The sequence below is a fragment of the Maribacter luteocoastalis genome, from assembly GCF_048890225.1.
In the GTDB taxonomy this organism is placed as follows: domain Bacteria; phylum Bacteroidota; class Bacteroidia; order Flavobacteriales; family Flavobacteriaceae; genus Maribacter; species Maribacter luteocoastalis.
This window is the reverse complement of sequence record NZ_JBMFZG010000003.1, coordinates 692,058-749,728: the sequence shown is the minus strand read 5'-3', so window position 1 is coordinate 749,728 and position 57,671 is coordinate 692,058. Positions and strand designations below refer to the sequence as shown.

Below are 57,671 nucleotides of genomic sequence, written 5' to 3'. Positions count from 1 at the left end.
GGGGAACAAGCCCTTTAACTAATTAAATACAAGAGATAGGTGCTAGGAGTATTAAAGGATGTTTTTTAAATTTAAACAGTTTAAAAGAAGACTTCACTTTAGAGCCTTCCATTTCTCAAATACTTTTTCAATATTTTCGTCCGTCAATGGGTAAAGCTATAGTATTTAAACATCCTTTTGAACTTGCTCCACAACAAATGCTTCGTATAAGATCATTTGTAAGCATTCATCTGCAACTTCATATGCTAAATGTGCTGGAATGACAATGACACAATCATCATCCCCTAGAATTATATCCCCTGGAAAAACGGCCACTTTTCCGCAACCTATTGGATTGTTAATAGCGATAGCTTGATGCAAAGTAAGATTGGCGGGTTTGAGCCCTAGTGGTGAATATGTTTCCGATGGTCTTTTTTATGGAACCGATAGTGAATTGCCAACAGGTCCGGCTACGGCTCAAGTAGCGAAATGGAGAAAATTAGGTAATTCCCTTCTATTAAGATTAGGTATACGTTATCCAAAAGTGAATCCTTCAACAGTTACATCCATGGTTTCCGAGGCTTTCTCCGGTGGTGTCATGTCTTCAAACGAGGATAATGTATATGTGAAATATGACGGAAATGTTTATATGTGGAATGATAACTGTGGGCTTAGGGATTCCTCATTTTTTAATTAGGCTGTGGAACTATTGGTAAATCAATTTAAAGCCACTAATGATCCAAGGGGCAAGTATATGATTGCCACTTATGAAGATACAGGATTCGTTGCCAACGACCCAAATCCAGATACTGATTTGGCCAACCAATTTGGGGTTCCGATAGGGGTTTCGGATTTGGAATTTTCTGATATGTCTTTAGGTTATAGGGACGCACGAGGTGCAGGATTGGACTACCGTCAGAATAACCTTTTCGCAGCGACCTATCCTGCAGCCCCGGCATTTTTACGTTACTTATGGCCAAACTTCGCTTTTGTTGGCAGGAGCTGCTTATCGTGGCTGGATATCTGGAGATGCACAGGCCTTTTATGAGGAAGGTATACGAGCCAATATTGATATTTATTCATTTTATCCTATTGCCTCTCCCATTCCTACGGAGGAAGTTAACGCTTATTTAGCCAATCCAGAGGTAGCTTACAATGCTGCCAATGCCCTTGAACTTATAAATACACAATACTGGTTGGTTAATTTCAGCAATGGAACTGAAGCATTTGCGAACGTTAGAAGAAGTGGATTTCATGATTTAGAACGTAATGATTTTAACAATAATCTATTAGCAAATGGTGAAGATGGTTTTGTACACAGAATGACATATCCGGATAGAGAGGGATTGGCAAATTCTGATAGCTATACCGCTACCGCAAGTGCAATAGGTAGAGATAATCTAGTATCTAGGGTTTTTTGGGATAATTTATGTTTATGATTTATTCCTTATCTTAAAGGAATAGAATCATTAAACTGATTTAGGGCCTATTTAAAGACTTGTAGAAACTTAAATCACATTAAAATTTTAAGTAAATAAAGAGTTCTTGATAAAATACTTTTGATTCTAATATAGATGTAAATATTTGAGTTAGTAGTTTGAGTCTGGTAGGAAAACTTCCTTTTTGGGGAGGACCCCACCTTACTTATTTAGTGGTAAGAATTAAAAAATAATCTTGAATGGAAAAATCAAAAAAAGATTGATAGGGAGAAAGTTTACATCAAGTATATTCTGGTGTTTTTTAGTAATATTCATGGCATACAATTCATCAAGTTCTATTATTCAAAATAGTAAGGGTGAAATCGCTAAGATTGAAAATACAGTTGCCCAATTATATACTGCCATGGTAGAAAAAGATAAAGATATTCTTGAGGATTTAACTATGGAAAAATTAACTTATGGTCATTCAAGCGGTTGTATAGAAAATAAACCGGAATATGTAGATGGGGTTTTGAACGGGGCGTTTCAATTTTCGGCTATCAATCCTGTTAACCAGACGGTTTCAGCATCCGGTGATGTAGGTGTTGTCCGTCATATTTTTGAAGCGGACGGTACCAACAATGATAAGCCGGCAAAAGTCAGGATTGGCTGTTTATTAATATTTCAAAAAGAAGGTCAATGGAAATTATTGGCAAGACAAGCATTTAAACTCTAATACTTTTACTCTTGGGAAAACTAAATATCTATTCAATTGCTTTAGGCATGGCGGGTCTTTTGTTTATAGTTATTATCGGCATGATAGTGACGGGTACTATAGACAAAGCCGGACTTTTTATTCTTGGTTTCTTCTCATTGTTGGCACTTGGCTTCAATGGCTATGAAAAAATGAAGGGATTAATCTTTACCACCATGATTTTTGCGGGCGTCACCGCAGCCTTATATTACCCATCCTATTTTACGAATTTTGGCGATTTTAAGTATACGGTCTTAATCATACCGCTGATTCAAGTTATCATGTTCGGTATGGGAACTACCATGAGCATCAAGGATTTTGCCGCGGTGTTTCAATCGCCAAAAGGAGTTTTTATAGGAGTTTCGGCACAATTGATCGTAATGCCGATAGTAGGTTATTGCTTGGCCCAGATAAGTAATTTCCCACCCGAAATTGCAGCAGGGATTGTGCTTATAGGGTGTTCACCTAGCGGTGTTGCATCCAATGTGATGGCCTTTTTGGCAAATGCCAATGTTGCCCTTTCCATTACCATAACCTCAATAGCTACGTTACTTGCTCCTTTTTTAACCCCTTTGATGATGAAGGTTTTTGCCGGTGAGTTTATTGAAATTGATGTATTCGCAATGATGTGGAGTATCGTAAAAATGATAATCATACCTATCGGGGCGGGGCTATTGTTCAACAAAATATTTGGCAACAGGGTCAACTGGCTGGGTAAAGCAATGCCCTTAATTTCAATGTTGGCCATTGGACTAATCATTACAATAATTACCGCAGCTGGTAGGGATAGTTTGCTGGAAATAGGAGGTATTCTTATGGTCCTTGTCTTAATTCATAATATATTCGGTTATTTTCTGGGATACTGGTATGCAAGACTGTTTAAAATGACAGAAGAGGATTCAAGAACAATCGCCATTGAAGTGGGTATGCAAAATGCCGGATTAGCCTCCGGTATTGCCAATAGTTTGGGAAAAATTGCAACTATGGGGCTGGCCCCAGCGGTATTCGGGCCCTTAATGAACATTACCGGCTCTATTTTGGCATCCTATTGGCATGGAAAACCTACGGAGAAAACTCCCAAACCCGCTACCATCAATTGAAAATTAACAAGAACTACAGCATCCATCTTAACAAACACTTTATTTATGAAAAATTCAAGAAGATCGTTTATATCAAAATCACTTATGGCCGGTGCAGGATTGGGGGTTGTATCATCAGCTGCCTATGGAACTGAATATCAAAAAGCAATAGATAAAAATCCAAAATTATCTGCACCGTCAGATTTGAAAATCACCGATGTTAAATGTGGTTATATACGCCGTGGAAGCGGATTATTTGTTAAGATACATACCAACCAAGGAATTTATGGTTGTGGGGAGGGAGTGGATGCCGTACCCGGAACCTACCACTTAGTGCAAATGTTCGGAAGAAGATTACGTGATCAAAGTCCGTTCAACGTACACAAGATTTTTGAGGATATACGCAGGGGAGGTCACTTTGGAGGTGCGCAATCAGGAATGTACGTAGCCGTACTTTCGGCTATAGAAACGGCTTTATGGGATTTGTCAGGTAAGGCCTTGGATTTACCAGTATATCAATTACTTGGTGGTAAATTTAGGGATAAAGTAAGGGTGTATTGCGATACGGCGCTTTACCGAGTTAGGTTCCCATCACCGTACGATTTTGCTACCGCGGCAAAAGATGCTATTAAAAACTGGGGTTTTAATGCCTTGAAGTTTGACTTGGATTATGCGAGTGACCCCGATAAATATGACCGATACAACTGGACTGCAAGTCCTGGGGAAATCATAAGAATGTATGATCAGCTCGCCGCAGTTAGGGAGGCAGTGGGGCCAAAAATAGATTTGTGTGTGGATATGCACGGGCGTTATGACCATGTAACGGCACAGACCATTGCCAGGAAAGTGGAAGATTTGAATCTGACTTGGTTGGAAGAGCCGATTCCAGCTGAAAATTTTGATGCCTTTAAAACTCTTACAGAGGAAACTAGTACACCAATTTCGGCCGGTGAAAATGTGTATCTAGGTCACGGATTCAAGCAATTGTTGGATAATGGTGTTGATATTATCATGCCGGACCTTCAAAAATGTGGTGGACTAGGAGAGGGCCAACGTATTGCCAACCTTGCGAACCTGTATTATGTGCCGTTTTCACCACATATGGTTGCCTCATTCCTAGGGGCTATGGCGTGTGCCCATGTTTGCGCATCGGTGCCTAATTTCCACTTGATGGAGTGGCAATCCTATTTCCATACGGACCCCATGTTCAAGGAAATAGTTACCTATGACGAAGCAGATTGGGTAAAGGATAGTTTTGTAAAAGTATCGGACAAACCGGGAATCGGCGTTGATATCAATGAGGATGCCATGAGAAAATATGCGCCGGAAGGGGTACCATTTTTCGAATAATTAATAACACACTAAATAGAGACAACTATGTTACGAAGAAAGTATATGCTTTTTGTGGTTCTTGCTGGTCTGGCAACCCAGATGATAGGGCAACAGATCAGTAAGGAAGAGCTTATTTTTTTAACGCCACAGTGGACGGGAGAACGTTTTGATGATGGAAGGCCAAAGGTGTCCGATGCCCTTTTAGAAAGGATGAAATCCGTTAGCGTTGAGGAAGCTTGGGCGGTTATGAAGAACGAAGGATACCGGTATCAAATAGCGGAGGATTGGAAACTGATCAATCCGGACAGCGTTTTGGTAGGTCGTGCAGTTACCGCAACCTTCATGCCCGGCCGCCCCGATGTTTGGAAGGCCATCGATGACCGTGGAAAGGCCCAAGGTAAACGAGGCCAAAATACATGGCCCGTAGACATTTTGGTCAAGGAAGATGTTTATGTGGCCGACCAGTTTGGTGCGGACAAGGACGGTCCTACCATTGGGGACAACGTGGGCAACGCCATTTATGCAAAGACCGGCAACGGAATCGTCTATGACGGAGCCCTAAGGGATGTTGAAGGACTCATGGAAATAGGTGGTTTCACTTCCTTTTATACCAGCTATGATGCATCCCACCACAATCCTCCGGGAGATTTAAATACGATGCTTATTGGTATTAATCAACCAACAAGGATCAGGACCGTGACAGTAATGCCTGGAGATGTAGTTCTAGGTAAAATGGGAGTAGTGACCTTTATCCCGCCACATTTGGCAGAAAAGGTAGCCACGACTTCTGAAGTGGTTCGTTTGCGAGATATGTTTGGACATCTTCGTATTAAAGAGGGTGTTTACACGGCCGGACAAATTGATACACGTTGGGCCGATGATATTGAAAAGGATTTTAGCAAATGGCTAAACGAACATATAGATGACCTTCCTGTTTCAAAGGAGCAGATTCAGGAAATATTAAAGAAAAGAACTTGGTGAAAATTTAAACGATGCCAAACCTAATTAGGTTTGGCATCGCTTATTACTTAAGTTTCCATTTTTATTTAAATAAAAGCTGGGCAAATTTATAAAGGTCGTGGCGCCAAACTGGCCATGCATGTCCTCCCGGATATTCGCTGTATTCATATTCAACGCCCATTTCATCAAATTTTTCCATCATCACTTGACAGTTCTGGTAGGCAATATCCTCTTCACCTCCCATGGAAATAAAGAAACGGTCCAAGTTATCATTGATTTTTTCGGTATGTTCTTTCATGAAAGCATATTGTGGGCCCGACAGTTCATCGTTATTGGCGAACCAACCTGAACTAAATACGCCTAGATAAGAAAACATATCTGTATTCTGAATACCGGCATAAAGCGTTTGTAATCCACCCATGGAGAGTCCGGCCAGAGCTCTACTTTCGGCATCTGTCTTTACACGGTATTTGTTTTCCACAAAAGGTATCGCTGCTTGTTTCAGTTCACTTTCAAAGGCTTTCAGCGAATTTTCGTTAAAACCGGAAAGACCGCCTGAAGAGACATTTCCATCCAACATGACAATGATCATCGGATTAGCTTGGTTTTCGGCAATCAAATTATCTAATATTAGATTGGTCTTACCTTGATTGGCCCAACCCCGTTGGTCTTCCCCTCCACCATGTAAAAGATAGAGTACCGGATATTTTTCGGTTGACCCATCATATCCTGGAGGCGTATACACATAAATTTCTCTCCAGGAACGGGAAGCTTCGGAATAGTATTGGTTAATACGGATATCCCCATGGGGAACATTCTTTAAGCTATAATAATCATCTCCTTTAAAGGGAATCTCTATGCCACTAGCCATACGACCCATTCCGTAAAATGATTCACTAGCAGGGTCTGCAACCGCTAGCCCATCGATTATCAGGGAATAGTAATGAAAACCTTCTGTGATGGAGTCCGTGGTTACGGTCCAAAACCCTTCATCGTCCTTGACCATATCATATTTTTTACCAAGGTCTATTTGTAGCTGTTTTGCATCCGGAGCCTTGGTCTTGAAAATAACGCGCTTATCAGGTAGTATCTGTGGGTATGGTGCATTTCTGATATTCGTACTGGCTGGCAATCCCAAGACACTATATTTGTTCAAAAGGGATTCATTGACCGGTTTGAACAGCAATTGGGAAAACATGTACAGGTCATTTTTCCATACCTCAAAATCATGTCCGCCTGGTTCCACATAAAAGATATGAGGTACATCATGTTTACTCAAGTAATCACTTGTACGTTTACTAAAGGGCATGAGACCGTCGGCATCCCCACAACTGATCCATAATACTTCTAATTCTTTTGCCTTTTCTGGATTGGGGAGTAATTCCTCTGGGATTTTAGTATTTGGGGCCGATGAAAACGCACCTACCCAAGAGAATGTATCCAAATTGCCCAAACCAAAATTCAGCGTCTGGCCTCCCCCCATGGAGAGTCCCGCAATGGCCCGGTGTTCCTTGTCCTTGTATACTTTAAATTTCTTCTCGACAAACGGAATCAAATCGTTCAACAGATCCTTTTCAAATGTGGCAAAGGCAGCCACTTTGTCTTCCGCAAAAATATTTCCTTCTGCCCGGTCGTTTTTCATGGCCCTACCGTTGGGCATGACCACGATCATGGGTTCCAATTTCCCTTCGGCATAGAGATTGTTCAAAATTACAGCAGGGGCTCCATTTTTATACCACTCCTTTTCATCGCCCCCAATACCGTGCAATAGATATAAAACCGGATAGCGTTTTGATTGTGTAAAACCAGGAGGGGTATATATAAGTGCTTTTCTTTGTACACCTACCGTTTTTGAATTGTATAGAATACTATCGATTCGACCTTTTGCTATTTTTTGGCTTTCTGTGTCAAACCCTTTAGGGGCATACCTTATGCCAAGAGGATTGTTGGCCTGCTCGCGTAGAACATTCATCAATTTAATGGCATATCTTCTGCCAAGAATACGGTAGCCTTCGGCATTAAAATGAAGATTATCCTTTGCGTCTGGAACTCCGTTTGACGAAACAATATATGCATTTCTTATTGTTTCTGGGAGGGTCGCCACTATTTTGTTCATACTTGAGCAGATACCTCCCTGGTTGACATGTACCATTTCACCAGCTAGAAGAGGTGTTTTGGAAGCATTAAGCCCCAAGTCTTTAAGCAGGTTGTTATATACTTTTTTTACTTTTTTGGGCCACAGGGTGTCCCCGGTGTTCGATTCTCCCTGATGCAATAAAATGCCCTTTATGACACCATCTTTCTGGGCCAATTTTGCCATTTCTACAAGTCGGCCATACGGATTTCCATCATATTCATTAATCATATTCAGCATCCAATCAGGTGCTGTTTTTACATACTCTTTATAAATGTCCTTGTCGAAAAGTTCGATTTTGCAACCCCCTACAGCTACATTTATAACCCCTACGGTTATACTGTCCGGTAATTTTTCTACAAGCGTTCTCCCAAAATAATAAGTCAGGGTCAATCCGGTTTTACAGCGACATAATGGAGGTACAGCCGTATACCAATTTCCTTTTTCTCGATTCAGTTCGGGGCAATCAACCGCCTGTAAAACCTTAAAACGATCAGATGCATTTACGGTGTCTTGTGATTCAATGGGAGCGTTCCCCTCCATATTGGACTGTCCAAAACTTAAATAAATATGAAAATTCGGGTCTTGAGCCAGCAATTGCTCAATATTCACTAACATTACGGCCAGCATACAAACGAGTGTCACTAATTTTTTCATGGATTTCATTTTAAATCTTTTGTGGATGTTATTCAACAATGATGTCATTACCACTTGTCGCATATAATCCTAATAGGGCCCCCGTAAAACCTCCGGCCACATCTGTAGAAAGTATATCACCTGAAACCGTGCCCCCAACTATTTTAAAATCGGATCTATTAACCGCATAACTGAATTGATATTTGTCCCCTTCCGCGGATATTTTCAAGTCGATTGGCCCATCCAAGCCAATCGGTTCCGTTGCGACGATTTCAGAAACTATTTTGCCACGTCTATTTGGCTTACTATTTTTTTGTAGGACCAGATAATTTTCACTTCCTTTTTTAGTAATCCCAAAAACGTAATTGGAACCTTCATTTTGATAAGCGGTTACTCCGGCCATATCTTTTTCCGACTTTGGTTGATAATGCAACGTTGTGTAAAATGAAAAGGTTTTATGCTGTTGGCGATAGAATAGGGTTGAAGTAGGTTTCAGTTCCTTAATGTTGGAAGTGAAAGGCGTTATCTCTAGTCCTTTCTTTGTTTGCTTTATGAATGCTTCCCGTGGTCCTCTTAAGCCGATCCATCTGAAATCAAGATTGTCCGAAGAAAAATTTTCTTCATAGGTGAAGTTTCCGTTTGGTAAATAGCCATCCTGACCGGTTTTGTTGGTTACTCCTTTCGGCATTTTAAGCTTAATTTCTATAGGCACCAACCCATTTTCAAAGACCGGAAATTCCCCGGACCAATCAACGGGAAGAATAAAGGTTTCCCTACCCGTATTCACTCGGTTTTCCTCATTAGGCCTAATAGCTAGGAAAACACCATAGTACTGATCATCGGGACCTTTTACCAAATCGGCATGACCCGCCCAGTCCACCTTATTTTCACGGTCTTTTGGAAAATAACGTTGTGTTAAAATAGGATTGCTATGCGCTGGGATGTAAGGGCCTTTGGGACTGTCACTTTTAAAAACCACCTCGCTATGCCAGTCGCCGGTTCCACCTTCGGCACACATTAAAAAATATTTTCCATCTTTTTTGTAAATATGGGGGGCCTCGATCCAAATCGGTTTTTGGGTAATATCCACACCACCATCCACGATGATTTGATCCGTACCTTTAATCACCTGGTCTTTCTCAGTATCATATTCCCAAATTTTAATGACCCTATGGCCATTGTATAATTCTTTTCCTTTATCTGGGGCATCATTATGCACAACATAAGCCTTACCGTCATCATCAAAGAAAATGGAGGGGTCAATTCCGCCAAAATCTAGTTTTATTGGGCTGCCCCATCCTTTCTTAGGATCTTTTGTTTTAACGATTATATTTCCTAGTCCACCGGAAAAAGCCGTTACAATCATATAAAATGTATCATTATGAGGGTTGTAAGTTATACCAGGGGCATAAACACCTTGACTAATACCAGTATCATGAGGGTTAAACTCAGTAATGTCATCTAAAACACCTCCTAAATCAGTCCAATTAACTAAATCTTTAGAGTGAAAAATGGGTACTCCAGGAAACATGGCGAACGAGGAGCACACCATATAATAGTCGTCTCCCTTTCTGGTAATGGCAGGGTCTGGGTAACAACCCTGTAGTATGGGGTTGAAAAATTCATCTTCTTTTAGCGTATACTCGTTATATACTTGATCATTTCCTTCATAAGTGACTTTGGTGAATATAGGGGTGTTTTTTGGTGCCGGAGGGGCGTAATTTTCATTAGTATCGAAACCGACTAGCGCAAATAAACCTAGAAGTGCGGTTATTACGGGAATGCTTGTTTTTTTCATTTTCATTTAATTTAATCGTGAATGTTATTCTGAAATTTGTAACGATTATTGATTTTTCCAGGCTTTTCCCTTTTTAAAATTGACCTGACCTTTACTTTCACCCTGTTCTTTACAGAATTCAAAAGAAGCTATCCATATTTTAAAGAGGGATAAGCGTATATTTTACATTGGGAGTGATGTTGATTTAGTTGTCAAGATGCTGCCAAAGATTGGGCAAGAATCGATAGTATAAGAGATGACGCCAAGTGGACCAGTCGTGTCCGCCATTTCCGCCAACATAGTATTCGTGTTCTATATCATGATTTTTTAAACCATCCACAAGACCTTGAACCCTTGCGTTAAAAAAACCTTCCGCTTCCTTTGTTCCTTGTCCAACAAATAAATAATCTATACTATCATTTACATTGGGTGTGTTCAAAAATGATTTTAGGGATGTTTCCGGATCAGTATCTCCGGCGCTTAGAATTCCAAAATTAGCAAAAAGATCAAGTGACCTGAAACCGATGAACATGCTATGACGGCCGCCCATAGACAGTCCTGAAATGGCTCTTCCTTTAGGGGATTCTATCGTATTATAATTTTCATCAACTACGGGAATTACATGGTTACGGAGCTCATTTTCAAAGATATCAAAGGTCAATTCAGAGTGTTCGGGATGATTTCGATGGATAACTTGATTGTTAGGTATGGCAATGATCATTGGGGTAACTTTATTTTCTGCAAACAAGTTATCCATGATGAAATTTACCCTTCCATCGTAAATCCAGTTAGAAGGTAGTTCACCACTGCCACCAACCAGATAAAGTACCGGATATTTTTTTTCTGAATCATATCCTGGCGGCGTGTATACATAGAGTTCACGTTCGCCTTGGGTTACATCCGAATGGTAGATGTGGCGAGTAACGTTCCCGTGGGGCACATTTTTGGCATCATAATATGCCGGCCCATCGCGGTGCACAATCAATTGGCTATAAGGGGGCATGGCCGTAAAAGCCGCCTGTGTATTGTTCGGATCGGCCATTTGGACGCCATCGACCCTTAGATGATATGCATACATATCTGGTGGAAGTGGACCTATGGTCAATGTCCAAAGTCCATCGTTTTCTTTTGTAAAAGGAATGGGGTCTCTTCCTTTGCCTAGCGCTGTGTTAATTGCTCCAGGATTCAATTCGACTGTTTGAGCCTCTGGTGCCATCAATCGAAAAGTGACGGTTTGGTCGTCATGCACTTCGGGAGAATTGACTTTTGCACTAAAAGGAATCAATCCTTCCGTATTCTTTTGGGGGTTATAGTCAAGGTTGACATTCGCTTGCTGACTAAAGCAGAACATTGCCGTAAGGAAGATGGTCGATGTGAAAATTAGGTTAGAGAAGTTTTTAAAAATCATAGTATAGTGTCTTAGAGTTTATGTGGCTCACTTCATTTTTTGAACAATAACTGGGCATATTGATAAAGGCTTCTTCGCCAGGTCAACCATTCATGTGCCGTATTTGGGGATTCGTAAAATTCATATTCGATACCTTGCTTGTTTAGCATATTTTTGAAGGCGCCTATAGACCCTGGAAAAGGGTCAGGTTCTTTGGTTCCCATACTTAAAAAGAAAACATCCATTTTTTTACCAAGCGATGCACCGTCGTCAAATACGCCATCCAAGAACCTGGCGGTATCAATTTCATCGCTACTAGGGTAATTGGAAGTTCCACTGAAACCGCCATAGGAAGCAAAGGCATCCAAGTTGTTCATGCAAATGCGCATGGTCTGGTTGGCGCCCATCGAGAGTCCGGCGATGGCTCTTTGTGTACGATCTGTCTTGGTCCTGAATTCAGCATCGATCATTGGGATAATTTCGGTCATCATGACGTCTTCAAAAGCAGAAGCTGGTCTACCACCGGACTTACTTTTCTCCAATTCTTCTGGTCTGTACGCATAGCCGTTATCCATTACGATAATCATCGGTTCCGCTTTATTATCAGCTAGAAGATTATCCAAAATCAAATTGGCATGACCTTGGGTAGCCCAACCTGTTTCATCCTCAAAACTACCATGTTGCAAGTAGAGTACCGGATAACTTTTGTTCGTTTCGGTGAGATATTTCGGCGGGGTGTATACGAAACAACGTCTCCATGCCTGGGTAATTTCAGAGAAATAGATTTTTTCAGAAACGAGGCCATGAGGTAGGTTTTTAAGGGTATAAATTTCCTTATCGCTTGCTGGTATTTCAATTCCGCTTCCCCATCTGCCAGCGCCGTAGTAATATTTGGTGCCGGGATCAGGAACTGATGCCCCATCCACATTCAATTGGTAATAATGAAAGCCTTCATCCTGTGGTCCGGATTCCCCCGTCCATAAGCCATCTTTATCCTTTACCATTTTATATTTGACCCCTCCAATGTCCAAACGAACATCAGTGGCACTGGGGGCCAAAATCTGTGCACGTACCTTCCCTTCGAAATTTACACTCGGAAATTCTTTTCCAGGCTGATTGGTCACCGATGGTAGATAGCCATCACCACTTTTGGTCTGTGCAAAACTGTATGCAGATGCAAATAAAGTAATGAAGGCAAGAGTAAAGATGCTATTTTTCATGTGTTTTCGTAATTTTAAATCTTACTTGGTAAACAACAAAGGAGCCATTTGGTGCAGACTGCGACGCCATGTTTGGAATTCGTGGGCCGTACCTTCTGAAATATAGGAAGCCACTGGATAGCCTGACTCTTTTAATTTTTCAGTAGCCGCCTTTATGCGCTCTGGGCTTTCTTTACTTCCACAGCTTAGAAATATGAGTTTTACATCTTCTTTGTCGATATCCTCAGGAGCGTACGTACCGCCGCTTAATAAGCCGTAGTAGGAGAATACATCAGGTTTATTCAGGGTAATCATCTTTGTTTCCATACCGCCCATGGAAAGTCCGGCCATAGCCCTATGGGATGACTCGGCTACAGTACGGAAATGTTTATCCACATAAGGTATCAATTCCTCTACCATCACGGTTTGGAAAGGGGTGATATCGAAATTCCGTAGTCCCCCAAACTTGATTTCATTCGTCATGCCGTAGGTCATTATAATGATAAAGGGTTCAATTTTGCCTTCCGCTATAAGATTGTCCATAATCAGATTGGCGTGACCTTGATTGCTCCAAGCCGTCTCGTCCTCTCCCCAGCCGTGTTGTAGGTATAATACCGGATATTTTTTGTTTGGATTTTCGGTATATCCCGGAGGCGTATAGACAAATGCTCTTCTAGATGTATTCGTACTGGGAGACGGAAATAATACTTGTTCCACTTTACCGTGAGGAACATCCTTTAGCGCATAGAACTCTTGGTCATGGGCAGGGATTTCAATACCGCTTTCCCATCTTGTGGAACCATAATAATTTAAGGCCCCCGGGTCGTTAAAAGTACCACCATCCACATTCACATGGTAGTAATGGAAACCTTCATCCATGGGTCCTTCAGTGGTTCCCATCCAAGAGCCGTCTTCGGTTTTCGCTAGTTTGGTACCACCACGTCCACCAAGTCCTAAGCTTACCCTAACGCTATCCGCGGCAGGTGCGGCGATTTTAAAACGGGCATAGCCTTGGGAGTTTACCTGTGGATATTCCTTTCCCGGTTGATTCAAGGTAGAGGGTTTGAAATCTTCAATTACTTTGCTGGATTGCTGACCTAATCCTAACTGAATAGTGCATACGAAAGCAATTGCGAATACTAGTAGCTTTATTTCTTTTTTCATGAGTGCTGGTATTAGTAAGGTTGTTAAGGCATTTCTGTCAATTCATTTTTTATTCGGAAGTAATCGAAATCCACATAGCCACCAGTTTGAGCAGTGGCGTAATTGAAGAGTCCAAATCGGTAACCCATAAAATGGGGTAGGGTATAGGACATTTTCAAGGTAGTTCCTATACTTCTCCAATTTTTACCGTCCAAGCTGTAATAAAATTGTGCGATATCTATTTTATCGGTGAAATCACAGCTAGCTTTTAAATAGATTTCTTTTTGTGAAATAGGAATGGATTCTTGTTCTTTTTGTTTGTCATCTTCAGTAGTGACCATGACAATCCGTTTTTTTCCGTTTTCAAATTTCACACCTACCAGTCCATAATTTCGTTGCAAAAGGGACAAGCCTGTAAAATCGCCTTCCTTCATTTGTGAAATGTCCAATGCCGTTTCTCCTGTGCAAACAGGCCCGATGGTACGTTGGGTCAATGTATTCCTGGTCTGTACGAAGGTAGAATCAACACGCCCCGTCGTTAATCGTAAATACCCTTTTCTATCGTTTAAGGACCATAGGCTGTCTACTGGATTATGATTCCATTGCCAGACCAGGGGAAGTTTAAGGTCTTTTTTTGAACGGTTGAATTCGTCTGATGCTACAATAGTTGGAATCAGTCCTTCACTTGGAGGTAGATCCAAGGTTTCAGGAACTTTTCCATCTTCGCCGAGTATTGGCCAACCATTATCCCATTTTACAGGAACCAAATAGGGAATACGACCAACAGATCCATAATCCCTAAAGAGATAGGAAAACCATTTGCCATTTGGGGTATCAATCAAGCCGCCTTGGGCAACCCCCTTGTCTTGCAGGGCAAGTCGTCCTTCCCATGGGCCATTGATACTGTTCGCCCGATGAACCAAGACCGTACGCATGCCACCTCTAGGCCATGTAATGTTGAAGAGATAGTATTTGCTATCGATTTTAAATAGTTGTGAACCTTCTGCGCCCAACATGATATTATCTCCTGCCGGTTCGCTGGCATTCTCAATCAAGACCCGTTCCGTTCCTTTTTTGACTCCGGATAAATCGTTTTCAAGTTCAGCGATCATCAATTTTCCAGCGCCCCAAATCATGTACACCTTACCATTATCATCAAAATGAATTGTGATGTCATGGTAGGAGGGCTCAAAGGATTTTACTTCCCATGTACCGTTTTCAATATCGTCAGTAGAATATACATAAGTTTTTCCGGTAGTCGCGGCAAAGGTGAACACGTAGAAACGCTCATTATGATAACGAAGGCAACTGGCCCAAGAACCCCTTCCATAAGCGCTTTCGCCATTTTCCAAATTTAGTGCATCCACTTCTCCAAGTCGGTCGTAGGCATAATTTACCAATTCCCAATTGACCAAATCCTTAGATTTCATGATTGGTACTCCCGGACTCATATGCATTGTGGTACTGCTCATATAATAGTTGAGCCCAACCCGAATCATGGACATGTCTGGAACATCCGCGAATAAAATTGGATTTTGCGCTTTTCGTTCTTGGGCATGAATCGAACATTTAAGCATCAGTACAACGAGCAAAATAATATGGGAGTAAAATCGATTCATGATTACTTCTTCATTATAAAGGTGTAGGTTCTTCCCTTTTCAGTTTCCAAATCGTACAGCAACGTATTTTTCAGTTCTAGATTTTCCAACGTGGCATCCTTTGAAATAATGGGTGTAGCCGTTTCTGGTACATAAAAAAGTGGATTCGGGTTTTCGCCTTTGGCTTTTTTCAGTGTTCCTGTTCCAACCAGTTCTATGGCATTTGGAACTCGAAGTCGAAGGTTTCCTCCCAGATTTGATTTTATTGATGCGACTACCAATTGTTTATCATTCCATTCCAAACTTACCAGTTCAAAATCACCCCTGGCTTTTAATCCGCCTACGTAACCGTCGGCAAGGGCATCGGGTACAGCCGGAAGCAAATGGATGGCTCCATCAGAACTTTGTAGGAGCATTTCGGCAATACCGGAAGTACAGCCAAAATTACCATCGATTTGAAACGGAGGATGGGCATCGAAAAGATTGTTATAGGTGCCACCACCTCCTTGGTTGATTCCGACCGGGGTCAATTGGTCGGTAATCAATTTGTAAGCATGATTCCCGTCCTGCATTTTTGCCCACCAATTCACTTTCCAACCCATGCTCCATCCTGTAGAAACATCACCACGGTGTAGTAAAGTGTTCTTAGAGCCGGCGAATAATTTTGGCGTGCGATAGGGTGAAATCTGGTTGGAAGGAAAAAGCCCGTACAAATGGGAAATATGCCGGTGATGATCATCGGGTGAATCCACATCGTCTAACCATTCCTGTAATTGGTTATGCTTGCCCACTTGCATGGGAGGTAATTTTTTTCGTAACAACTTTAGGGAATCTGCAAAAGCAACATCCTTTTCTAAAATTTCGGAAGCTTTAATCGCAGTATTGAACACATCAAAAACCAACTGATTGTCCATAGTGGAGCCTGCCGTGATAGAGGAACCTTGATGGGCTTCCGGGGCGTTCTCCGGAGAATTTCCGGGAGCTAAGACCATATAGGGATAATTAGGGTGTTGTACCAAAAAATCGGCATAAAACTCCGCTGCTCCCTTTAAAGCGGGATAGATGGATTGTAAAAATGTAGTGTCACCTGTGTATAAATAATGCTCCCAAAGATGCTGGCTGGTCCATGCCCCACCTCCATTCCAGATGCCCCAAAAAGCACCATCGATAGCTCCTGTTGCTCGCCAAATATCGGTATTGTGGTGGGCCATCCATCCTTTGGCCCCGTACATGACTTTCGCCGTTTCTTTCCCCGTTTCTGAAAGTTCTTGCACCATCTTCAGAAAAGGTTCATGGAGCTCCGAAAGATTGGTACGCTCTGCGGGCCAATAGTTCATTTCCGCATTGATATTTATGGTATACTTACTGTCCCATGCCGGTTTCATGCTTCGATTCCAAATTCCTTGTAGGTTTGCAGGTTGCCCGCCAGGTTGGGAAGAGGAAATTAATAGATATCGACCATATTGAAAATATAGGGATACAAGTGATGGGTCGTTCGTGTTTCTGAAATTGGCCAAGCGTTCATCCGTTGGCAGTTTAGAGGCATCGGTATTACCAAAATCCAAAACGACCCGATTGAACAGGGATTGGTATTTTTTAATATGTTCCGACCTTAATAGTTCGTAATCTTTATCAAAAGCAGCATCCAGATAGGTCTTTGACCGTTGAATTTCATCGCCGCTTATATCATTATAGGAATTAAAATTAGTGGAAATTGAAACCATTAAAATGGAGGAGTTGGCATTCTCAACTTTTAGTGATGAATCCGATACGGAAATTTTTCCTTTATCAGTTTTCAATCGCATCAACGCGTTGAATTCTATTTTACCATCCACACCTTCATGGTCACTAGTTCTTCCCCAAAGTGAAAGTTGATTGTTCTCTTGAGTTTGTATTTTTGGTTCATTATGCGGTGAGGTAAAATTGGCGGTAAATGAAATTTTGCCCGGCTGATTGACCGAAAGTTTAATGACCAAAACTCGGTCGGTCAAGGAAACAAAGGCTTCCCTAGTATAAGTTACGCCAGCAACTTTATAGGAAGTTATGCTTGTTGCATTACCGATGTCCAAGTCCCTATAGTAGGCTTCATAATTCTCATGTCCGGGAAAGGTAAGTTCCAAATTACCAACAGGTTGAAACATTTGGCCTTGCGATTTCTTGGACATTATTTTTTCGTTTGCCAATTGCTCGGCATCGTTGTATTCACCGTCGAAAATTAGTTGTCGCACTTTGGGTAGCGCTTCCAGAGCATTCGGATTGTCATTTCGATTGGGACTACCACTCCAAACGGTATGCTCGTTCAATTGAAAAATTTCGTTAGGTACATTGCCGTAGACCATGGCGCCAATGCGACCATTTCCTATAGGTAAGGCATTTTCCCAAACTTCACCTGAAGGTTCATCGTACCAAAGTTTTAAACCATCGGAATTTTGACCATGGACAATGATGGTTAAGAAAAACATGGTTAGAAAAAATGATTTTTCCATCTATAAAAAAACAATAATTAATTAAGTGTTGAATATACACACAATACTATATTTAATTTATATTTTAAGATACTTTTTTGATAATTTTGAAAAATGTTCCTTTTTATGTATTTAAATTCTTAGTACTAATCACAAAATTTTGAATCTTTGTCGGGAATTGAAATCAGAGATCAATTAAAATTGAACCTTATATTTTGAATATGGATTTGAATAATGTTTTGAAGTAGTCTTATTGATTATCGTAAATAATTTGTTTTGCCAATTAAGGTAAAAGATTAGTATCTCTAAGATTTTAAAACGCTGACGATAGATGGCTTTCAACAAATCAATAATTATCTAAAAATTTCAATATAAAAAAGCGATTGATGAAATATATAATATGTGAGGAACCGCATAAATTTAAATTCTTGGAAAAAGAAGTGCCGTTAAAAAAAGATGGGGAAGCATTGCTTAAGGTACATCGTGTAGGTATTTGTGGAACGGATTTGCATGCATACGAAGGTAATCAGGCTTTTTTTAAATATCCAAGGATTCTGGGACATGAACTTGCCGCGGAAATCTTGGAAATTGGGGCACATGAAAGCCTTCAAATAGGGGATAAGGTCATTATTATGCCCTATGTAAGTTGTGGCAATTGTGTTGCCTGTAGAAATGGAAAAACAAATTGTTGTTCAAATATTAATGTGCTAGGTGTTCATGTGGACGGGGGAATGCAGGAAATTATTAGTGTACGGACTGATTTGCTGATTCCGGCAGAGAACCTATCCTTTAATCAAATGGCCATTATTGAACCGTTGGCCATTGGGTCCCACGCCCTAAGGAGGGCGGCCGTGCAAAAAGGAGAGACTATCGTGGTGATAGGCTGCGGACCTATTGGCATTGGTCTAATGAAACTTGCCCAAATAATGGGGGCAAAGGTTATCGCCTTGGATGTGAATCATGACCGTTTAGCCTATGCAAAGAACGAAATTGGCGTGGTACATACCTTACATGTCCAAGATAATCCACAGGAAAAAATAGCGAAAATTACCCAAGGTGATATGGCAACCGTCGTTTTTGATGCTACCGGAAACCGAGAGGCGTTAGAGTCGGGTATCGATTATATGTCGCATGGAGGTAGATACGTTTTGGTAGGACTTTCTAAAGGGGAGTTGACCTTTAACCACCCAAAAATACACGCAAAGGAAACCACACTCATGTGCAGTAGAAATGCCACCTTAGAGGATTTTCAATTCGTGATAGCACATATTGCACAATTTCCAACGGATTCTTTTATCACCCATGAAGTCCCTTTTTTCGAAATGATAGCCCATTTTGATTCGTGGTTGCTTCCGGAAACAGGGGTGGTAAAAGCCATGGTTACGTTTGACTAATAGATGAAAATGTCATGATTATAGACACACATCAACACTTTTGGAAATATGATGCCAACAAACATGCTTGGATAGATGAAGATATGGCCAATATCCGACGGGACTTTTCACCTTCGGATTTAAAGCCAATTTATGCTGAAAATGGAGTAACCGGTTGTATTGCGGTCCAAGCGGACCAAACCCTAAAGGAGAATGATTTATTAATACAACTTTCGGAAGAAAACAATTTTATAAAAGGAATCATTGGGTGGGTCGACTTACGGAGCAAGGATTTAAAAAACGATTTGGATTATTATGCCCAATATCCCATCATAAAGGGGTATCGACATGTGGTTCAGGCTGAGATAGACCCACTATTCCTACTAAGAAAGGACTTTTTGAAAGGTATCGCGGAGCTTCAAAAAAGAAATTTAGTTTATGAAATTTTAGTTTTTCCGCACCAATTGCCTTCCGTTTTGGAATTTGTAAAACTATTTCCAGGTATCACTTTTGTCCTTGATCATATGGCTAAACCAAATATAAAAAATGGCTATTTTGATTCATGGGCCTTATTGATGAACGAATTGGGAAGCTTTCAAAATGTTTATTGCAAGGTATCAGGATTGATTACGGAAGCGGATTACAAAACTTGGACCGAGCAAGAAATACTACCGTACATGGACTTGGTGTTAGAATCCTTCGGTCCAAAGCGAATCGTCTACGGGTCTGATTGGCCTGTTTGCTTGGCGGCCGGAGCGTATGGTGAAGTCTTGGCATTGGCCAAAACTTTTGCAAATAAGCTATCTGACAATGAGCAACGAGATTTTTTCTACAATAACGCCCAAAGCATTTATAATTTAAAAAATTGACACCAAATGGATTTGAACCTTAAAAATAAAGTGGTTATCGTTACGGGGTCCGCAGGGTTGGAGGGTAGTATAGGCCATGCCATTGTTTTTAAGTTGGCAAATGAGGGAGCTATTCCTGTTCTAATCGACCGAAACAAACGTGGGTTCCAATATGAAAAGCAGCTTCGAGAAATACATCCGAAAGCCACTTTTTATCAGGCCGATTTAACCCAGGTGTCACAGATTGAAGATGCCATCGCCAAAATCTCCGATAAATTCGAACGGATTGACGCGGTTATTAATAATGTGGGGATTAACGACGGGGTTTCTTTGGAAGCTTCAGTCGATGATTTTATGGATTCGCTTCGATTGAATCTGGTCAGTTTTTTTGTAGTTGTTAAATTTGCACTTCCGCTCTTAAAAGAGAGTAAAGGAAGTATTTTGAATGTTGGGTCCAAAGTTGCGTTGACCGGTCAAGGGGGAACTTCAGGTTATGCTGCTGCCAAGGGAGGAGTTCTAGGTCTAACCAGGGAATGGGCCGTTGATCTTATCGGTTATGGGATACGGACCAATGCCCTAATTATTGCTGAATGTTACACGCCGGCCTACGAAACCTGGATCAAATCCATTGAAAATGGAGCCCAGAAATTATCGGAAATAAAAAACACGATTCCCTTGGAGTCAAGAATGACCGAACCTGTAGAAATTGCTGATACCGTCCTTTTTCTAATATCGGAACGCTCCTCTCATACCACAGGCCAATTTGTTTTCGTTGACGGTGGTTATGTTCATTTGGACAGGGCTTTGCTACCCTCAAAATAATTTAAATACTCCAACAGATATGACCAACAAGAATACTGCCCCGTTAGTGAAAAAGTCAATCATAGTTCCCTTTATTTTAATAACCTCCCTATTTGCACTTTGGGGCTTTGCGAATGATATTACCAATCCAATGGTTTCGGCATTTAAAAAAGTACTGGAACTGGATAATTTTCAGGCTTCACTAGTGCAATTGGCTTTTTATGGAGGTTATTTTACGATGGCGTTGCCAGCTGCTGTTTTCGTTAACCGTTACTCTTACAAAAAAGGAATTTTAATGGGCCTGGCCTTGTATGCTATTGGGGCCTTGTTGTTCTATCCGGCGGCGGCCTATGAGGAATTCGGATTTTTTCTAGCGGCCTTGTACATTCTCACTTTCGGTCTGGCATTTTTGGAAACTACCGCCAATCCCTATATCCTGTCTATGGGTTCTGAGGAAACGGCTACCAGGCGATTGAATTTGGCCCAGGCCTTTAATCCCATTGGTGCTTTACTGGGACTTTTGGTCGCTCAAAAATTTATCTTGGCGGCGCTTCAATCCGATGATGTTTTGCCCAATGGAGTACCTGTTTATGGCACATTGACGGAAAGCGCGAAAGTGTTGGTACGGACCTCCGATTTGGCGGTGATTCGAAACCCCTATGTTGTATTAGGCTTAGTAGTAATTGCATTTTTCGTTATCATCGCTCTAATGAAGATGCCACATAATGAAGAACAGGAAGGAAAAGTGGTTATAGGTGACTCCATTAAAAGACTGTTTAAATCTAAAAAATTTGTAGGTGGGGTAGTGGCCCAGGCTTTTTATGTAGGTGCTCAAATTATGTGCTGGACATATCTCTATCAATACGCGGAATCTTTTGGGATAGATAATGCAAAGGCCGTAAATTATGGAATTGGCGCCTTGGTCATCTTTCTATCCGGCAGATGGGTGGGCACGGCGTTGCTTCGTTCCATAAGTCCAGGTAAATTATTGTTCTTTTTTGCTGTTGGCGCCTCCCTTTGTACAATGGTCACCATTTTTGTCCCAGGAATGATCGGACTTTATGCCTTAGTAGGAATTTCTTTTTTTATGTCCATCATGTTTCCTACCATTTATGGTATCGCCTTGGAAGGTCAGGGGGATGATTCCAAGTTCGGGGCCGCATTTTTGGTGATGTCCATCGTGGGTGGCGCATTACTGCCCACATTACAAGGGCTTATTCTAGATTTAGGAGGTATTGGATATACAGATATGACCATTTTGGGAGTACCTGAGGTAAACTTTTCATTTATGCTTCCTTTGGGCTGTTTTGTTCTAGTCGCTCTGTACGCCCGTAATGTATATGTAAAATATAATTTTTAACATATGAATGCTACTAGGCGTTTTTGTTACGCATGTGATTTAGTACACGATTCCAATTTAATTCAGGAGTATAAACAATACCATTCGGAGGGTAAAGCTTGGCCGGAAATTACGGATAGTATAAAGGCAGCGGGTATAGTAGATATGGAAATCTACTTAGTGGAAAATCGGCTGTTCATGATTATGGAGGTGGATGAAACCTTTACCCTTGAACGAAAGAAAAAAATGGACAGGGAAAATCCAAAAGTCCAAGAGTGGGAAGATTTGATGTGGAAATTTCAACAGGCCCTACCATCCGCGAAAAATGGTGAAAAATGGGTGCCAACAGAGCTTATTTTTCAGCTATAATTTTAAGTGTGAAGTCATTAGTGTGAAATTCCGTCTTTTAGAAGGATGCCATAAAAACAATACCAAGGTTTTTAAACCAAGGCCTAAAGGTGATTTATACTCACCAGAGTCTATGCCATATTTTCATACAATTGCACAACTACCAAAACATGCTATTATTAAGATTTTAAAAAAGTAATAATTATATCTAATATGACATATTCTTGTCTTTCGAAAAGAATTATATCATTTTTAAAAAACGAACAAGAGGGACTAGGTTCTTATAAAGAATGATTTTTAAGATGTATATGGTTTTAAGGTTTTTATGAGACCATTTTCATCGTGAATAATTTCGTGCATTTTAACGGAGCGCAAGTGCGTGACCCCTTCTGACAGACTGGAATCGTGGTAAAATAAATACCATTTTTGGTCAATTTGGCATATGGAGTGGTGTGTTGTCCAGCCCACAACGGGTTCCAGGATTCTTCCTTTATAGGTAAAAGGTCCGTAAGGAGTGTCCCCAATGGCATAGCATATGAAATGGGTGTCTCCGGTAGAGTAGGAGAAGTAGTATTTGCCGTTGTGTTTGTGCAACCAAGCGGCTTCGAAGAAACGTCTTTGGGTATCGCCTGCCAATAGCGGGTTTCCATTTTCATCAAGGATTGGCACATCTTTCGGCTCTTCGGCAAATTCCAACAGGTCAGCTCTCATTTTGGCCATTTTGGGCATTAGGGCGACCTCGTCGTCATCTGGAATATGTGCGGTGGGGCTTTCCGGTTCTTCCCCGTTAAAGATCCCCGTTCGCCAACGTTGCAGTTGCCCTCCCCAAAGTCCGCCAAAATACATATAGTAACTTCCATCCTCATCTTCAAAGACTGCTGGATCTATGGAGAAACTACCTTTTATAGCTTCTGGATTTGGTTTGAAAGGTCCAACGGGGGAGTCGCTGACCGCAACACCTATCCTGAAAATACCATCGTACCCTTTCGCCGGGAAGAACAAGTAGTATTTACCGTCTTTATGCGCTGCGTCAGGTGCCCACATTTGCCTCTCCGCCCAGGCCACATCGTTCACGTGCAAAGCCAAACCATTGTCCACAGCTTTGCTGTCTACGCTGTCCATGGACATAACATGGTAATCTTCCATGGCGAAGTGACTTCCTAAGTCATCAAAGGCTTCACCCGCATCTATGTCGTGCGATGGATAAATGTATATTTTACCATTGAAATAATGCGCAGAAGGATCTGCGGTGTAAATGTGTTTCACCAATGGTTGCGAAATGGCTTTTTCATTAAGCTTATCAAAATCGATGTGATCTATGTTTTTTTCGGGCATTATAATGTGATTTTTGCAATTATCTTCTATTCTTTAATTCAGTTTCTATCTGCAGTTCCATTCTCTTATTTATTTCATAAAAAAATAGTAATCCAACGCCTATCAAGAAAGGAATGGCCGGGTAGATACTAACCAGCAATCTTGTACCCTGGATGGCAGTTTCCGGTTGTACCGTTGCCACACCTGAAATAGCGGCCTCTTTGGTTATGTAACCATATAATCCCAAAATCCAGGCAACTAGTGAACTCCCTATGCTCAAACCTCCTTTTAGACCTACCATCATCGCTGAAAAAATAATGGCCGTTGCTCTTCGGTTTGTCCTCCATTCAGAGAAATCCGCAACGTCTGCAATCATCGCCCATAAAATGGGTGTACTTATGCCATAGAAAAACATATGGAGTATTTGGGCACCATATATTGTGCCAACAGCATCGGAAGGGAAAAAGTAAAACGATATGATGAACAAGGTGGATATGAATAGCGATGCACCAAAAACATTTCGTTTTCCATATTTGTCCGCAAGGCTTTTTGAAATTGCAATGCCAATAAGACCTACGAGAATCCCTCCACCATTAAAAACTCCTAACCCTAAGGAGGTGTCGTTTTCAAAAGTTGGTAAATAACTTTTGAGCGGATTTAAAAAAGCGTTCAGACTTGCTTGGTCCACGTAATTTTCAAAATAATAGACGTAGGAACCACCTTTCATCGCCAAGGTGATGAAGACCAAGGTAGTTAGGGTCAACATGATGATCCATGGCCTGTTCTTGAACAAATCCCCCAAGTCTTCCTTAATGCTTGATTTTTGTTCAGGCTTGGGTACAACACGTTCCTTAGTGGTAAAAAACGTGATAAGTAACATAATCGTGCCGATAATCGCCAACCAGGTCATTACCGTTTCCATACCTTCGGCCTTGTTCCCGTCACCCGCTTTTAAAATGAGGTCGTACATAAATACCTGGACAAAAAATTGGGCCCCCATTACCGCTATGAATCGATAAGCGGAAAGGCTATTGCGCTCTTTCATGTCACCGGTAATAACACCACTTAAAGCGGAATAGGGTAAATTGTTCGCGGCATATAGTAAAAGGAGTAAGGTGTAGGTTACTACGGCATAGATCACTTTTCCCTTGTAGGAGAAATCGGGTGTGCTAAAGGCCAGCATTGCCGTTACCCCTAACGGTATGGCGGTCCATAAAATCCACGGGCGGAATTTACCCCATCTATTTACGGTCCGGTCCGCTATTACCCCCATTAACGGATTAAAGACAAAAGCAGCGATAAGTCCTACCACTAGCGTAACGGCCGAGGCATCATTTGCTTTTAGCCCATAGATATCCGTATAAAAATAAGCTAGATACGTAACTAGGGTTTGGAAAACTAGGTTCGCGGCAAGGTCGCCTAAGCTATATCCAATTTTTTCCTTAACGGATAGTTTATGTGATTTGAGACTCATTTCCTTCTAATTAGTTCGTTTGGTTTTTAATATCAAATCTTTTTTTCAACGCTATGATACTGTCATAGGCGGCTTTTGGTCTCAAACTCCTGTCAAAAAGTAAGGGATAGTTGGTTCTTCCCCTGATAGGGAAACCGTTTAACCATGATTGTCCATCACTTACGCCCCAAAAGGTAACCCTGCTGATTTTATCCTGATGCTTAAGAAAGATGGCAAAGATATCTTTATAACGGTTGGCCAGTTTAACCTGAATCGAATCTGGCAGGCCTTCTGTGTACGGATTCATTTCTTCACTGTTTTCAAAGTTCTGACTAATTTCGGCACCTTCTAAATCCCAAGGGTTAGGCAGTACGCTCACATCAAGTTCGGTAATGGCCACCTTTACACCAAGCTCGGAATAATCCAGAATACTCTGTTCAATTTCTTCCAGTGTGGGAGAATTCAAATGCCAGTGGCCTTGCATGCCGATGCCGTCCACTTTTATGCCCTGATCTATGATTTTCTTGACCATACGGATGGCACCCTGTCTTTTCTCAGGATTGGTCATATTGTAGTCATTGTAATACAGGTCGGCAGAAGGATCGACTTCGGCGGTCCATTTAAAAGCTGATGCCAAGTAATTTTCACCCATTTTTTTTAGAAAAATGGAATTACGTAACGTTCCATCTTCATTTAAAGCTTCATTTACCACATCCCAGGAACCGAGCTTACCTTTGAAATGTTGCGCAAGGTCTTTTACGTGTTTTTCGGTTGCAGTGGCAAACTCCAAACTGTCCTCGATGGAACTGAACCATGGTGATAGTTGACTATGCCAAATAAGTGTATGGCCATGGACAAACATGTCATATTTTTCACCTAAGGCTACGAATTTGTCTGCCAGTTCAAAATTAAATGTATCCCTTTGTGGATGAATGATCATCGATTTCATGATGTTCTCGGCAGTAATACTGTTGAACTCCCTTCCTAATAGGGAAGCCATGACAGAATCCGTTTCTTCTATTTGAAACCTGTTAATTGCTGAACCGATATAAAATTCATCCTTGAATGCCTCTTTTAAAGATAGATTTGGTTCTTGCTCTTTTCTTGATGGTTTTTCTGAGCAAGCGAAAAAGACAAGACAAATAATGGCCATTAATGTGAATTTATTAATGAATTGGTTAGCCATGTTTTTACGGTTCTTCATAATTCGATTTTTATTGGTCAATGTTTGAAAAATTTACGTGCATCTAAAGGAGGCTAAAAGTAGTTTTTGGCCAATTGATTTCTTATAACAATTGCGGCAAATTCTAACAAATATGTTGTAATGCTAAAAAACAACCACTAAAAATATATTATTTTTATTTATTCAAATAATTTTTTTCGTTTTTAATGATTTTACAAATTTTGAGCGAAGATTTAAATTCTGTTTTAAGTTTAACGTGCTAAGATGAAGTTTTCATTTCCGTTGTCCACATTCATAAATTGAAGACTGTTTGTTAGAAAAGCATCTAGGTTTGGTTCGGTTATAGCAATATGTCCTGTGTTGGGCACAATCCATAATGCCGAATTCGGAATATTTTTATGCAATGCAATTGCTGGGTCGATACCAAGTATTTCATCGCGATCCCCGTGAACAATCAAAGTCCTGAAATTAAATGCATTTAGTTCTTGATCTTTTAGTTTGATTTGATAGTCAAGCATTTGGATTGAATAACGCCTTAATTTGAGCTTCACCATGGTAATGTATTTTTTTTAGTTCTTCAACAAACGATTTTGGTAGAGTTTCATAAGAAAATGTATTATCACCTTCGTTATTTTCTCCTCCTTTATTGCTTTGAGAAGCACCAATAAGAATTATTGCTTGGATTCTTTCTGGGTTAGAACTGGCTAATTCAAGTAGTGTTAAACCGCCAAAGCTTAAACCAATTGCTTTTACTTTTTTTATTTGTAAATGGTCTATAAGTTTTAAAATGTCTTTAGCCGAATTTTTAATTGAGAAGTCAGCTGTTAGTTGGGAAGTTTTTCCATGTCCGCGAAGATCAATAGCGTAAACTTTAAAGTGTTTGGCGTAGGTTAGTATATATCTTAGGTGCCGAAAAATTTAGTTTCGCAGACAAATCGTGTTCTAAATCGTGTTCATTTTCGTGTTCAATCGTAATTGTTTCTAGAAATATAGACATAAAAAAACGGTTTAGCGTGAACTAAACCGTTGTTTTGGGTGATTTTACTAATGTAGCGAGAGGGGGGCACGATCCCCCGACCTCCGGGTTATGAACTTTAACCGCTATTTTTTAGTTTTACAACCTATTGAAAAACAAGTAGTTATTAAATATATTTTTATTGTTTTAGTGTAAACCGTATACGGTAGCGTATACGGTTTACTTTATAAAAATATTGAACTTCTATAAATTCTCCTAATAATATTTGTAATGTGCACAATATTAAAGAAGATTGGTTAGAGGTTTTAACTCTGCCACCCCGACTAATTGAAAATTAAACCCTTATAATCAATTGATTATCAGTATTTTCTATTTTTAGGAATACTGCCAAAACGTACCAAAACGGTACAAATTATATATCGAACGTGTCCTAATACGTGTCCTATTTTAAGCTTACCATTTAAAAGCCTTTTAAATAAGTGGTTTTAAGATTTGAGTCGTCGGGGAACTTGGATTTGAACCAAATGAACAGAACTTCTGTAGATAAAGACTTAGTTTAATTTTTATCCAATTGTTCAACGGCTTTAAATTATTAATCTTAATCCCAATATCCTATAGCTTCCAAACATATATCAATAAAATGGTGAAACAATAGTGAAACATCAATTTTTCATCCCAAATTGAATACAGTATTTTTTCAATACTTCTTTTAAAACCAATAAGTTAATTTTAACACCAGTCCCCTATTCTTTAAGTTAAAATCCCGTGAATCGTAATTGTCGTTGTAAATAACAAATAAATCAGACATTGGTAAATACCTCCATTGTAATCTGGTATAAATAGAAAAATTGTTGTTTTGGCTATTTTTTTGAATTATGGTATTCCAAAACAAGTTATTAGAAAAACTAATATCAGATTTTAATTTTAATAGGTGAACCTCCTTCTTAAAATTATCAGAGATATCATTTATTAAATTGTAATTATACGATAGCCCAAAATTACCCCATGATTTGATTCTGAAATTTTCATTAAGGTCTAGACTGATTTTAGTGCCATCAAAAAAGCCACCATATCCAATTCTCATATTTGATTTAAAGATTCTTCTATTATCAGTTTCATATGAAATCCCATACTGACTAAAGTTATAATTCCCTTGCGGTAATATAATATCTCTTCCCAATATATTCGTTGGATAGGCAATGTTAACGTTTCTAAAATTGTAATCTATTGAAAGAAAAGAAGTATTAGTATAGCTAAAATCCCAGGTAACTGAATTATCACTTTCAGTTAATTCTTTTCCGGTACTATCAAAATACAAATGATGCCAAGTTTTTATTCCATGCCAATTTAATTTGCTTTTTGGATTTTTATTAAAAAAAAGATATTGTAGTTTCGGGTAAATGTGAACAAACCCAAGATTAAAAGTTTCTCCTGTTATGGCATTATAATTTTCTAAGCGAGGGTTTATTCCTAATTCAGGAGTATAATTTTCACCTACAACATCTACATCCCAACCACTTCTAAAGCTACGGGTATTATAATTTCCATTGAAGCCATAATAATGGTTGTTTTTTAATTTTTCCTCCGTTTTTAAACTATGAAATTTAAAAGTGTTATTGAAATTTTGATTTTTAGAAATAAAGTTTAATTCTGCTCCAATATTATTCATATAATCTTTTTGCTCAGCATTGCTTAATACATGTTTATTGATGTAAAATATTTTAAACAAAAATTTTTTTAATACTTTCTGGTGAATAGCAGAAACTGTATAGTTTTCTGCTAGAATATCATTTCCCTTGGATGTTTGAACATTCATTACACCAATTCTCGCATTTTTAAATAAGTTTCCAGTAATCTTTGCTCCAAAAGTAATAGGGACTACCTCACCATTATTTAAACCAATATTTCTAGAATAAAAAGGCTGAACTAACGTACTTCCAAAATTTGAAAAAACATCATCATTTTCTATAAAGAAATTTCTTCTTTCGGGCAGAAAAATATCAAACCTAGAAATATTTGTTATTTCTTCATCAGCATCGGCATTGGAGAAGTCAGGGTTCAAAGTTAAATCTAAATTTAATGAACTTGAAATAGCTATTTTACTATCAATTCCAACCTTTATTTCGTTATTGTTAATAGGATTAGCGGCATCTGTTTTATCCTCTATTGAAGATAAAGTGGTGTATGGGGCTAAACTAAATATTCTTCCATTTTCGGGGATGTCTTCAGACCAATGTAAAGTGCCCATAAAATTTAAATCCATACTTCCATAATTTACTGGAAACATCGTCCAAGTATAATCGTAGTTTGTAAACATATCATTTCTGATAAAATTTATTCCCCAATCTCTGTTTTTCTTGTTAAACCTTAAAGATGTAAAGGGTATAACCAATTCGGCTATCCAGTAGTTTTGATATTGACTTACAACAGAATTCCATTTATTATCCCATGCTTCAGAATATGTTGTCTCAGAACCATTATTTGATAAACTTGATTCAATTCTTGCTCCACCTGCATTCACTCCAAACATATAACCATTTTGACCTTGATTCATTGGGTCTATTGTCATAGTAAAACTATCGCTATCCCAATGGGTTCTTGAATTGTCCATTGCTACGGATTGTATAATTCTTTTCCCTTCATCATAGCATTTAACAAATACATATAAGTTTTTGTCGTCATAGGTTAATTTTATAATTGTTTTTCTTTGTGCTAACCCAGAATCAACAGGATAGTGATTTGAAAGATTGATAATAGAGTCAAATGACAGCCATTCTATATAATCTTCATTTCCATCAACTTTGATATCACTTTTAGTCTTTGTGATTCCATAAAATTTATTTTTTTGCGATTTTTCAACTTCTTGTGAAAAAGCATTATAATGCATTAGCGCAATAGCAACAAGACCAAAAACAATATTTCTGTTCAAATAAATCATTATTGAATTTTATAATATTAGAGAATGGGATTTTTTGATGACAATGCATTTATTGAAATACATTGTCATCTAATGTTTTGATTTAATATTTGGAGTGTTCTAATTGAACGGAATTGGCAGACTTTCTAGCCAATTAAAAATTGAGGATAGAAATTCGGGATGTGCCATTGGCCAATAAGAGAAATCACTATTTCCTACTAACTGCATGGAGTGATTTGCATCCGTTAGTAAAACAACTTTTGAGTTGATATGGGTATTCTTTAAAACTTTAAATATTGAATCACTACTTCTCTCTGGAATAATTTCATCCTTAGTTCCTTGAATTATGAGTAGTGGTTGCTTTATTAATTTAAAATAGGGCATAGGTGTAAATTGAAGCTTTCTGTCAACTTCAATTTCGTTCAAGTTGGGTATCCATAATTTTGAAAACCAAGGATTATTTTTGTTTTGGATAATGGCGTCTTCTAGTGTTTCTCTTGTTGTTATTCCACCAATATATTGGTAAACTAAACGCTCTAAAGCAAAAGCTTCATCAAAATATTTATGTTCGATTGTTGATTGATTATTGTTTTTCCAATAATTTAAATCACTTTCTAATAATGAGGTAGAAGGGCAGCTCACCACAATACCAAAAGCAAGATTCTCTATTTTGCTTAAAATATAGGGTACTTTTGTTCCACCTTGACTACTTCCTTTAATACCAATATTAGAAAATGGTATGTTCAATTTGTTTGATAAAAATTTAAGTGCATTTATATCATCCATACACAATTCTTCAATAGAAGAACTTCTCCAATTTCCTTCAGAAATTCCAGTACCTCGTTTGTCAAAATGAAATGTAATAAAACCTTGGTTAGTAAATTTCATGGCTTCGGCTCGAGATGCACTTCTATCTGAATTTCCTGATGATGTAACAAAATATAATACTTTATTAGAAAACTTAGAAGGGAAATAAATAGTTCCTTTCAAATTTAAATTATTAGAGATAAAAGAAACTTCCTCTTGACGAATTGTATTCTCTTTTATGTTATTAATCTTATATAATTTAAAGTTTTGATTTATGCTGTCAACCGATAAATTAGCATATAAGTTTGTACCATCTTCGGAAAGTTTATTTTTAAATTTAAAACTAAAATAATCGCTGTTTAACTCAAAACAAATAGAGTCTCCCTTTTGTGAAACATTTGATGTAGGTATTCTGTATGCATTTTGATCTGGACTAGTGAAGTAAACCTGGTAATTTAGAGTATCCTTCTCGATTTCGATTTGAATAGGAGTAGTAAAGTTACCATGCGTAAAGTCACCTTCATAAAAGCCAACAAAAGCGTTTTTATTTGGGTGATTGTTTTGACAACCTAAAGTAAAGCCAAAGGCCATAAAAAGAGCAGCTAATATGTGCCAAATCTGTTTTAAAATAAATTCCATTGTTTTTAAAATTTAAAAGTTATATGCAATAGTAAAAACAGATAAATTAAAATGGCATATTTTATAATTTAAACAGGTTCTGTTTTATTTTTGAGAACCTTTTTTGAATTCAGATGGCGTAAAACCTGTGTTTTTCTTAAACCATGTATTAAATGCTGACTTAGAATTAAATCCCACTTCATACATAATCTCATTAATTCTGATATCATTATTATGAGCGTCTTGAAGCAATTTTTTAGCTTCTTCAAGTCTCTGAAAACTTATATATTGAGAGTAAGTTAAATTGAACGTATCTTTCAAAATCTTCGATAAATTATGTTCCGATAGGTTTAATTTAGTACTTAAGCCATTTAGATTTAAATTGGAGTCTTTAAAAATCTTTTGTTCAGACATTAGTTTTTGTAAATCTTCTAATATTTGATAACTTGAATCATTCACGATAACTCCAAGATTCTTTTTGGTTTTAAGTGTAACGTGCGTTAGGTTGTCATTTTCTTTAAAAAATAATTGATTACTTCTAGACTCATATAAAATCATTAAAAGCTGAGTCAATAATAACCCAAAAATTAAAAAAACTAAATATTGAGATGACAAAATGTTAATTGAAAAATTCTCAAGTATTAGACAAATGGTAATCAAAAATTGAATTATGAATAAGCTAATTGAAAATTTAATCCTCCTATATTGTAAAGTAGGCTTAATGGCTTTAATCAGTAATCTATTTTCATTTATAAAATAGATGAGAAAAAAAATGTATACCAAGAATTGTAGAGCAATCAAAATAGTTATATAGGAATTGTCATTGTAACCTAAAATTTTATTTTTAAAGTCATCAAAAATCCAATATATAATTACGCATAAAAAAGGAATGCTGGCAATGAAATGCTTATAGATTAAAGTACTTAAATTTTTAACATAAAATAGTGATAGGATATGAAAAAACAATAAAGGGATTAGTAAGAACCCTGTTAGAGAATTAAAAATTGGAAAAATAATTATAGATTGATCATGATATGAAAGTATTTGATTTAAAGCAATTAAACTGATAATTAAAGTGTAAAAAGCTAATAATCTGGAGTTTTTAGAAACTACAAATAGCTGTTTGGACAAATAGAAACCTATTATCATAATAGACACTAAAAGGACCTCTGTAAATAGATTCATTTAATTGTAGTATTTCAATTTATCCCTTTCTTCAAGATAAATTTAATACATTAATTAAATTTAGGAAGCTCTTTTGTGTATCCTTTAAACAATGAATAGTAAAATTTTATAGAATTTTGAATTCATTTGTCTATTCTTCTAAGTGCGTTGGGTTTTTTAATGATTAGAATTATAAAAAGAATTAAAATAACAAACCAGCTTAAAGTAGTAAAAGCCCCTTTTAGCTGTGTACAAATACTTGCTGTTTTTATAACCTCGGGCGTTACATTTATTGGGTTAATTAACATTAAAGTAATCATTACATTTTCAATATAATCAAAAATCATGGCTATAAATGGTAGGATGAATAAATTCGAGAAGACATGATATTCATTAATTTTTATCAAATTAGATAATCTAACTATTAATGTACTTAAAAAAAGCGCAAGCAATATGGGATATAGTAAGTCAAGAAGAAATAATTGAGGAAAAATATAAAAATCGATTGTTACTTTGTCTAAGTTTTGAAGCATTCTTATTGCTTCTTCTTGAGAGTATCCGAAAGTTTTCAAATCAAATGCCTCAGTTCCAAGTTTGGCATTGATGTGTGGAAAAGTAAATAACAGCATTAATAACAAGATAGCATGAGAAAGAAAGAACAAACCTGTTATGCTGGATTTTGATGTCATCCATTCCAACTTATTATGAATATTTTTTAATATCATTGATTTACTAGAATTTATTATTTTTTCTTTGTTTTTTTATATTCTTTATCATTTTTCCAAAATCTTTATCCATCTTTTTCCTCTCCTTTGCATCCGATTCAAAATGCATTTTTTCTTTCTCCATCTTCATGAAATTTGTATAAGAATCAGCATCTAATTCTTCATTTTCAATCGCATTTAATACAGCACATCCTTTTTCATTGGTATGTGTACAATCATTGAATTTACATTCTTTAGCTAAATTCAATATTTCATCAAACGTCATTTCAAGTCCATCTGAAATATTTGTTATACCAACTTCTCTCATTCCAGGATTGTCAATTAGTATTCCATTGTCTAGAACAATTAATTCTCTATGGCTGGTCACATGTTTTCCTCGTTCTATACTCTCGCTTATTTCTCCTGTTTCCATCAAATTGTTTCCGGTCAAAGTATTAATGAGTGTAGATTTTCCAACCCCTGATGAACCTAATAAGCAATACGTGTGACCCTTAATCAATTCAGATTTTAGCTTGTCAATTCCTATTTGAGATTGGTTGCTTATTTCAAATAGAGGAACGTTTTTAATTCTATCTCTTACTTGAGTCATTAATTTTTCTAATTCCTGCTTCTCTATTAAATCTACTTTGCTTAAAACAATAATTGGTTTAATTTTAGAAGCGTTGCAAATAGTCAGGTATCGTTCCAATCGATTGATATTAAAATCTCTGTTCACCGATTGAACGATAATTCCAAAATCAATATTGGTAGCAATAATTTGGGTCTGTCCCAATTTGCCAACAGCCTTTCTTTCTAAAATTGATTTTCTGGGAAATACAGTGTGGATTAGCGCTTTGTGGTCATTATACTCTGATATAGACACCCAATCGCCAACAGCGGGTAAATCATTCCTGCTCGTGGCTGTAAATCTTAAATTTCCTATAAGCTCAGCATCAAATTCGCCACCATCATTTTTAACGGTATATCGATCTTTATGCTCAGAAATCACTCTTCCAATACCAAAAGAATCAAAATTATTCTCTTTTCGATATTCTTCTAATTCTGTATTGTATCCTAAATCTTCAAGTCTCATTTTTATTCATGATGCTGTTTAATCCTCACTATTAATTTGATGCTTGAATTGTTCTAAGAAATAGTTATAATACCCATAATCACGATGCTTAATAACTTTTTAATTCTCTACAGTTCTTAAAATTTTAGTTTATTGTGTCGAAGCAATTTTATAAAGTTCACGGAATACTTTACTTAAGTTAACTTCCTTAGACCCTGAAGAATTAATTAAAACAATAATATCAATATTACTTGGCATGAGGTGCAACATGGTCGCCTGAATACCATCAGAACCTCCAGTTCCACCAAAAAAAGTCATTCCATTATCCTGTGAGGAATTTAATTGCAATAGCACCTTTTGAGTTTCATCGCTTAATAAATTGCCGTTTTTTAAAGCCGAAAGAAAGATGGACAGGTCGTTAATATTGGATGAGATGCCTCCAGCTGCCCAAGCCCAACTATTAAATAGTTTATATGTTTCACTTAAGTTTGTGAATTCATATCCTTTTGATTTTTTTAAAAGTCCTTTTTTAAAAGCAGATTTAGCAAATGAAGAATTTGGGATTATATAACTGTCAATAGGCTTTCTCTCTTTATCATCAAAACCTTCTAAAAAAGTGTCATTCATTTTTAGTGGTGTGAAAATGCGTTTTTGACACTCATTTGATAAGGTATTATTAGTGATTTTTTCTATAATCATTCCCAATAAAATGTAATTTGTATTGGAATAGATTTTTTTAGAATAAGGTTCTAATGGTTCACTATCAGGTTTCTTATTTTCTATATAATTAATTAACTCATTTGGCAGCCAGGTTCGTGACATACCATCATAAAAATAACATTCTTTCCAAAAATCATTGTTTTCTGTAAAACTGTAGATACCACTGCTGTGACTTAAAAGCTGGAGAATGGTAATACTATTTACATTTATTATTTTGCTTTGTATCTCCACATCTAAATATTTTGAGATGGTATCAGTTAGGCTGAGCTTATTTTCATCTACCAATTGCAAGATAACAAGAGACGTAAATATTTTTGAGATACTAGCTAAACGAAAATTTTGGTTAGTATCTAATGGAGTATCATTTTCAATGTTACTGACTCCAGATTTGCCTCTCCATTCTGTTCCGTCCGTATCTTTTACCAAAGCAACAATGGCTGGCAAACCTTTCTTATGAGCATTATCTAGAATTTCTTGGTATTTAGCAGTATTGGATTGTGAATAAACTATACTAAGAGATAATATTACTGTTGAAAATAGAAGAGTTAAGTCTTTATTCATTTCGTGATATTTAAATTAAAATAAAGACTAAATTCTCATAGAAATGTTGAAAACACATTGTCAGATTTATTCAGTCTACCAGTTGTTTTGTTCTGTATTCTGTCCATTTTTTTGAATACTTCTGGATAACCATATAGTTCCAATACAAAATAATAGCAATCCAATTGTTCTTATTGGGAATACTACACCGTTTCCAAATAATGGTACTCCAATAATTAAAAACCACAATGGAATCTTTGGATATGAATTCGTTTGTAGTGCAGCAATACCGAAAAGGATATATCCAATTCCCAAAAACGCACCGGAAGAAATTAATCCAGCCACAACTCCTATATCGCCGTCTACTAAAGCTCCATTAACTTGCAGTAGCTCTGGATGAATTTTAGCCGCTGCAGGCCACAATAGGGTTTCATAATACTGAATGCTTGTGAATAAAATAAGTCCTATTGAGGCAATGATTAGTCCGTAAAAACCTAATTTATTAAACTTCTCATGGTTCTTCAGGTAGAAGCCAGGGAAACCTAAAGTCAATAATAATATTGATATTAAGCCTATAATATTTATTTGCATCCAATTATCGTTAAGTATTAGATTTTTAAAATTATCGGATGAATCAGCTATCGGAAGAAAAATTGGCATTAAAAACCACCAAACCAATAAACCTACAGCTCCAATAATGCTTAGTAATCCTTCCGTTTTAATAATTCTATTTATTCTCATATTTTAGGGTATCATGTAATTTAACTTACACAACTCGTTAAATAATGACGTTAGTAACATTAACAAACCAGATTCACTGGATTGAAAGAGTATTTGACACATTTAATACGTTTTTGTTTTTTTTTAAGGTGTTATTTTTTGAAATGCAATATTTCCTTTAAAGAAAGATTGTTTTCTATATCTTTTTCATAAAACCAAATATCTCTTAACTTTCTATCTACTAACAATTGTAATTGATCCCCTTTGAAGGGTGAATTATTTTGAGAAGCATTTCCATAACTCAGTATACCTTTAGCTTTAATCTGCTTTCCAAATTCAACTACTGAAGTATATGCAGAACCTCCCAATAAAGTATAATTAGCGTCTGATATTCGACTGTAAAACCCGGCATTAAAACTGCCTATTTCACTCAATCCTAATCCACTTTTTAATTTTTTACCTGAATAATTTATTCCGTAAACTTCATTCCATTTAATATCTAATTTTTTATACTTTTCTTTTGTATCCTTAGCTGCCAATAAAAGCATTTGCTTAGCTTCCTTTGTTAGGGTATTTGGTGTGTTTAAAGCATCATTTTTAGAAAACTCAACTTCAAACATTTTCTTTTTTCTGGACTTAAAATACCAGTTTACAAAAAGTACGGCTCCTTTGCTGGATGCGTCTAATTTTCTGTCCCAATTTTTCAAAACATTGGCAGCCTCATTTAGAAGTGGTTCTTTTTCTTTTAAACCATAGCTAACTAATTCCTCCACAGTTCTGTCTGCCAGTTCTGCATATGTTGAAGATTGCATTTTAACAAGTTCATCAAAACTTAACTTTTCTTCACTCAATATCATTTTAATTGAACGTGTACTTCTATAGTTAAAGTCTGTAAAAGGTTTATTGGCTATATAAGCAGGAAAATTTAAAGGCTCTTCAATAAATGGATACGTACTGGTCCAAGGCCCATTATTTGAATTTGCTACGAAGCCTGATGTTGGATTTTTAAACTTTGGTAAATCTTCATAGCCTATATATTCTTTAACTATAGCTCCTGGTTTTGAAGAAGGAATTACTTTTGACCAATCACTTAAATTTCCTTCAGGACGTTTTGGAATGATTCCATTATATAAATAAAAAATCTCTCCATGGGTATCAGCATAAATAATGTTTTGTAGAGGCAATTGTAACATTTGCATGGCAGTTTGAAACTCTTCTAAATTGCTTGCTTTTGCCATATGGTAAAATTGCTCTGTAAAATTAGGTCTGTCCAATCCCGAAAGCCTCAATGCCAGTACTTTACCCTCCTTCTCTTCGACAATATAACCGTACTCAGACTTCTTAACTTGTATTTTTTCATAAGATAAGTTATCACCATTTTTAACTGTAATAGTTTCATTTATAACTTCTAGCGGTTTCCATTTTCCATCAACCAAATACGAATTCCCTTCTAAATCCAATTCAATTAAATCCATTGAATCTGCTTGATTAAAGGTGAGCGCCCAGCCTAAGTTGTCATTAAAACCCATGGCAATAGATGGACTTCCAACCAATGCAACACCATAAATATTTAAATCTTTACTCTGTAAATGAGCTTCAAAGAATATATAATCATCAAACCAAGGCGGATGTGGTTGTGTTAGTAATAGGGAGTTTCCACTTTCGGATTTTGATGGTGCTATAGCCCATGCATTTGATCCTGCTGTTTTCCACTCATCAGCCTGCGGTAACATTGCGAAAGCTCCAACCATAAAATGGTAAGCTATTTGTAATTTAGCCAAAGGATCCGTGTTCTTTATAGGTAATACAACCTTTAGTTCATCATTTATTTCATCACCATGTGCGTTGCAATAAGCGTTCATACCTGCTACAAAAGAAGATAGCTGTGTTTTCATTTCTTCACTTTGCAAGTTGTACCATTCTTGAGCACGTTGAGGCACCCCGAGTTTTCTTGTTAATTGATCGCTTTGAAAATTTTTATCTTCTGCACCCCAATACTCTGATGCACGTCCTCTTGCTTTCCCATAAGATTTTAAAATAAGGTTTCCATGGGCTTTCATTTGTGCCCATCCAAATGCATAATAAGTTTCTGCATCATTTTTACCTTTAATATGTGGAACACCCCATGTGTCCCATTTAATTTCTGGTGAATTGGTATGCTGTGAAAACGTAACAGAAACAGAAGTAGTTGTTAATATTAGTATTAACAGTATACTTAATCTTTTCACCTTGTTGTTTTTTTCTTTCATCCTTACTGTTTTATAAACTGCGTTGTAAGCCGTATTTCTTGTCAGTTCTTGTTTCGATCCATATTCGTTTTATGATAATGGGACCAACAATCCAATATATTAATGCTGTATAAATTCCGGGGAAATAACCACCAACCACAATACAAAATATAACGTGAGCAATTGCATTACCAATGACTCCATACATTACAAAAAATAGAGGAATCATCATGGGTGGTTTTATTTTCTTATAAATCAAAATAGCTCCCATAATGAACATAAAATATGCGAACATATTAAACGCAACAAATGTGTCTAAAGGATATTCAGGGCTATTAAATAGTTTCGGGAATTTGTAATTAAAACCTGTGATGTATTCCTCTGTAAAATGAATAAACTGTATCCCAAGTGCTAAAAGATATACAGGTAATATTTTATCAGGTTCAGGTTGTTTCTTGTATACAGTCAAGAAGTAGAAAAGGAGAGCTAAGATGACTCCTGGTACAAACGTCATAATAAGAGATAACCCAGAAGAAAAGTAGAAAAATCCGGTTGTCATTCCAATTGCAATAAGTATTGGTATAATTATATTTTTATTCATTTTATTAAATTATTTCTCACACTCATGTTTTAATAAATAAAGCCAGTTTTGCATTCCTTTTTCTAAGTTTTTATTGAGCATATTTTTTAGGAGCTTTGCAAATATGCCTTCCAAACTTTCTTCAACACTTACCTTTGATTCACCATCATTTTCGGTAAGTGTCCAGTTATGAATTGCGAACATTCCAAAATTTTTTCCTGTCAAACCAAGTTGACTGTAAGGGATAACAGTGTGCAGTTTGGAATGTATATTCACACCACCTGATTTCCAGTCAAATGTTGGTTTATATTTAAAATTTATTATTCTTTTGTATTAGAAACAGTATTTATCCAATTTTCAATTGTTGTTAAATAATCAGGATGCAATTTAAACCAATATGGGAAATCACTTCCTCCAATATTAGACATCGAATGAGAGGCTCCTTCCAATAAAACTGTTTTATAATTATCATTACCTGATTTCTTAATTGCATCGGTAATGAGTAAATAACTATTGACAGGTATTATTTCATCCATTTTACCTTGCATAATTAAGATAGGTTGCCTTGTTTTTTCAAAGTAGGGTATTGGAGTATATAGAAGTCTTTTATCTGGTTGGACTTCATCCAAATTAGGTGCCCAAATATTGGCAAACCACGATGCTGATTTTTTAGAATTTATAGCCTTTTCTAAATCTGCTCTTGATATTTTACCTGCCATAAATTCAAAAACTTTTCGTTGCAGTAGCGTAGCATCATCCAAGTGATTCCCTAGTAATTTAGCATTTCTATTCCTCCAATAATTTAAATCACTTTCTAGTAAGGTAACTCCTGGGCAACTTACTATAATCCCATAATTCAAATTCTCTAATTCATTTAAAATAGAAGGTATTTTTATAGCTCCTTGACTACTCCCTTTTATTCCTATTTTCTTAAGTGGTATTCCAGTCTTCTCAGAGAAATATTCTATAGCTGTGACATCATCTGTTATATATTCCTCAATTGTTGCAGTATTCCAATCACCCTCAGAATTTCCAGTACCTCTTTTGTCATAATGAAATGTAGTAAATCCTTTTTGTGCAAGTAATATGGCTTCTGCACGTGAAGCACTGCGGTCTTGGCCTCCAGAAGAAGTCACAATTACAAGGGCTTTCCCTTTATTATTATTATTGGGATACCAAATAGTTCCATTTATACGTAATCCATTGGATTTAAAACTAATCTCCTCACTTTTTGGAGTATTGCTATTATCTAAAAATTCCTTTTCTAATGTGTAAAGGGTTGTAATAGTGTCAACAGTAAGTGACCCTTGAAGTTTGCTATAATTATCAATCCATTTGTTTTTGAAGGAGTAAGTGTAAAAATCGCTTTGCAGCTTAAAATTTATTGAATCATCACTAACTTCAACATTTTGAAACGGAATTCGATTGGCATTTTGTTCTAAACTCGTGAAGAAAACTTTAAAATCGATAGAATCAATTTCTATTTCTAAGAGTATCTTATCAGAAAAATTACCATATTCAATAATACCACTATAGTTTCCTGTTTTCTCCTTCTTATTGCTTTCGGTGTTTTGCTTACAAGAAAACACACCAAATACCAAAAAGATTATAAATATTTTTTTCATTCGATTTAATTATTTTTCACATTCTTGTTTTAATAAATAAAGCCAGTTTTGCATTCTTTTTTCTAAATCTTTATTCAACATATTTTTTAGGAGCTTTGCAAATAAGCCTTCCAAACTTTCTTCAACATTTACCTCTGTTTTTCCATCTTTTTCCGTAATGTTCCAGTTATGAATAGCAAACATTCCAAAAGTTTTTCCTGTCCAACCAAGCTCAATACATGGTTTAACAGTATGTAGTGTGGAATGTATTTTTGCTCCGCCAGATTTCCAATCAAATGTTGAGTTCGGCTTTAATTCACCATTCAATTTAGATTTGCTAATATCTATTTGCCAGTTATCCCAATTGTTTATGTTTGCCAATGCTTCCCACACCTTTTTACTATTAGCAGAAATTGTTATTGTCTTGCTACACTTTACAGGTGCATTATTGTTAATGCTTTTCATGTTGTATTATTTTTTTATAGAATAGCTATTATTGCAATTTGGTTAACCATCGAATTGAGTTTAAAAATAAATCTGCGTTGTCACATTCGGGATCATGAATGGTTACAGGAATCTTCTCACCATCAATAAGTAAATCTAGACTTCTGAATATTCCTTGATCTGTGCAAACGATTACTCTACCTTCACCATAATTAAAACCAATCATACCTGCATACGAATTTGATGTTTCTTCTATATCCTTGCTTCCATCATGTGTTGGTGTATAATTGATAGTGTTTTTTGGAAAAGGAAGGATTGCATCTTCAGGATTTCTGAAAATTGCTGCTCCGCACAAAAATTTTATCGTTTCTGGTAAGAGGTTTTTAGATAGTCTTGAAGCTAAAACGGGATGATTACTATTAACCATTCCATTTTTAGGTGTCATTATAAAGTGGCTACATAAACCACCATTGTGCCCTGGATTATCTGGGTGATACGCATAGCCATCTCTAAATTTAATACTGAAGGCTTCTAAAAGAGGTAAAGCACCACTACCACCAGGGAAATGACTCAAAAACAAAAACAAACTTCCTCCATTATATACATATTTAGTAATGTCTACGACTTCAGAATCACTTAGCGGTGACTTAAATAGAATTTCTTTTTTTTCTCCAGAATCTAACACAATTTTATCATTTGGCATACCATGTAGAATCAGCATATCAGGGTTAAGCTTGGCAAGGTTGGTTGAATCAAGCACATGGTTTGTAAATTTTAAATCAAAGCCATCTTCATTCATAATTCTTAGCATCTCGCGGGCTGTTTCCTTTCCATATGATAAAGAATAGATGGTATTGTGTGATTGATCTATTAGAATTTTTTTTTGATTTGTTTCTTTTAAAGACTCAAACTGAAAATGAAAAATGGTGTCAAATTCAGCTTCTACAGTGGCTTCTTTTTCTTGTCCAAAAGAGTAATAATAAATAAACACTAACAGGATTGTAATAAGGGTTTGTTTCATGGTTTGCATTATATCTTAGAATTTTAATATTTCATTCTTAATACTTTTTGTTTAGTCTGCTTATGGACATATTCTTTTGTAGTTTTAAATCCGAATTTTTCATAAAATGGTCTTCCTATTTTATTTTGTTCAAAGACTTCTACCTCCAATTCTTTATGAAATTGTTTCATGTAATTAACTAGTGCTGTTCCAATTCCTTTTGAATGATTTTGTGGGTTTACAAATAGTCCACCTATTTCATTTTCTATCATTGATATAAAACCGATGATTGTATTAGATTCTTCATATACCCAAGAATCTGAATTAGGTAGATACATTTCCCTCATTTCTTTTTTTACCATTTGTGTAAATTCGTCATCTAAAAAAGGATGAGCAACCTTTGATGCTTGTTCCCATATATCTACAAGAATTGGGATTTCTATTTCATTATATTTCCTTATCATTTATTTACTGTGATTTAATTTTAATTACTTTGATTTGCTGATAGTGTATTTCTATAATAATCTTGACCACGGACTATAACAGAATTAATAGCATCATAAGCAGTGATATCTACTAAGGGGTCTTTGTTTAAAATCAATAAGTTTGCGATTTTTCCTTGAGTTATAGTTCCATAATCGTTGTCCATATGAAAAGCCTTTGCATTGTTATAGGTGGCTGCCATAAATATTTTTTCTAATGAAACACCTGCATTTAACCAATGTTGCATTTCTAAATAACCATTATATCCTGGTGGATGAGTTGACATATTCATAGCGCCATTATCTGTTGCAAAAAGTAAGTTTGCATTACTATCGGCAAGCAGTTTCACTACTTTATCCATTCTAACTTTCAACATTTCCTGAATACCTTGAAACATGTCTTCAGCTCCATCGAATTTAGAATTAAGAATATTATATAATTCTGGATTGATCATTTTTACTAATTTTTCTCGATTTAAAATTTTTTGTTTTCCCCATTGCCCATCTGGAGTATTCATCCAATCAAAATATGCCATAGGATATACATTTTTTAAAGCAGGATCATTTATAAATTGATCATTCAATAAATCAACTTCGCCATAAATTGCCCGGAAAGTTGGTTGGTATCCTACTTTTCTACTAGCAATATTTAATAGTAAATCTTTATGTTTTTGAGTAAAAGTTAAGTCTAAGAACTGTTCAGGACTGTCATACCAATTCCACATAGAATGTGCTATTATATCCACACCAGCTTCAAGAGCAAACTTTTGCCCATTAAAGGATGGTGAATGCATAATTACTGGTATACCTTCTTGGTGTGCTTCATTGATAAGATCATGCATTAAATCTAGAGTTGGTAACTCCCAACTTTTAGGGAAACCTGATGATTCATCTTCATACAAAGTTTTTACACAAATACCTTGCTGCTCTATAGCAATGTTAGATATAATCGATTTTGGCGTGTGAGACTTTAAATTTATTGAATCTGGAATATTCAAATCTTGATTGTATTTATCATATAAGAATGGATATTTTAATCTGTCTTCAATAGAATATTCTTCCATTTCCATCATAAAATCATTCATTACCTGAACCTGTTCGCCACAAGTATAAATATCAGGCCTAACAGAAGCATTTAATATGCCATTTATAACATCAGGAGCATAGTTGTTTAAGTCAATTAGAGTTGTATAACCATAATACAGAAAACTTTTAGGTAGTTGAGCATAGTACGCATCAACTAATTCTGGATGTTTTCTTTGATGATTCCAATTCATTCCAGCCATATTTGCTAAATGAACATGACTATCTATTAAACCAGGAATTGTGTATTTGCCTTCACCATTTATGCTTTTATAATTTCCTTTTAAATTAGGTTTCTCTATACCAGAATAAATGATTTTATCATTATCTGTTAATATATAACCGACAAATTTTTCAACGTTACCATAAATGTTAGCTGATATTACTGTAGTGTTTTCAATTAAAATACCATTATCTACATTTATATCAGTTTTATTCTGTTCAGTCTGTTTTCTTTTACAACTTAATATTGACACACAGGTTAATATAGTAATTACGGTTATTCTCATCTCTTTCTTAACTTTTAAAGTTTATGCAATAGTAAAAACAGAATGTTGGAATGAGCTAAAATTTGAACTCATAAAGGTTCTGATTTAATTTTCAGAACCTTTTTTTAAATCTAGCAAGTATATTTTATTAATTTTTGCAGTGTATAATGTTGCAGACTTTTCATTACTGAGATATAGAATAAATTTTAGATTTGTCCCATCTTCCATTTTAATTGTTAGGTTACTACTTCCTGTTGCCCTTGAAAGAGAAATCTTTTTTCTAGAACCAATTTTGCTTGATTTGAGTTTGCACCTGACCTCCTCCCATATTTAGGTACCGGTCATAGCTAGAGAATGGGGGCTATTTTCAATCATTTAGATATATTCGTTGGGGGACATGTCCCTTCACGAGCTATTTGGTGTGATCTTAATTTAGTATATGTTTATCCAGTTTTACAGATAGTCCAAAATTAGGGCAATAAGGGTAAATTTATATTTAACTTATAAATTATAAACCCGACGGTTTTCTATTTGTAAAGTTCAGAATAACAGTATTTTATATGACTTATTTAATAACCGCATACGCTACCGTATACGGTGGGTCCCAAAAAAATAAACCGTTAATACTGAATGTAAATCATTCAATATCAACGGTTTAATCAGTAGCGAGAGGGGGGCACGATCCCCCGACCTCCGGGTTATGAAGTTTAACCGCTATTTTTTATTCTTACAACCTATTGAAAAACAAGTAGTTATTAAATATATTTTTACTGTTTTAGTGTAAAGCGTATACGGTAGCGTATACGGCTTACTTTTGTAAATTTACTTAAAATATGGCACTTTTCTAATTGATAATGGTGGTTTTTGAATTTCAAAGAGGGTTTTAGAATTATCCGAATCGCTAACCAATTATGATTTAGGAAATTCCCTAATTCACATTTTAAATTGATTAGCTACCACTTTATACATTTAATACCCAGATAAATTACGCAAGACCAATGTCTGGATTGATTATCTCTGAGAACAAATTAGAAAAGGCAAGTATATACTAATTTTTTCAAATAAGATCATACCTAAAATGCTCATAAATCATCACCATTGCCAAAGTGTCCAATTCGCAATATTTCAATAGTGCACTAGTAATTTCATCGCGCTCTTTTTGCTCCATATCAACGTATTGTAGTTTTGCATAGGCAGTCAAGGCTGCACCACCATCTGCAATACCATCCAATTCTGAGATAGTGTCATCCAACTCCAACATACTCCATCCCTCAAAAAGAGAAGGTAACATTACGTATGGATTAATAACTTCATCACCATTTTTTTCTAACCAAATTTCATTTGCCTCAAAATTGGAACTATCCACATTTATTTTACCAATGGGTTGAGAGTATTTTTTCTGTAAATAGCGGCTAGAATGCAGACTTGCTGGAAGTACTGCTTTGATGCTATTGGAGCCCTTAGTTAAGGGGTTGTAATAATAGTCCTTGACCACTTTGTTTAAATCTACCATACTCCGCTCGCCATTCCATTGCTCAACATTGTCTTTAGTAGCGGTGGAAATGGATTTTAAAAATGAAACTAACTCTTGGGCATCAGGTTCATAGCTTGATTGTAATTGCGAAATAATGGCATTTACAATAGTATTTTCGTGTGCTGCAAATCTAAAAATAGTTCCTTCATCGTTATAGAGCGCTTTTTTCAAAGCCCGAGCAAATTCAAAATTGGGAAATTTCCCAGGGGTATTATTGATGTATTCACTTTTATGCTCAATACTACCATCTTCATTTAATTGGTGGTGCGAAAATTGAAAGGCGACCTGTTCATATGGCCGTCTGCCTTTTGTGAAAGGTAAGGCAACCGTACTAGTTTCAAAATCGATAAAATGTAATGGAAACCTCCAATTTGCTATTTCTTCTTTAAGCTCCTCTTTCAATACGAAAATAGACGTATCGTTCTGTTGGGCTTTCTCAACTTGAATCCATTGCCTTTCTGATGCGGATAATCTTCCTGCTTCTGGTTTTGCATTGATGTCTTCTTCAGTAACGTCTTCCATTAACAAGCGATTCTCCTCAACCAGATTTTTACCTCTAAAATTCCATATTTCAAAAGCGTTGGATTTGTCGAAATCTGAAGGCTTCCAGGCATGTTGTTTTTCAAAACAGTATTTGAATCCTGATTTCAACCCTTCTTGTTCTTGTTCATCGGTAGTCTTAAATTCACAACCCTTACAGCTACCAAATTTGGTTGGCCAATTTAAGTATTCATCCTCCTGATAGGATTCTTTAAAGAGTTTAATTGATTCTTCAAAAGATAGATTGTCAAAATAGGGATATTCATTGGCTATGATTCCATTGACAATCGCATCTACATTGATTTCTGATAGTACAGATTCACCAATTTCATCTAAGGAACCAATATTTGATTGTACATCTGTTCTGTGGTTGCCACCTTTAGGTATCCTGAACAATTGGTTAAGGCCATCCACTTTGGCGGTTTTGGTTTTGTCCGCCATTAAAAGATAGGTTTCAAAGATAAATTGAGGATAAGCCTTTTGAGCCACATATTTTTGGAAAGCCAAATCGAAAAGGTATGATTTCCAGTCACTTTTTATCCCTCCTCGTTTTCCGAAAAATAGAAATTCATCATTTGGGTCATAAGATTTGGCTTCGACCTCTATGAGTTTAATATGGTTTCCTTTTTTCGAAAGAATGTCTGTACGGATGAAAAGACCATTATGCTCAAAGGCTGCTTCATATATTGAAATAGCATCTTTTGTCAATTGTTCTTGGGTAAGATCTGTGGCAAGGTCATATTCATAATTTTGGGTATCTATAAAAATACCTTTCGGGTAATGCAAACGTGCTAAAGCTTCTACCTGAAACCCACCTTTGGCCAAGGCTTGTAGAAAGGAATCATTTAAACTTTGATTCGCATATTCCTTTTTTGAAGTGAAATACAGTTTATTTGGGCATTCTAACCCTAGTTTAAAACGTGATTTGGTTAGTGGTTTCATTTATAATTATTTTCTCTTTAGAACTTACTAATTCAAATTCTAATAAGTCTCCAATCTTATAGTTATCTTGAATATAACCTTTCAATTCAATATTGCCTAAAAGTCATTTATTAGGATTGATGAAAATCTGACCATGTGTCTCTTTATTTAATAGATTTAGGTTTAGATTTTAATGCTCTTTTTGTTACTATTTAAGATTGTTGGCAATCATATCCCCATCTGAATGCTAACCATTTTCTGTAAGTTTACTATTCAATAATTCTGCTATTAAAAATTCTCCAATTTGCCAACTAAAGAATCATTAATCCAAAGAACCAATAAAGCAATATTAACTTAGTATATTTGCCCAAGTTCGGACAAGTCAATAAATGGTTCAATATGGGTCAAAAGAAATTTCCTCAAATCAAAGAGAATTACTCTTTCTATAACAATTTGTTAGCAGAGAGGAAATCCATATTTACAGAAGTCATTGAAATCAACAAGACAGGCAACAATCATAATACTTTAGAATCAGTTGAGGAAGTAACACACCCTAGTGCTACAGAAGATAAAATGGTTTTATTGGTTGATGTAAAGGTAAACAACCACAACTTTTTCCAATTCAAACTCAGATACAAATCATTTGTGCCAACTCCTTTCTTTCGCTTTGATAGTGATGGCGAAACACATAGAAATAAGGTTGATGGGGTTGAATTAAAAGACCAGGCAATTACAACACCTCATTTTCACAAGTTCAATGAAAACGGTATTGAAATAGCCTACAAAACCGATAAGTTGTTAGACCCAAAAGAAAGCAAGGCATTAGAAGATATAAACATTTGTATTATTCATTTTTTCCACGAATCAAACACAAGATTAAAAAATGATGATTTTCCCGAAATCAAAATAATGTCGGACACCTTAGGCTTTAAAATGACTAAGGAAGACCCTAATCAAAATATTGCCTTCCTATGAATCTAATAGAAATTTTCACAGATATAAAAAATGCTTTTGGTGGCTTATGGCAAACCAAGCAGAGAGGTAATTCATTAGAAATTATTACCCCATACGCTACTACTAATAATCGTTTTGTTTCAGTATTTCTATCCAAGCAAGGGGATGATTATGTTATTTCTGATGGTGGCTGGTTAAATAGTGGTGTCTATGAAGTTGCAGTAGGTGAAGAAAGTTGCTTTTTAAAAATACTCTACCATTTCCAAAACTCTTTTGAAATCAAGCAAATTGCAAATGCTGAAGGCATTACATACTACTACCTAAAAACAGCCAATGCAATAGACATACCTTCTAAGTTGTTTGACCTTACTTTATTCATTCAAAATATTGTAAGCGTTTCAGAAATAGCCTTTGAGGACAAGGAAGAAAAAGAAACAAAAGAAAGGTTTGTGTCAGTTGCAAACGAATACTTAAAATCATTTACAGATAAAAAGAAGTTGCACTTAAATTCTTTTCTCATTCCAGAAAAAAAGGATATTAAGTTCAATGCTATTTACAATAATACACCAAGCATAATGTCTTTGGTGAATTACGTTACAGGTAGCTCAAACTCTTATTTTTCAAATAGTATTTCAAAAGCAAATATGCTTTTTCAAATGGCTGATGATTCAAATGCTAAAGAATTTATTAAATCAAAAGTATCGATCATAGACAATACAGCAGATGGTTATGTACCTGAAAAATTAGCAGGCTATTTATATCATTTAGAACACCACACAGGTTCACTTTTAGTGAACTGGAGCGAAAAAGAAAGACTTCAATCAATACTAAATTAAGATGACAAAGCAAGTATTTCATACCAACACTTTAGGCGATAAGCTTCGGCAGTTAAGAGATGAAAAAAACTTAATGCAAAGAGAAGTTGGTGCAGTAATAGAAGTTGACGGAGCATTTATAAGCAAAGTCGAAAATAGCGAAAAACCAATCAACAGAAAGCACCTTACAACATTAAGTAAGTTTTTCAAAGTGCAAGAAGATGATTTGCAAACGCTTTGGTTAGCTGATAAAATAAGGCTAATCATAAAAGAAGAGAAATTAGGTAAACAAGCAATACAAATCGTTTTCAACGATTTTAATCAACAATAAAGGACAATGAGCATAAACATTTTAAAACACGAATCAGACGTTTGGAAAACAGCCGATTTATTAATTGGGGCAGGTATTAAGCAAAGTGATTTTCCAAAATATATGATGCCCTACTTTGCCCTTTTAATGGTTGAAAGTAGATTAATAAGAGAAGCAAAAAGATTAGAAGAAGAAATTGGCAGAGACAATATTGAGGACTTTGTAGAAATGTTCCAGTTAGAGGGCTTAGGCTATAATGATTATGTGATTCGTAAAAACAAGTGTTTAAAAGAAATTTGCAAAAACGATAAAACCTTTGATGTTGACTTTCACAGTTACTTAAAATCATTCGACCCGGAAACGAAATATTTATTGGGTGTAGATAAGGGAACAGAAGAAGAAAAATTCTTAGATATATCTGGTATTAGCGGTCAACTAAAAAAGAAACGCATCTTATTTGAAACCGTTAAGGTTTGGAGCGAAATAGATTTAACGCCTTTTGATAACTCCGAGATAACCACACTTGAAGAACACATCAAAAGAAAATGGGCAGATATTTCAGCAGAAACAGCTGGAGAGCAATATACCCCTGATGATATTATTTCTTTAATTACAGAGTTAATCGTTACCAAGTTTGAAGATAATGGCAAATTCTTAACCATATATGACCCCACCTGTGGTGGCGGAAACCTACTTTTTGGTGTAGAAGATAAAATCAAATCGGATTTACCTTCAAGACCAACTGCAACCTATGGGCAAGAATGGAACGATACATTATTTGCTTTGGCTAAAATAGAAAGCAGATTCAGAAAAGATACCTATATCGAGTATGGAAATACCATTACAGAAATTGGTAAGTTCTACGATAAGTTTTTCAATATAGCAGTTGCAAATCCGCCTTATGGTGTGGATTGGAAAGGTTATGAAAAAGATGTAAAAAACGACAGTACAGAAAGATTTATCGCTTTGCCTTCTATTTCTGATGGGCAATTCCTTTTTACACAACATATTTTATACAAACTAAATGAAGACGGTTTCGCAGTTGTAGTTCACAACGGCTCAACCCTTTTTAGTGGTGATGCAGGTAGCGGAGAAAGCAATATCCGTAAACATTTTTTTGAAAACGATTGGGTTGAAGCTATTATCCAAATGCCAACGGATGAATTTTTCAATACAGGTATTTATACCTATTTATGGGTATTCAATAAAAATAAACCAGCAGACCGAAAAGACAAAGTTATCCTTATCAATGCCAGTGATTTACACGAACCTCTTAAAAAGAGCAAGGGTAAAAAGCGTAAACAAATGAACCTGGACAATAGAGTTGAAATTGTTAAGGCATTTACCGAGTTCAAAGACAATGCCTTTTCACAGGTTTTTGATAAATGGCACTTCTATTATAACAAACAAAGCATTATGCTTACCAATGTAGATGAAAACGGTAAGTACCTCGAAATGCCAACCAAAGTAAACAGAGCAGGCGAAACAGTAGAAGAAAAAAGCATCAAGTTAGAACCTACTAAAATTGAGGTTAAAACAGACAACGAAACGACTACACATACAGCATTTGAAATCACCTCTTTTGATAAATCAAAGCACAAATCTTTACAAGATTATTTCAATGATGATATTAAACCAACTATCAACGCAATAGACTATAAAGAACAAGATGTAAAGGTATTTACCAAAAAAGCAATCTACTGGTACGACCAAGACAAAGAGACAATCATTGAGGAAGTAAAAGGAGAACAAACCGAATTAGGTTGCGGTAAAATTGTAATCAAGTCTGCCTTTAAAAAAGCCACAAAAACCAAAGATGCCAGTATTGTAATAACAGTGGTGCTTACTAAAGATTTACAGAAAGATTATGAGATTATTTCTTACAGTCCAGATGAAGCAATCAACCAAAAAACAATTGCCGATTTTATGGCAAAATATATTACTCGCCCTTTTGAGTATGTAGATAATGTAATTGGTGTAGAACTCAATTTTAATAAAGTGTTTTATGTTCCCGAAAAACTAAGAACAGTTACAGATGTTCAGGCTGAAATAGATAGTTTAGAAAATGAATTAGCTAACCTTGAAAATGAATTGGGCTTATGATAAAGTATGATTCATATAAAGATAGTGGGATCGAATGGTTAGGTAAAATACCTGCTCAATGGGAGATAATTAGAATAAAAGATAAGATTGTAAAAATTGGTAGTGGTGTCACTCCTAAAGGCGGAAGCGAAGTTTATGTTGATGAGGGTATTCCGTTATTAAGAAGTCAAAATGTTTATGATGATGGATTAAGAATTGATGATGTTTCTTTTATTGATGAGGAAACAAATGCTAAAATGAAAAATTCACAAATTAAACCGAACGATATTTTAGTAAACATTACTGGAGCATCAATCGGCAGAACTTGTATTGTTCCTTCATCTTTACCGAAAGCTAATATCAATCAGCATATTATTTATATGCGATTGAAAGAAAGGTATGTAAATTATGTTGGTGCTTATTTCAAAACTAATGCGGTAAAGGAGTATATAAATCTTATACAGGCAGGTACTTCAAAAGAAGCTTTGAATATGGGGCAAGCATTAAATATTCCTTTGTTATTTCCTCCAATTGAAGAACAAACCGCAATAACCCAATACCTCGATACCAAAACCCAAACCATAGATAATAAAGTAAATCTTTTAGACAAGAAAATTGGGTACTACAAGGAGCTACGCAAAAGCATCATCAATGAAACGGTAACAAAAGGTTTAGATAAATCGGCAGTATTACAGGTAAATGGTTTAGGTTTTGAAACTCCATCAACTTGGTCAAAAAAACGCCTTAAAGACGTAGGCTTTCTTTATAGTGGTTTGTCAGGTAAAAGTGGTGATGACTTTAATCAAGACGCCAACCCTAATAACAAAGGATTTATACCGTTTACAAATATTGCCAATAACACTTATTTGAAGAAAGACCATTTAGGTACTGTTGTGGTTTTTGATGGAGAAAAACAGAACAAGGTAAAAGAGGGTGATATTTTCTTTTTAATGAGTTCAGAGGGGTATGAAGATATTGGCAAATCAGCAGTATTAGCTGAGAATATTGATGATACTTATCTAAATAGTTTTTGTAAAGGCTTTAGAATTAAACAGAAACATTGCAACCCATATTTTCTAAATTATCTTTTGCTTTCAGACTATTACAGACAAATTTTAATTATTGAGGGGAAAGGGTTTACCCGTATCAACTTAAAAATGGAAAAGGTTAATAATTTTGAAGTTTATCTGCCTAAAAACCTAAGTGAGCAATCTGATATAGTTTCCTATTTAGACCACAAAACACAGACCATTGACAAGATAGTAGGCAATATCCAAAACCAAATAACCACCTTAAAAGAACTTCGCAAAACATTAATTAATGATGTGGTTACGGGTAAAATAAAAGTAGTAGAATGAAAGAATTAGACTTACAAGATAAATACTTAATCAACTTCTTTTGTGAAAGACCTGACGGTCTTCAATACAAAGAAGCAAAGGCAAATACAGTTTCTTCCAACTTTTTTGTAATGGAGGATTTAAAACAATTCATTTCGGAAACCTCATTAAACAAAGCCAACTACAAAAAGCTACTCAAAAAGTTTGATTCTGAAAAAGCCTTATTAGAAGCATTTACAGACTTCTTAGATGAAAAAATAAAATCATCTATGAATATGGCAATCTTTATCAATACCAATAAATCAGTAACCTTTGAAGGTGTCAAATTGCATCTTTTCTACCCAAGTGGTAGCGAAATGGAAGAAGATAAATTGTTTGCTCAAAATGTGTTTTCTGTAGTTCAAGAATTGCCCTATACCTTCAAATATGATGGTAAGCAGCGTTTTTCATTTCGTCCTGACCTTTCCTTTTTTCTGAATGGTATTTACTTAGGATATAGCGAACTTAAAAGTAACTGGACAAATCAAACGGCAGTTAAAAACGGTCGTAAAAAAGTATCTAAAGACTATCTAAATGCAGCACAAGAATATTTAGTAATAGCAGAACAAAACGACTTATCTCAAACCATTAGAAAAGATTTCCTAAAGGTATTTGAAAAGGCTATCCACATCACAGCAACAGACATTTCAGAAACTTTTGTAATACGAAATATCTCTACATTATTTGACGACATCAAAACAGGAGTAACCAACGGTAGCTATGATTTTGAGCAATACGAAAAGAAGTTTATAAAGGAGTTCAAATCATACCCACTCAGAAACAAAGAAGCATCTAAAACAGAGCGTTTTGAAGAAGTATTCAAGGCTCTGTATGATAAAAAGATGATTGAAAAAGAGATTCTTTACTACAATTTCATTGAAAGGGATCTAATCAAAAAAGAAGGAAGCAAAACCAAAGAATACAAACACAATGATGGTCGCTTAATCAGTCCAAGACCAAAGCAAAAGTTTGGTACAGATAAAGTGTTAGCCAAGATTGAGGAGTTCTTAATCCACGAGAACGACCCTGACTATTTCATCAAAAAGTTAGAAAAGGAGTTAAAGGCAAAAGGATTGGGAGATGTTCAAACCCAAGCATTGATAAATAAAAGGCTCAAATATCAAAACAACAAAACGGTTTATTCCTTACTCCTTCAATATGCAGCAGGTTTTGGGAAAAGTAATATCATTGGTTGGACAGCCCTACAACTTAAAGACCTTAGAAAAGACGGAGAGTATATCTATGATAAAGTAATGCTTGTTGTTGATAGACTTCAACTTCGTGACCAGTTAGATTCTAAAATGCACAATATGAATATCCAAAAAGGAATGTTCATAGAAGCCAACGACCGCAAAAGTTTCATTGATGCATTAAGTAGCGATAAAAGAATTGTAGTTGTCAATCTTCAAAAGTTCTCAGCAGTAGATAATATCTTAGATGAAACAGCAGTAAAGAAACTGGCAAAACTTCGTATTGCCTTTCTGATAGATGAAATTCATAGAAGCAACAGCGGTACACAACACGAAGAAATGATAAGCGTTTTTGATGAACTACAAAGTAGTTTTGATAAGAGCAAGGAGTATCAAACCAACCAAACCAAGAAAAACCTAATTGTTGGTTTTACTGCCACGCCAAGCGACCACACATTAGCAAGGTTCGGAGAGTTCAATAAGTATGCAGAAGCAGAAAAAATATGGATTCCTTTTGATAGCTACACAATGCGTGAAGCTATTGAAGATGGCTATATTTTAAACCCAATTAAAGGGATAGTGCCTGTTTCAGCTAAAATGTATTTCGAGATTCCTGAAAATGAATTAGAAGGGTTTGAAAATGATTTTGGCTATGATGAAATTCCAGACAATACAGATACCGGGATAGATGAAGTAGGTAAAAAATATGCCATTAGGAAAAAGAAAATATACCTAAACACACAACGTATTGAAGCTATTTCAAAGTTTGTAGCAGAACGTTTAGTGAGTAGTGTTTACCATAATATTAGAGGAACAGCAAAAGCAATGCTTTCAGCATCTTCAATTCCAGCAGCTATTAAGTACAAAGGTTTTATAGACAAGTACTACAAGGAGTTAGTAAAGGATAAGAAATATGAAAGGTTTGCAGAAGCTCCAGTTTATATCGTTTATTCAGATAGTCAAGAGCATAAAAGTTGCAGTAGTTTGAATGATGGCTTAAATGAAAAAACAGTACTTCAAAATTTTCAGAAAAAGGACAAAAATGGTATCATCATAGTAGTTGACAAACTGCAAACAGGTTTTGATGAACAAAAACTCCATACATTATTCTTAGACAAAGAGATAAGAGGTATTAACGCTATTCAAACCATTTCACGAGTAAATAGAACATCCAAATACAAGAACGATTGTAAAATAGTTGATTTCTCTTATAAGAATGTAAATGTTAAAAACATCAAAGCAGCATTTGAGCATTTTAGTAATGTGGTAGTATCAGATTTTGACCCATTAGGAGATGAAGAAAAACTGATAGAATTATTAAAAACACTTTCTACCAATAGTATTTTTAAAACTCATTTCCCTGCATTTAAAAGCTACCATACTTCAAACTCAGACATCAATCTTATAATAGGCATTGAGGATGCTTTAGATGCGTTTATTAAAGGCTCAAAGGCAGATGCTAAGAAAATAAAAGATGAAGTATTACAGTACTTTAAAATCCTTAATTTAATTGAGTTCGTAATAGACTTAGACCCAAAGTTTAGTGAAAACCTATTTATTGAGTTTTGGCGTAAATACAATATGCTTTATAACCAAATCAATAAGCAATCTGAGGTTATAGATGATGTAGAAATTTACTTTGATAATAGGATAGGTATAATAGCACCAATAGAGCCAAAGGATAAAGGGAATAAACCTAAAAATCCATCTCCAACAGGCACAGACCAACCAAATAAGTACAAATACAATATTCTCAAAGTAATAGAGAAACGTAACCAGGAGGAAGAAGCAATTGAAGCATTGATTGCAGAATTTGAAAAGAAAATATCATCCTTTTTTGATTTCATCAAAACAGATGATAACGGCCAAAGATTAATTGCTAAAATCAAAGATGAAGGCTCTGCCTTTTCTCAAGACGAGATTTATTTAGATTTCACAAAGTTATACAGGAAATACACCATTAAGAATAAAAACTTAGGTGATTTCTTTGTACGTGAAACAAAAGATATATTAAACCAATTATGTGATGATTTTGAAAGGTCATTAAATAGCCTATGATTATATATAACACTACAGGAAATAAGTTAGTACAAGTTAAAGAAAAGCCCTTTAAACTTGAACTTGAGATACAATCAATTTTTGAAAGCAACCTTCAAAACATTATGGGGTTGCTGTTTGTCAAATCTGAATTTACAATCAAAAACAAGCGTATTGATACTCTTGCTTATGATAGGCAAACCAATGCCTTTATTATTATTGAATATAAGAGAGATAAAAATTATAGTGTAGTTGACCAAGGTTTAACCTACTTAAATTTAATGCTCCAGAACAAGGCAGAGTTTATCTTAACATACAATGAAACCTTAAAAGATATTTTACATAGTAAAGATGTTGACTGGTCTCAATCAAGAGTTGCTTTTGTTTCTCCAAGTTTTACCGATAACCAAATATCTGCAAGTGATTTCAAAGACTTTGGTATTGAATTATGGGAGATTAAGCAATTTGAAAACAATACAATAAGCATCAATACAATTAAAAAGAGTAGTGGTGCTCCAAGTATCAAACCTTTGTTGGAGAACAGCGACAATCTAAAAGAAGTAAAAGAAAACATCAAGGTTTATACGGAGGAAGACCATTATAGCAATGGTTCGGATTACACCATTGAATTATACGAGAAGTTTAAATCTTCAATACTCAACCTTGCAGATGGTATAGAAATATTACCACAGAAGTATTACATAGCATTTAAGAAAGGCTCAAACATTTCAGATATTGAAATTCAAAAGAAGTCATTGAAAATATTCATTAATGCCAAAATAGGCACACTTGATGACCCAAAAGGTTTAGTAAAGGATGTTTCAAATATTGGGCATAGAGGAAATGGAGATTATCAAATCCAAATAGAAAATGACAAAGATTTAGAATATATAATGAGTTTAATAAAACAAATTCTCTTGTAACTTATAGGTTTCAATTTAAACAGATTACTTTTCTAAAACTTCATTATAAAAATATGCCTTATGATATTCTATATTTTTGTAATATGTCGAAAATAGTGTTTAGAAAATTGGAAGAGGCGACGACATGTGAATTGATTAGGAGAATAGTTAAGAAGTGCTATGAGAACGCACTGAAGGACAAATGTATTTTCCAAAAACCCTTGGTTATGGAAGACATCTTTCCTTAGTTCAACATGGTGATGATACCCTAAAATAGGCACTTCTGCGGAAGTTGGTCAGTTGCACCCTCCTAAAGTCGGTTGCAATGACCAACCACCTCGAG

48 protein-coding genes are annotated in these 57,671 nt (G+C 36.0%); 19 read left to right on the top strand and 29 right to left on the bottom strand.

Going from position 1 to position 57,671, the window contains the following annotated elements; genetic code table 11:
- Positions 1–165: 165 nt before the first annotated feature.
- Entirely contained in the window at positions 166–360 is a 195-nt protein-coding gene (locus tag ACOCEA_RS10635; protein WP_476422499.1) for a hypothetical protein, read from the bottom strand.
- A gap of 16 nt (positions 361–376) precedes the next feature.
- On the opposite strand from ACOCEA_RS10635, the gene ACOCEA_RS10630 reads away from it, so the two are divergent.
- The 7 genes from ACOCEA_RS10630 (at position 377) to ACOCEA_RS10600 (ending at position 5,543) form a co-directional block, all read left to right on the top strand.
- Positions 377–676, top strand: a complete 300-nt coding sequence (locus ACOCEA_RS10630) for a SusD/RagB family nutrient-binding outer membrane lipoprotein (RefSeq protein ID WP_420756211.1) — start codon at positions 377–379, stop codon at positions 674–676.
- Between the two features lie 3 nt (positions 677–679).
- Positions 680–1,027 (top strand): hypothetical protein, encoded by a 348-nt coding sequence (locus ACOCEA_RS10625; RefSeq protein WP_420756231.1) that lies wholly within the window; start codon positions 680–682, stop codon positions 1,025–1,027.
- The gene (locus tag ACOCEA_RS10620) at positions 972–1,418 is read left to right on the top strand and encodes a SusD/RagB family nutrient-binding outer membrane lipoprotein (RefSeq protein WP_476422498.1); all 447 of its coding nucleotides are present in this window, start codon (positions 972–974) and stop codon (positions 1,416–1,418) included. Before ACOCEA_RS10625 ends, ACOCEA_RS10620 begins: the two co-directional genes overlap by 56 nt.
- Before the next feature lie 235 nt (positions 1,419–1,653).
- Positions 1,654–2,133: a nuclear transport factor 2 family protein gene (locus tag ACOCEA_RS10615; protein WP_420756210.1), complete on the top strand. Its 480-nt coding sequence runs from the start codon at positions 1,654–1,656 to the stop codon at positions 2,131–2,133.
- Positions 2,134–2,144: 11 nt separating this feature from the next.
- Positions 2,145–3,251, top strand: coding sequence for a bile acid:sodium symporter family protein (locus tag ACOCEA_RS10610; protein ID WP_420756209.1), 1,107 nt, complete (start codon positions 2,145–2,147; stop codon positions 3,249–3,251).
- A gap of 45 nt (positions 3,252–3,296) precedes the next feature.
- The gene (locus tag ACOCEA_RS10605; RefSeq protein WP_420756208.1) at positions 3,297–4,580 is read left to right on the top strand and encodes a mandelate racemase/muconate lactonizing enzyme family protein; all 1,284 of its coding nucleotides are present in this window, start codon (positions 3,297–3,299) and stop codon (positions 4,578–4,580) included.
- Between the two features lie 27 nt (positions 4,581–4,607).
- Positions 4,608–5,543: an RraA family protein gene (locus ACOCEA_RS10600; RefSeq protein ID WP_420756207.1), complete on the top strand. Its 936-nt coding sequence runs from the start codon at positions 4,608–4,610 to the stop codon at positions 5,541–5,543.
- A gap of 61 nt (positions 5,544–5,604) precedes the next feature.
- Here the strand turns inward: ACOCEA_RS10600 and ACOCEA_RS10595 are convergent, their stop codons facing one another.
- From ACOCEA_RS10595 to ACOCEA_RS10565, 7 genes are all read right to left on the bottom strand, one after another.
- Positions 5,605–8,313: an alpha/beta hydrolase-fold protein gene (locus tag ACOCEA_RS10595; RefSeq protein WP_420756206.1), complete on the bottom strand. Its 2,709-nt coding sequence runs from the start codon at positions 8,311–8,313 to the stop codon at positions 5,605–5,607.
- Positions 8,314–8,341: 28 nt separating this feature from the next.
- Positions 8,342–10,090 (bottom strand): glycoside hydrolase family 43 protein, encoded by a 1,749-nt coding sequence (locus ACOCEA_RS10590; protein ID WP_420756205.1) that lies wholly within the window; start codon positions 10,088–10,090, stop codon positions 8,342–8,344.
- A gap of 184 nt (positions 10,091–10,274) precedes the next feature.
- Positions 10,275–11,477, bottom strand: a complete 1,203-nt coding sequence (locus tag ACOCEA_RS10585; RefSeq protein WP_420756204.1) for an esterase — start codon at positions 11,475–11,477, stop codon at positions 10,275–10,277.
- Between the two features lie 32 nt (positions 11,478–11,509).
- Positions 11,510–12,676: an alpha/beta hydrolase-fold protein gene (locus ACOCEA_RS10580; protein WP_420756203.1), complete on the bottom strand. Its 1,167-nt coding sequence runs from the start codon at positions 12,674–12,676 to the stop codon at positions 11,510–11,512.
- A gap of 21 nt (positions 12,677–12,697) precedes the next feature.
- Positions 12,698–13,819 (bottom strand): alpha/beta hydrolase-fold protein, encoded by a 1,122-nt coding sequence (locus tag ACOCEA_RS10575; RefSeq protein ID WP_420756202.1) that lies wholly within the window; start codon positions 13,817–13,819, stop codon positions 12,698–12,700.
- Between the two features lie 23 nt (positions 13,820–13,842).
- Positions 13,843–15,417 carry a glycoside hydrolase family 43 protein gene (locus tag ACOCEA_RS10570; RefSeq protein ID WP_420756201.1) on the bottom strand — a complete coding sequence of 525 codons (1,575 nt, stop codon included), beginning with the start codon at positions 15,415–15,417 and terminating at the stop codon, positions 13,843–13,845.
- Positions 15,418–15,419: 2 nt separating this feature from the next.
- A complete protein-coding gene (locus ACOCEA_RS10565) occupies positions 15,420–17,882 on the bottom strand; it encodes a glycoside hydrolase family 95 protein (protein ID WP_420756200.1) in 2,463 nt (820 codons plus the stop codon).
- A 365-nt stretch (positions 17,883–18,247) separates the two neighbouring features.
- On the opposite strand from ACOCEA_RS10565, the gene ACOCEA_RS10560 reads away from it, so the two are divergent.
- From ACOCEA_RS10560 to ACOCEA_RS10540, 5 genes are read left to right on the top strand one after another with little or no spacing between them, the layout of a single operon-like run.
- Positions 18,248–19,255: a zinc-binding alcohol dehydrogenase family protein gene (locus ACOCEA_RS10560; protein WP_420756199.1), complete on the top strand. Its 1,008-nt coding sequence runs from the start codon at positions 18,248–18,250 to the stop codon at positions 19,253–19,255.
- A 14-nt stretch (positions 19,256–19,269) separates the two neighbouring features.
- Positions 19,270–20,103: an amidohydrolase family protein gene (locus ACOCEA_RS10555; protein WP_420756198.1), complete on the top strand. Its 834-nt coding sequence runs from the start codon at positions 19,270–19,272 to the stop codon at positions 20,101–20,103.
- A gap of 6 nt (positions 20,104–20,109) precedes the next feature.
- Positions 20,110–20,904, top strand: coding sequence for an SDR family oxidoreductase (locus ACOCEA_RS10550; protein ID WP_420756197.1), 795 nt, complete (start codon positions 20,110–20,112; stop codon positions 20,902–20,904).
- A gap of 19 nt (positions 20,905–20,923) precedes the next feature.
- Positions 20,924–22,243: an L-fucose:H+ symporter permease gene (gene fucP / locus ACOCEA_RS10545; protein WP_420756196.1), complete on the top strand. Its 1,320-nt coding sequence runs from the start codon at positions 20,924–20,926 to the stop codon at positions 22,241–22,243.
- 3 nt (positions 22,244–22,246) lie between these two features.
- Positions 22,247–22,591 carry an L-rhamnose mutarotase gene (locus ACOCEA_RS10540; RefSeq protein ID WP_420756195.1) on the top strand — a complete coding sequence of 115 codons (345 nt, stop codon included), beginning with the start codon at positions 22,247–22,249 and terminating at the stop codon, positions 22,589–22,591.
- 276 nt (positions 22,592–22,867) lie between these two features.
- On the opposite strand, the gene ACOCEA_RS10535 is transcribed toward ACOCEA_RS10540, so the two are convergent.
- From ACOCEA_RS10535 to ACOCEA_RS10435, 21 genes are all read right to left on the bottom strand, one after another.
- The gene (locus ACOCEA_RS10535) at positions 22,868–23,905 is read right to left on the bottom strand and encodes a glycoside hydrolase family 43 protein (protein WP_420756194.1); all 1,038 of its coding nucleotides are present in this window, start codon (positions 23,903–23,905) and stop codon (positions 22,868–22,870) included.
- A 19-nt stretch (positions 23,906–23,924) separates the two neighbouring features.
- Positions 23,925–25,358, bottom strand: coding sequence for an MFS transporter (locus ACOCEA_RS10530; RefSeq protein ID WP_420756193.1), 1,434 nt, complete (start codon positions 25,356–25,358; stop codon positions 23,925–23,927).
- Between the two features lie 10 nt (positions 25,359–25,368).
- Positions 25,369–26,541 carry an endo-1,4-beta-xylanase gene (locus ACOCEA_RS10525; protein ID WP_420756192.1) on the bottom strand — a complete coding sequence of 391 codons (1,173 nt, stop codon included), beginning with the start codon at positions 26,539–26,541 and terminating at the stop codon, positions 25,369–25,371.
- Positions 26,542–26,771: 230 nt separating this feature from the next.
- Entirely contained in the window at positions 26,772–27,074 is a 303-nt protein-coding gene (locus ACOCEA_RS10520; RefSeq protein WP_420756191.1) for an alpha/beta fold hydrolase, read from the bottom strand.
- A complete protein-coding gene (locus ACOCEA_RS10515) occupies positions 27,031–27,417 on the bottom strand; it encodes an alpha/beta fold hydrolase (RefSeq protein WP_420756229.1) in 387 nt (128 codons plus the stop codon). The genes ACOCEA_RS10520 and ACOCEA_RS10515 overlap by 44 nt, the downstream gene beginning before the upstream one ends.
- Positions 27,418–28,205: 788 nt before the next feature.
- Positions 28,206–30,434 carry a DUF5916 domain-containing protein gene (locus ACOCEA_RS10510; protein ID WP_420756190.1) on the bottom strand — a complete coding sequence of 743 codons (2,229 nt, stop codon included), beginning with the start codon at positions 30,432–30,434 and terminating at the stop codon, positions 28,206–28,208.
- Between the two features lie 99 nt (positions 30,435–30,533).
- Positions 30,534–31,859, bottom strand: coding sequence for an alpha/beta hydrolase family protein (locus tag ACOCEA_RS10505; RefSeq protein WP_420756189.1), 1,326 nt, complete (start codon positions 31,857–31,859; stop codon positions 30,534–30,536).
- 84 nt (positions 31,860–31,943) lie between these two features.
- Positions 31,944–32,969 carry a helix-turn-helix domain-containing protein gene (locus ACOCEA_RS10500; RefSeq protein ID WP_420756188.1) on the bottom strand — a complete coding sequence of 342 codons (1,026 nt, stop codon included), beginning with the start codon at positions 32,967–32,969 and terminating at the stop codon, positions 31,944–31,946.
- A gap of 176 nt (positions 32,970–33,145) precedes the next feature.
- Entirely contained in the window at positions 33,146–33,727 is a 582-nt protein-coding gene (locus tag ACOCEA_RS10495) for a hypothetical protein (protein ID WP_420756187.1), read from the bottom strand.
- Between the two features lie 7 nt (positions 33,728–33,734).
- Entirely contained in the window at positions 33,735–34,799 is a 1,065-nt protein-coding gene (gene rsgA, locus ACOCEA_RS10490; RefSeq protein ID WP_420756186.1) for a ribosome small subunit-dependent GTPase A, read from the bottom strand.
- A gap of 129 nt (positions 34,800–34,928) precedes the next feature.
- The gene (locus ACOCEA_RS10485) at positions 34,929–36,059 is read right to left on the bottom strand and encodes a serine hydrolase domain-containing protein (RefSeq protein ID WP_420756185.1); all 1,131 of its coding nucleotides are present in this window, start codon (positions 36,057–36,059) and stop codon (positions 34,929–34,931) included.
- A gap of 75 nt (positions 36,060–36,134) precedes the next feature.
- Positions 36,135–36,779, bottom strand: coding sequence for a hypothetical protein (locus ACOCEA_RS10480; RefSeq protein ID WP_420756184.1), 645 nt, complete (start codon positions 36,777–36,779; stop codon positions 36,135–36,137).
- A 131-nt stretch (positions 36,780–36,910) separates the two neighbouring features.
- On the bottom strand, positions 36,911–39,007 hold the full coding sequence (locus ACOCEA_RS10475) for a penicillin acylase family protein (RefSeq protein ID WP_420756183.1): 2,097 nt from the start codon (positions 39,005–39,007) through the stop codon (positions 36,911–36,913).
- A gap of 10 nt (positions 39,008–39,017) precedes the next feature.
- On the bottom strand, positions 39,018–39,587 hold the full coding sequence (locus ACOCEA_RS10470) for an HXXEE domain-containing protein (protein WP_420756182.1): 570 nt from the start codon (positions 39,585–39,587) through the stop codon (positions 39,018–39,020).
- A 9-nt stretch (positions 39,588–39,596) separates the two neighbouring features.
- The gene (locus ACOCEA_RS10465) at positions 39,597–39,770 is read right to left on the bottom strand and encodes an SRPBCC family protein (RefSeq protein ID WP_420756181.1); all 174 of its coding nucleotides are present in this window, start codon (positions 39,768–39,770) and stop codon (positions 39,597–39,599) included.
- A gap of 116 nt (positions 39,771–39,886) precedes the next feature.
- Positions 39,887–41,191: an alpha/beta hydrolase family protein gene (locus ACOCEA_RS10460; protein ID WP_420756180.1), complete on the bottom strand. Its 1,305-nt coding sequence runs from the start codon at positions 41,189–41,191 to the stop codon at positions 39,887–39,889.
- A 9-nt stretch (positions 41,192–41,200) separates the two neighbouring features.
- Complete coding sequence (locus ACOCEA_RS10455; RefSeq protein ID WP_420756179.1) at positions 41,201–41,635, bottom strand: SRPBCC family protein; 435 nt, start codon at positions 41,633–41,635, stop codon at positions 41,201–41,203.
- Positions 41,636–41,663: 28 nt separating this feature from the next.
- A complete protein-coding gene (locus ACOCEA_RS10450) occupies positions 41,664–42,635 on the bottom strand; it encodes a motility-associated ABC transporter substrate-binding family protein (protein WP_420756178.1) in 972 nt (323 codons plus the stop codon).
- 23 nt (positions 42,636–42,658) lie between these two features.
- Positions 42,659–43,078 (bottom strand): GNAT family N-acetyltransferase, encoded by a 420-nt coding sequence (locus ACOCEA_RS10445; RefSeq protein ID WP_420756177.1) that lies wholly within the window; start codon positions 43,076–43,078, stop codon positions 42,659–42,661.
- A gap of 20 nt (positions 43,079–43,098) precedes the next feature.
- On the bottom strand, positions 43,099–44,688 hold the full coding sequence (locus tag ACOCEA_RS10440) for an amidohydrolase family protein (RefSeq protein WP_420756176.1): 1,590 nt from the start codon (positions 44,686–44,688) through the stop codon (positions 43,099–43,101).
- A 1,036-nt stretch (positions 44,689–45,724) separates the two neighbouring features.
- On the bottom strand, positions 45,725–47,683 hold the full coding sequence (locus ACOCEA_RS10435; protein WP_420756175.1) for a DUF2779 domain-containing protein: 1,959 nt from the start codon (positions 47,681–47,683) through the stop codon (positions 45,725–45,727).
- 378 nt (positions 47,684–48,061) lie between these two features.
- Between ACOCEA_RS10435 and ACOCEA_RS10430 the strand changes: the two genes are divergently transcribed.
- The 7 genes from ACOCEA_RS10430 to ACOCEA_RS10400 are packed head-to-tail and all read left to right on the top strand — an operon-like array spanning position 48,062 to position 57,349.
- A complete protein-coding gene (locus ACOCEA_RS10430) occupies positions 48,062–48,637 on the top strand; it encodes a hypothetical protein (RefSeq protein ID WP_420756174.1) in 576 nt (191 codons plus the stop codon).
- Positions 48,634–49,452, top strand: coding sequence for a hypothetical protein (locus ACOCEA_RS10425; protein ID WP_420756173.1), 819 nt, complete (start codon positions 48,634–48,636; stop codon positions 49,450–49,452). The genes ACOCEA_RS10430 and ACOCEA_RS10425 overlap by 4 nt, the downstream gene beginning before the upstream one ends.
- Before the next feature lies 1 nt (position 49,453).
- Complete coding sequence (locus tag ACOCEA_RS10420; protein ID WP_420756172.1) at positions 49,454–49,762, top strand: helix-turn-helix domain-containing protein; 309 nt, start codon at positions 49,454–49,456, stop codon at positions 49,760–49,762.
- Positions 49,763–49,768: 6 nt separating this feature from the next.
- The gene (locus tag ACOCEA_RS10415; protein WP_420756171.1) at positions 49,769–51,844 is read left to right on the top strand and encodes an HsdM family class I SAM-dependent methyltransferase; all 2,076 of its coding nucleotides are present in this window, start codon (positions 49,769–49,771) and stop codon (positions 51,842–51,844) included.
- Positions 51,841–53,181: a restriction endonuclease subunit S gene (locus ACOCEA_RS10410; RefSeq protein ID WP_420756170.1), complete on the top strand. Its 1,341-nt coding sequence runs from the start codon at positions 51,841–51,843 to the stop codon at positions 53,179–53,181. The genes ACOCEA_RS10415 and ACOCEA_RS10410 overlap by 4 nt, the downstream gene beginning before the upstream one ends.
- Positions 53,178–56,447, top strand: a complete 3,270-nt coding sequence (locus tag ACOCEA_RS10405; RefSeq protein WP_420756169.1) for a DEAD/DEAH box helicase family protein — start codon at positions 53,178–53,180, stop codon at positions 56,445–56,447. The genes ACOCEA_RS10410 and ACOCEA_RS10405 overlap by 4 nt, the downstream gene beginning before the upstream one ends.
- On the top strand, positions 56,444–57,349 hold the full coding sequence (locus tag ACOCEA_RS10400; RefSeq protein WP_420756168.1) for a DUF5655 domain-containing protein: 906 nt from the start codon (positions 56,444–56,446) through the stop codon (positions 57,347–57,349). Before ACOCEA_RS10405 ends, ACOCEA_RS10400 begins: the two co-directional genes overlap by 4 nt.
- Positions 57,350–57,671 lie beyond the last annotated feature (322 nt).

Bases quoted from the DNA above. Each gene is read 5' to 3' on its own strand.
- ACOCEA_RS10560 (WP_420756199.1), top strand. From the start codon at position 18,248: ATGAAATATATAATATGTGAGGAACCGCATAAATTTAAATTCTTGGAA.
- ACOCEA_RS10455 (WP_420756179.1), bottom strand. From the start codon at position 41,635: ATGAAAAGCATTAACAATAATGCACCTGTAAAGTGTAGCAAGACAATA.
- ACOCEA_RS10520 (WP_420756191.1), bottom strand. From the start codon at position 27,074: ATGGTGAAGCTCAAATTAAGGCGTTATTCAATCCAAATGCTTGACTAT.
- ACOCEA_RS10595 (WP_420756206.1), bottom strand. From the start codon at position 8,313: ATGAAAAAATTAGTGACACTCGTTTGTATGCTGGCCGTAATGTTAGTG.
- ACOCEA_RS10485 (WP_420756185.1), bottom strand. From the start codon at position 36,059: ATGAATAAAGACTTAACTCTTCTATTTTCAACAGTAATATTATCTCTT.
- ACOCEA_RS10425 (WP_420756173.1), top strand. From the start codon at position 48,634: ATGAATCTAATAGAAATTTTCACAGATATAAAAAATGCTTTTGGTGGC.
- ACOCEA_RS10480 (WP_420756184.1), bottom strand. From the start codon at position 36,779: ATGAGAATAAATAGAATTATTAAAACGGAAGGATTACTAAGCATTATT.
- ACOCEA_RS10460 (WP_420756180.1), bottom strand. From the start codon at position 41,191: ATGAAAAAAATATTTATAATCTTTTTGGTATTTGGTGTGTTTTCTTGT.
- ACOCEA_RS10445 (WP_420756177.1), bottom strand. From the start codon at position 43,078: ATGATAAGGAAATATAATGAAATAGAAATCCCAATTCTTGTAGATATA.
- ACOCEA_RS10600 (WP_420756207.1), top strand. From the start codon at position 4,608: ATGTTACGAAGAAAGTATATGCTTTTTGTGGTTCTTGCTGGTCTGGCA.
- ACOCEA_RS10575 (WP_420756202.1), bottom strand. From the start codon at position 13,819: ATGAAAAAAGAAATAAAGCTACTAGTATTCGCAATTGCTTTCGTATGC.
- ACOCEA_RS10440 (WP_420756176.1), bottom strand. From the start codon at position 44,688: ATGAGAATAACCGTAATTACTATATTAACCTGTGTGTCAATATTAAGT.
- ACOCEA_RS10590 (WP_420756205.1), bottom strand. From the start codon at position 10,090: ATGAAAAAAACAAGCATTCCCGTAATAACCGCACTTCTAGGTTTATTT.
- ACOCEA_RS10530 (WP_420756193.1), bottom strand. From the start codon at position 25,358: ATGAGTCTCAAATCACATAAACTATCCGTTAAGGAAAAAATTGGATAT.
- rsgA (WP_420756186.1), bottom strand. From the start codon at position 34,799: ATGAGACTTGAAGATTTAGGATACAATACAGAATTAGAAGAATATCGA.
- ACOCEA_RS10535 (WP_420756194.1), bottom strand. From the start codon at position 23,905: ATGCCCGAAAAAAACATAGATCACATCGATTTTGATAAGCTTAATGAA.
- ACOCEA_RS10400 (WP_420756168.1), top strand. From the start codon at position 56,444: ATGATTATATATAACACTACAGGAAATAAGTTAGTACAAGTTAAAGAA.
- ACOCEA_RS10465 (WP_420756181.1), bottom strand. From the start codon at position 39,770: ATGTTCGCAATTCATAACTGGACACTTACCGAAAATGATGGTGAATCA.
- ACOCEA_RS10420 (WP_420756172.1), top strand. From the start codon at position 49,454: ATGACAAAGCAAGTATTTCATACCAACACTTTAGGCGATAAGCTTCGG.
- fucP (WP_420756196.1), top strand. From the start codon at position 20,924: ATGACCAACAAGAATACTGCCCCGTTAGTGAAAAAGTCAATCATAGTT.
- ACOCEA_RS10470 (WP_420756182.1), bottom strand. From the start codon at position 39,587: ATGAATAAAAATATAATTATACCAATACTTATTGCAATTGGAATGACA.
- ACOCEA_RS10605 (WP_420756208.1), top strand. From the start codon at position 3,297: ATGAAAAATTCAAGAAGATCGTTTATATCAAAATCACTTATGGCCGGT.
- ACOCEA_RS10570 (WP_420756201.1), bottom strand. From the start codon at position 15,417: ATGAATCGATTTTACTCCCATATTATTTTGCTCGTTGTACTGATGCTT.
- ACOCEA_RS10540 (WP_420756195.1), top strand. From the start codon at position 22,247: ATGAATGCTACTAGGCGTTTTTGTTACGCATGTGATTTAGTACACGAT.
- ACOCEA_RS10565 (WP_420756200.1), bottom strand. From the start codon at position 17,882: ATGGAAAAATCATTTTTTCTAACCATGTTTTTCTTAACCATCATTGTC.
- ACOCEA_RS10410 (WP_420756170.1), top strand. From the start codon at position 51,841: ATGATAAAGTATGATTCATATAAAGATAGTGGGATCGAATGGTTAGGT.
- ACOCEA_RS10475 (WP_420756183.1), bottom strand. From the start codon at position 39,007: ATGAAAGAAAAAAACAACAAGGTGAAAAGATTAAGTATACTGTTAATA.
- ACOCEA_RS10555 (WP_420756198.1), top strand. From the start codon at position 19,270: ATGATTATAGACACACATCAACACTTTTGGAAATATGATGCCAACAAA.
- ACOCEA_RS10580 (WP_420756203.1), bottom strand. From the start codon at position 12,676: ATGAAAAATAGCATCTTTACTCTTGCCTTCATTACTTTATTTGCATCT.
- ACOCEA_RS10525 (WP_420756192.1), bottom strand. From the start codon at position 26,541: ATGAAGAACCGTAAAAACATGGCTAACCAATTCATTAATAAATTCACA.
- ACOCEA_RS10435 (WP_420756175.1), bottom strand. From the start codon at position 47,683: ATGAAACCACTAACCAAATCACGTTTTAAACTAGGGTTAGAATGCCCA.
- ACOCEA_RS10405 (WP_420756169.1), top strand. From the start codon at position 53,178: ATGAAAGAATTAGACTTACAAGATAAATACTTAATCAACTTCTTTTGT.
- ACOCEA_RS10450 (WP_420756178.1), bottom strand. From the start codon at position 42,635: ATGAAACAAACCCTTATTACAATCCTGTTAGTGTTTATTTATTATTAC.
- ACOCEA_RS10495 (WP_420756187.1), bottom strand. From the start codon at position 33,727: ATGATATTAAAAAATATTCATAATAAGTTGGAATGGATGACATCAAAA.
- ACOCEA_RS10585 (WP_420756204.1), bottom strand. From the start codon at position 11,477: ATGATTTTTAAAAACTTCTCTAACCTAATTTTCACATCGACCATCTTC.
- ACOCEA_RS10510 (WP_420756190.1), bottom strand. From the start codon at position 30,434: ATGATTTATTTGAACAGAAATATTGTTTTTGGTCTTGTTGCTATTGCG.
- ACOCEA_RS10415 (WP_420756171.1), top strand. From the start codon at position 49,769: ATGAGCATAAACATTTTAAAACACGAATCAGACGTTTGGAAAACAGCC.
- ACOCEA_RS10550 (WP_420756197.1), top strand. From the start codon at position 20,110: ATGGATTTGAACCTTAAAAATAAAGTGGTTATCGTTACGGGGTCCGCA.
- ACOCEA_RS10505 (WP_420756189.1), bottom strand. From the start codon at position 31,859: ATGGAATTTATTTTAAAACAGATTTGGCACATATTAGCTGCTCTTTTT.
- ACOCEA_RS10430 (WP_420756174.1), top strand. From the start codon at position 48,062: ATGGGTCAAAAGAAATTTCCTCAAATCAAAGAGAATTACTCTTTCTAT.